56 protein-coding genes and 1 tRNA gene are annotated in these 55594 nt (G+C 61.5%); 31 read left to right on the top strand and 26 right to left on the bottom strand.

Features of this window, described 5'->3' with window-relative positions; translation table 11 throughout:
* Nucleotides 1–8: 8 nt before the first annotated feature.
* The 9 genes from BM267_RS01820 (at nt 9) to BM267_RS01780 (ending at nt 8357) form a co-directional block, all read left to right on the top strand.
* Nucleotides 9–812 carry a protein phosphatase CheZ gene (locus BM267_RS01820; protein ID WP_143063010.1) on the top strand — a complete coding sequence of 268 codons (804 nt, stop codon included), beginning with the start codon at nt 9–11 and terminating at the stop codon, nt 810–812.
* A 50-nt stretch (nt 813–862) separates the two neighbouring features.
* A complete protein-coding gene (locus tag BM267_RS01815; protein ID WP_074778207.1) occupies nt 863–3016 on the top strand; it encodes a chemotaxis protein CheA in 2154 nt (717 codons plus the stop codon).
* A gap of 10 nt (nt 3017–3026) precedes the next feature.
* Nucleotides 3027–4160 (top strand): protein-glutamate methylesterase/protein-glutamine glutaminase, encoded by a 1134-nt coding sequence (locus tag BM267_RS01810; RefSeq protein WP_036993536.1) that lies wholly within the window; start codon nt 3027–3029, stop codon nt 4158–4160.
* A complete protein-coding gene (locus BM267_RS01805) occupies nt 4160–4900 on the top strand; it encodes a flagellar motor protein (protein ID WP_036993535.1) in 741 nt (246 codons plus the stop codon). Before BM267_RS01810 ends, BM267_RS01805 begins: the two co-directional genes overlap by 1 nt.
* A gap of 3 nt (nt 4901–4903) precedes the next feature.
* On the top strand, nt 4904–5779 hold the full coding sequence (gene motD / locus BM267_RS01800; protein WP_074778209.1) for a flagellar motor protein MotD: 876 nt from the start codon (nt 4904–4906) through the stop codon (nt 5777–5779).
* 31 nt (nt 5780–5810) lie between these two features.
* Nucleotides 5811–6605 carry a ParA family protein gene (locus BM267_RS01795; RefSeq protein ID WP_036993534.1) on the top strand — a complete coding sequence of 265 codons (795 nt, stop codon included), beginning with the start codon at nt 5811–5813 and terminating at the stop codon, nt 6603–6605.
* A 106-nt stretch (nt 6606–6711) separates the two neighbouring features.
* Nucleotides 6712–7389, top strand: a complete 678-nt coding sequence (locus BM267_RS01790; protein ID WP_074778211.1) for a CheW domain-containing protein — start codon at nt 6712–6714, stop codon at nt 7387–7389.
* Nucleotides 7390–7476: 87 nt separating this feature from the next.
* A complete protein-coding gene (locus BM267_RS01785; protein WP_036993533.1) occupies nt 7477–7956 on the top strand; it encodes a chemotaxis protein CheW in 480 nt (159 codons plus the stop codon).
* A 5-nt stretch (nt 7957–7961) separates the two neighbouring features.
* Nucleotides 7962–8357 (top strand): DUF2802 domain-containing protein, encoded by a 396-nt coding sequence (locus tag BM267_RS01780; protein ID WP_074778213.1) that lies wholly within the window; start codon nt 7962–7964, stop codon nt 8355–8357.
* 72 nt (nt 8358–8429) lie between these two features.
* Here the strand turns inward: BM267_RS01780 and BM267_RS01775 are convergent, their stop codons facing one another.
* The 3 genes from BM267_RS01775 to ubiG are packed head-to-tail and all read right to left on the bottom strand — an operon-like array spanning nt 8430 to nt 10549.
* A complete protein-coding gene (locus tag BM267_RS01775; RefSeq protein WP_036993531.1) occupies nt 8430–9173 on the bottom strand; it encodes a YciK family oxidoreductase in 744 nt (247 codons plus the stop codon).
* Nucleotides 9166–9846, bottom strand: coding sequence for an HAD family hydrolase (locus tag BM267_RS01770; RefSeq protein ID WP_074778215.1), 681 nt, complete (start codon nt 9844–9846; stop codon nt 9166–9168). The genes BM267_RS01775 and BM267_RS01770 overlap by 8 nt, the downstream gene beginning before the upstream one ends.
* A 1-nt stretch (nt 9847) precedes the next feature.
* Nucleotides 9848–10549: a bifunctional 2-polyprenyl-6-hydroxyphenol methylase/3-demethylubiquinol 3-O-methyltransferase UbiG gene (ubiG, locus tag BM267_RS01765; protein WP_036993582.1), complete on the bottom strand. Its 702-nt coding sequence runs from the start codon at nt 10547–10549 to the stop codon at nt 9848–9850.
* 213 nt (nt 10550–10762) lie between these two features.
* On the opposite strand from ubiG, the gene BM267_RS01760 reads away from it, so the two are divergent.
* The 12 genes from BM267_RS01760 to pyrF all read left to right on the top strand — a co-directional run bounded on the left by BM267_RS01760 (nt 10763) and on the right by pyrF (nt 25510).
* Nucleotides 10763–11773, top strand: coding sequence for a s-methyl-5-thioribose-1-phosphate isomerase (locus tag BM267_RS01760; protein ID WP_074778217.1), 1011 nt, complete (start codon nt 10763–10765; stop codon nt 11771–11773).
* A gap of 182 nt (nt 11774–11955) precedes the next feature.
* The gene (gene gyrA, locus BM267_RS01755) at nt 11956–14589 is read left to right on the top strand and encodes a DNA gyrase subunit A (protein ID WP_074778219.1); all 2634 of its coding nucleotides are present in this window, start codon (nt 11956–11958) and stop codon (nt 14587–14589) included.
* Between the two features lie 8 nt (nt 14590–14597).
* Nucleotides 14598–15683: a 3-phosphoserine/phosphohydroxythreonine transaminase gene (gene serC, locus BM267_RS01750; RefSeq protein WP_074778221.1), complete on the top strand. Its 1086-nt coding sequence runs from the start codon at nt 14598–14600 to the stop codon at nt 15681–15683.
* 5 nt (nt 15684–15688) lie between these two features.
* Nucleotides 15689–16786, top strand: a complete 1098-nt coding sequence (gene pheA / locus BM267_RS01745) for a prephenate dehydratase (protein ID WP_036993522.1) — start codon at nt 15689–15691, stop codon at nt 16784–16786.
* An 87-nt stretch (nt 16787–16873) separates the two neighbouring features.
* Nucleotides 16874–17986: a histidinol-phosphate transaminase gene (gene hisC / locus BM267_RS01740; protein ID WP_074778223.1), complete on the top strand. Its 1113-nt coding sequence runs from the start codon at nt 16874–16876 to the stop codon at nt 17984–17986.
* A gap of 31 nt (nt 17987–18017) precedes the next feature.
* Nucleotides 18018–20228, top strand: a complete 2211-nt coding sequence (locus BM267_RS01735; protein ID WP_235818245.1) for a bifunctional prephenate dehydrogenase/3-phosphoshikimate 1-carboxyvinyltransferase — start codon at nt 18018–18020, stop codon at nt 20226–20228.
* A gap of 14 nt (nt 20229–20242) precedes the next feature.
* A complete protein-coding gene (gene cmk, locus BM267_RS01730) occupies nt 20243–20920 on the top strand; it encodes a (d)CMP kinase (protein ID WP_036993520.1) in 678 nt (225 codons plus the stop codon).
* Nucleotides 20921–21076: 156 nt separating this feature from the next.
* Nucleotides 21077–22759 (top strand): 30S ribosomal protein S1, encoded by a 1683-nt coding sequence (gene rpsA, locus BM267_RS01725; RefSeq protein ID WP_036993519.1) that lies wholly within the window; start codon nt 21077–21079, stop codon nt 22757–22759.
* 162 nt (nt 22760–22921) lie between these two features.
* Nucleotides 22922–23215, top strand: a complete 294-nt coding sequence (gene ihfB, locus BM267_RS01720) for an integration host factor subunit beta (protein WP_036993517.1) — start codon at nt 22922–22924, stop codon at nt 23213–23215.
* A 67-nt stretch (nt 23216–23282) separates the two neighbouring features.
* Nucleotides 23283–23582 (top strand): LapA family protein, encoded by a 300-nt coding sequence (locus BM267_RS01715; protein ID WP_036993516.1) that lies wholly within the window; start codon nt 23283–23285, stop codon nt 23580–23582.
* Between the two features lie 5 nt (nt 23583–23587).
* Nucleotides 23588–24766: a lipopolysaccharide assembly protein LapB gene (gene lapB, locus BM267_RS01710; RefSeq protein WP_083392391.1), complete on the top strand. Its 1179-nt coding sequence runs from the start codon at nt 23588–23590 to the stop codon at nt 24764–24766.
* A gap of 42 nt (nt 24767–24808) precedes the next feature.
* Nucleotides 24809–25510, top strand: coding sequence for an orotidine-5'-phosphate decarboxylase (gene pyrF / locus BM267_RS01705; protein WP_074778228.1), 702 nt, complete (start codon nt 24809–24811; stop codon nt 25508–25510).
* A gap of 51 nt (nt 25511–25561) precedes the next feature.
* Here the strand turns inward: pyrF and bfr are convergent, their stop codons facing one another.
* Nucleotides 25562–26029 (bottom strand): bacterioferritin, encoded by a 468-nt coding sequence (gene bfr, locus BM267_RS01700; RefSeq protein WP_036993513.1) that lies wholly within the window; start codon nt 26027–26029, stop codon nt 25562–25564.
* Nucleotides 26030–26149: 120 nt separating this feature from the next.
* On the bottom strand, nt 26150–26359 hold the full coding sequence (locus BM267_RS01695; protein WP_036993511.1) for a bacterioferritin-associated ferredoxin: 210 nt from the start codon (nt 26357–26359) through the stop codon (nt 26150–26152).
* 359 nt (nt 26360–26718) lie between these two features.
* Between BM267_RS01695 and BM267_RS01690 the strand changes: the two genes are divergently transcribed.
* The 5 genes from BM267_RS01690 to BM267_RS01670 all read left to right on the top strand — a co-directional run bounded on the left by BM267_RS01690 (nt 26719) and on the right by BM267_RS01670 (nt 32176).
* Entirely contained in the window at nt 26719–28152 is a 1434-nt protein-coding gene (locus BM267_RS01690) for an MFS transporter (protein WP_051611477.1), read from the top strand.
* A gap of 196 nt (nt 28153–28348) precedes the next feature.
* On the top strand, nt 28349–29665 hold the full coding sequence (locus tag BM267_RS01685; RefSeq protein ID WP_083392392.1) for an MFS transporter: 1317 nt from the start codon (nt 28349–28351) through the stop codon (nt 29663–29665).
* A 5-nt stretch (nt 29666–29670) separates the two neighbouring features.
* Complete coding sequence (locus tag BM267_RS01680) at nt 29671–30642, top strand: DUF2157 domain-containing protein (protein ID WP_074778741.1); 972 nt, start codon at nt 29671–29673, stop codon at nt 30640–30642.
* Nucleotides 30639–31688 (top strand): DUF4401 domain-containing protein, encoded by a 1050-nt coding sequence (locus BM267_RS01675; RefSeq protein ID WP_036993508.1) that lies wholly within the window; start codon nt 30639–30641, stop codon nt 31686–31688. The genes BM267_RS01680 and BM267_RS01675 overlap by 4 nt, the downstream gene beginning before the upstream one ends.
* Entirely contained in the window at nt 31685–32176 is a 492-nt protein-coding gene (locus BM267_RS01670; RefSeq protein WP_036993507.1) for a GDYXXLXY domain-containing protein, read from the top strand. The genes BM267_RS01675 and BM267_RS01670 overlap by 4 nt, the downstream gene beginning before the upstream one ends.
* Nucleotides 32177–32198: 22 nt before the next feature.
* On the opposite strand, the gene BM267_RS01665 is transcribed toward BM267_RS01670, so the two are convergent.
* The 4 genes from BM267_RS01665 to argF form a co-directional block, all read right to left on the bottom strand.
* Nucleotides 32199–32423 (bottom strand): hypothetical protein, encoded by a 225-nt coding sequence (locus BM267_RS01665; RefSeq protein WP_036993506.1) that lies wholly within the window; start codon nt 32421–32423, stop codon nt 32199–32201.
* Between the two features lie 119 nt (nt 32424–32542).
* Nucleotides 32543–33022: an FKBP-type peptidyl-prolyl cis-trans isomerase gene (locus tag BM267_RS01660; RefSeq protein WP_074778232.1), complete on the bottom strand. Its 480-nt coding sequence runs from the start codon at nt 33020–33022 to the stop codon at nt 32543–32545.
* A 72-nt stretch (nt 33023–33094) separates the two neighbouring features.
* Entirely contained in the window at nt 33095–34201 is a 1107-nt protein-coding gene (locus tag BM267_RS01655) for an ABC transporter ATP-binding protein (RefSeq protein ID WP_074778234.1), read from the bottom strand.
* A gap of 11 nt (nt 34202–34212) precedes the next feature.
* Nucleotides 34213–35118 carry an ornithine carbamoyltransferase gene (gene argF, locus BM267_RS01650; protein ID WP_074778236.1) on the bottom strand — a complete coding sequence of 302 codons (906 nt, stop codon included), beginning with the start codon at nt 35116–35118 and terminating at the stop codon, nt 34213–34215.
* Nucleotides 35119–35343: 225 nt separating this feature from the next.
* Between argF and grxD the strand changes: the two genes are divergently transcribed.
* Together grxD and BM267_RS01640 are read left to right on the top strand one after the other, a co-directional pair.
* Nucleotides 35344–35661 (top strand): Grx4 family monothiol glutaredoxin, encoded by a 318-nt coding sequence (gene grxD, locus BM267_RS01645; protein WP_036993498.1) that lies wholly within the window; start codon nt 35344–35346, stop codon nt 35659–35661.
* A 161-nt stretch (nt 35662–35822) separates the two neighbouring features.
* A tRNA-Pro gene (locus tag BM267_RS01640) sits at nt 35823–35899 on the top strand.
* A gap of 63 nt (nt 35900–35962) precedes the next feature.
* On the opposite strand, the gene BM267_RS01635 is transcribed toward BM267_RS01640, so the two are convergent.
* On the bottom strand, nt 35963–36253 hold the full coding sequence (locus BM267_RS01635; protein ID WP_074778238.1) for a hypothetical protein: 291 nt from the start codon (nt 36251–36253) through the stop codon (nt 35963–35965).
* A gap of 183 nt (nt 36254–36436) precedes the next feature.
* Between BM267_RS01635 and BM267_RS01630 the strand changes: the two genes are divergently transcribed.
* Nucleotides 36437–37609 (top strand): AI-2E family transporter, encoded by a 1173-nt coding sequence (locus BM267_RS01630; RefSeq protein ID WP_074778240.1) that lies wholly within the window; start codon nt 36437–36439, stop codon nt 37607–37609.
* Here the strand turns inward: BM267_RS01630 and glpK are convergent.
* The 3 genes from glpK to BM267_RS01615 are packed head-to-tail and all read right to left on the bottom strand — an operon-like array spanning nt 37590 to nt 40626.
* Nucleotides 37590–39080, bottom strand: coding sequence for a glycerol kinase GlpK (gene glpK / locus BM267_RS01625; protein WP_074778242.1), 1491 nt, complete (start codon nt 39078–39080; stop codon nt 37590–37592). The two genes, BM267_RS01630 and glpK, sit on opposite strands and share 20 nt — an antisense overlap.
* A 29-nt stretch (nt 39081–39109) precedes the next feature.
* Complete coding sequence (ybaK, locus tag BM267_RS01620; protein ID WP_074778244.1) at nt 39110–39583, bottom strand: Cys-tRNA(Pro) deacylase; 474 nt, start codon at nt 39581–39583, stop codon at nt 39110–39112.
* A gap of 8 nt (nt 39584–39591) precedes the next feature.
* A complete protein-coding gene (locus BM267_RS01615; protein ID WP_074778246.1) occupies nt 39592–40626 on the bottom strand; it encodes an NADP-dependent oxidoreductase in 1035 nt (344 codons plus the stop codon).
* Nucleotides 40627–40801: 175 nt separating this feature from the next.
* Here BM267_RS01615 and BM267_RS01610 point away from each other — a divergent pair, with 175 nt between their 5' ends.
* A complete protein-coding gene (locus tag BM267_RS01610) occupies nt 40802–42604 on the top strand; it encodes a hybrid sensor histidine kinase/response regulator (RefSeq protein WP_074778248.1) in 1803 nt (600 codons plus the stop codon).
* A 64-nt stretch (nt 42605–42668) separates the two neighbouring features.
* Here the strand turns inward: BM267_RS01610 and BM267_RS01605 are convergent, their stop codons facing one another.
* The 13 genes from BM267_RS01605 to ccoN all read right to left on the bottom strand — a co-directional run bounded on the left by BM267_RS01605 (nt 42669) and on the right by ccoN (nt 54595).
* Nucleotides 42669–43313, bottom strand: coding sequence for a response regulator (locus BM267_RS01605; RefSeq protein WP_074778250.1), 645 nt, complete (start codon nt 43311–43313; stop codon nt 42669–42671).
* 90 nt (nt 43314–43403) lie between these two features.
* Nucleotides 43404–44609 carry an MFS transporter gene (locus tag BM267_RS01600; protein WP_218144700.1) on the bottom strand — a complete coding sequence of 402 codons (1206 nt, stop codon included), beginning with the start codon at nt 44607–44609 and terminating at the stop codon, nt 43404–43406.
* Nucleotides 44610–44613: 4 nt separating this feature from the next.
* Entirely contained in the window at nt 44614–45159 is a 546-nt protein-coding gene (locus BM267_RS01595) for an adenine phosphoribosyltransferase (RefSeq protein WP_036993487.1), read from the bottom strand.
* Between the two features lie 19 nt (nt 45160–45178).
* Complete coding sequence (gene fnr, locus BM267_RS01590; RefSeq protein ID WP_036993485.1) at nt 45179–45907, bottom strand: fumarate/nitrate reduction transcriptional regulator Fnr; 729 nt, start codon at nt 45905–45907, stop codon at nt 45179–45181.
* 91 nt (nt 45908–45998) lie between these two features.
* Entirely contained in the window at nt 45999–46727 is a 729-nt protein-coding gene (locus BM267_RS01585; RefSeq protein WP_036993484.1) for a sulfite exporter TauE/SafE family protein, read from the bottom strand.
* Between the two features lie 2 nt (nt 46728–46729).
* Nucleotides 46730–46954, bottom strand: coding sequence for a cbb3-type cytochrome oxidase assembly protein CcoS (ccoS, locus tag BM267_RS01580; protein WP_074778252.1), 225 nt, complete (start codon nt 46952–46954; stop codon nt 46730–46732).
* Nucleotides 46951–49404: a heavy metal translocating P-type ATPase gene (locus BM267_RS01575; RefSeq protein ID WP_074778254.1), complete on the bottom strand. Its 2454-nt coding sequence runs from the start codon at nt 49402–49404 to the stop codon at nt 46951–46953. Before BM267_RS01575 ends, ccoS begins: the two co-directional genes overlap by 4 nt.
* The gene (locus tag BM267_RS01570; protein ID WP_036993478.1) at nt 49401–49916 is read right to left on the bottom strand and encodes a FixH family protein; all 516 of its coding nucleotides are present in this window, start codon (nt 49914–49916) and stop codon (nt 49401–49403) included. The genes BM267_RS01575 and BM267_RS01570 overlap by 4 nt, the downstream gene beginning before the upstream one ends.
* Before the next feature lie 4 nt (nt 49917–49920).
* Nucleotides 49921–51333 (bottom strand): cytochrome c oxidase accessory protein CcoG, encoded by a 1413-nt coding sequence (gene ccoG / locus BM267_RS01565; RefSeq protein WP_036993476.1) that lies wholly within the window; start codon nt 51331–51333, stop codon nt 49921–49923.
* Between the two features lie 132 nt (nt 51334–51465).
* Nucleotides 51466–52353 (bottom strand): cytochrome-c oxidase, cbb3-type subunit III, encoded by an 888-nt coding sequence (ccoP, locus tag BM267_RS01560; RefSeq protein WP_074778256.1) that lies wholly within the window; start codon nt 52351–52353, stop codon nt 51466–51468.
* Nucleotides 52350–52538 carry a CcoQ/FixQ family Cbb3-type cytochrome c oxidase assembly chaperone gene (locus tag BM267_RS01555; RefSeq protein ID WP_036993474.1) on the bottom strand — a complete coding sequence of 63 codons (189 nt, stop codon included), beginning with the start codon at nt 52536–52538 and terminating at the stop codon, nt 52350–52352. Before BM267_RS01555 ends, ccoP begins: the two co-directional genes overlap by 4 nt.
* 6 nt (nt 52539–52544) lie before the next feature.
* Complete coding sequence (gene ccoO / locus BM267_RS01550; RefSeq protein ID WP_074778258.1) at nt 52545–53156, bottom strand: cytochrome-c oxidase, cbb3-type subunit II; 612 nt, start codon at nt 53154–53156, stop codon at nt 52545–52547.
* An 11-nt stretch (nt 53157–53167) separates the two neighbouring features.
* Nucleotides 53168–54595: a cytochrome-c oxidase, cbb3-type subunit I gene (gene ccoN, locus BM267_RS01545; RefSeq protein WP_074778260.1), complete on the bottom strand. Its 1428-nt coding sequence runs from the start codon at nt 54593–54595 to the stop codon at nt 53168–53170.
* 375 nt (nt 54596–54970) lie between these two features.
* Between ccoN and BM267_RS01540 the strand changes: the two genes are divergently transcribed.
* The gene (locus BM267_RS01540) at nt 54971–55582 is read left to right on the top strand and encodes an alpha/beta fold hydrolase (RefSeq protein WP_074778262.1); all 612 of its coding nucleotides are present in this window, start codon (nt 54971–54973) and stop codon (nt 55580–55582) included.
* Nucleotides 55583–55594 lie beyond the last annotated feature (12 nt).

Below are 55594 nucleotides of genomic sequence, written 5' to 3'. Positions count from 1 at the left end.
GGGGCGTTATGGCACTGAGCAACAATCCCGGCCAGGCAATCGCTGATGAATTCGAGCGTTCCCTGAAAAACAATGCCCGGAAGCTGGTGGACCACCTCGAAGAGGGGGACTACGGCGAGGCAGTACTGGTCATACACGAGATCAATCAGGCCCGCGACCGCAGCCTGTATTACGAAGTCGGCAAGCTGACCCGTGCGCTGCACAACTCGATCATCAATTTTCAGATAGACACGGCCCGCACGCTGGACGGCGATGCCGAAGCGACCGAGGCATCGAAGATTTCCGACGCCTCGGATCGTCTGGATTACGTCGTTCGGCTGACCGACAAGGCCGCCAACCGCACCATGGATCTGGTTGAGAGCAGCGCCCCGGTGGTGTCCGCGCTGGGCCAAGAAGCGGCGAACCTGCGCACTGAGTGGGCTCGGCTGCAGCGCCGCGAGATGAGCGCGGCGGAATTCCGCGAACTGTCGCGCAACATTCTGGCGTTCCTTGAGCGCAGCGAGCAGCAGAGCGGGGAAGTGTCAGCGAATCTGAACGACATTCTCATGGCCCAGGATTACCAGGACCTCACCGGTCAGGTGATCAAGCGGGTCATTACCTTGGTGCACGATGTCGAGGAAAGCCTGCTGAACCTGGTGCGCATGGCCGGTCAGGTCGACCGGATGGCGGGTATTCAGCATAACCTTCCGGGGCTGGATAGGAAAAAAACTTCGCCTCAGGGTGAAGGTCCGCAGATTCATGCCGATAAGAGGGATGATGTGGTGTCGGGACAGGATGAAGTCGATGACCTGCTGTCCAGCCTCGGGTTCTAGAGGCTGGTGACACCGTTAGTATTATTGTCGCTGGGGCAAGGGAGCGTTGAATGAGCTTTGATGCGGATGAAGAAATTCTCCAGGACTTTCTGGTAGAGGCTGGGGAAATTCTCGAGTTGTTGTCGGAGCAGCTGGTGGATCTGGAAAACCGCCCGGGCGATACCGATCTGCTCAATGCCATTTTTCGTGGTTTTCATACCGTCAAGGGTGGTGCCGGCTTTCTGCAGCTGGATGCCCTGGTCGCCTGTTGTCATATCGCCGAGAATGTATTCGACATCCTGCGCAAGGGTGAGCGGCAGGTCGACGCCGAGCTGATGGATGTGGTGCTGCAGGCACTGGATGCCATCAATGGCATGTTCGCCCAGGTGCGTGAAGGAGAGGCGCCAACTGCCGCCGACCCGCAGCTGCTGGCGGCTCTTTCAGCTTTGGCTCAGCCCCAAACCGTTATCGCAGCAGCGCCCGCTGCCGAAGCGGCTTGCGTCAGCAATGTACCTGCACCCACGTCGCCCGGACCGGATGCAACTGCCGACGGTGACATTACCGACGACGAGTTTGAGCTGCTGCTTGAAGCGCTGCACGTAACGCCGGAAGAGGACGAACCAGCCCCCGCTGCGGACAGCGATGATATTACTGATGACGAATTCGAGGCGTTGCTGGACCAGTTGCACGGTACCGGCAAGGGGCCGGGTGCGGCTGAGGTCGCAACGTCACCAGAGCCGGTAGCGATATCTGAAAATGAAAAGCCCGCTGACGGCGTAACGGCCGAAGCCGGCGAGCTGATCAGCGACGACGAATTCGAAGCCCTGCTGGATCAATTGCATGGTCCCGGCAAGGGGCCGGGTGTTGACAGTGCGGCACCTGCCGCCAGCCAGCCGGAGCCCGCTGCACCGCCGGCTCCGGCAGCCAAGCCCGCTCCGGCAGCCAAGCCCGCTCCGGCTCCAGCTCCGGCACCGGCTGCACCTGCGGTCGCGGGCAAGCCCCCGGCCAGCGCACGTGCAGCGAAAAAGTCCGAGGCCGGCGGTGATGCCCCGGTGGTGGAAACCACGGTGCGGGTCGATACCGCGCGCCTGGATGAAATCATGAACATGGTTGGCGAGCTGGTGCTGGTACGCAATCGCTTGATGCGCCTGGGTGTCGGCAGCGAGGATGAAGAGCTGGCCAAGGCGGTGGGCAATCTGGACGTGGTGACAGCCGATCTGCAGGCTTCGGTGATGAAGACCCGCATGCAGCCGATCAAGAAGGTGTTCGGCCGCTTCCCGCGAGTGGTGCGCGATCTGTCGCGTAGCCTGAAGAAGGAAATCACCCTGGAGCTGATCGGTGAAGATACCGATCTGGACAAAAACCTGGTCGAAGCCCTGGCCGACCCGCTGGTGCACCTGGTGCGCAACTCGGTCGACCACGGCATCGAGATGCCGGACGAGCGCGAGGCCGCCGGCAAATCGCGGGTCGGCACGATGGTGCTCGCCGCCCGCCAGGAAGGTGATCACATTCTGCTGACCATCACCGATGATGGCCGGGGCATGGACCCCGAAGTGCTGCGTGCCAAGGCGGTGGAAAAAGGCATGATGGACCGCGACGCCGCCGAGCGGCTGAGCGAGAGTGAATGTTTCAACCTGATTCTGGCCGCCGGCTTCTCGACCAAGACCGAGGTCTCCGATGTGTCGGGCCGCGGAGTCGGTATGGATGTGGTCCGTACCCGCATCGCCCAGCTCAACGGCACTATCTCCATCGAATCGACCAAGGGCCAGGGCACGCAAATCGCTATCAAGGTACCGCTGACCCTGGCGATCATGCCGACGCTGATGGTCATGCTGGCCAATCAGGCATTCGCCCTGCCGCTGGTCAGCGTCAACGAAATCTACAATCTCGACCTGTCGCGCACCAACGTGGTGGATGGTCAGGAAGTGATCCTGGTACGTGACAAGGCGCTGCCACTGTTCTGGCTCAAGCGCTGGCTGATGCCCGGTGCCGACCAGCAAGTCGACCGCTCCGCCGCCAGCGTGGTGATCGTGTCGGTTGGTACCCAGCGGGTCGGCTTTGTGGTCGACCAACTGGTGGGGCAGGAAGAAGTGGTCATCAAGCCGCTGGGGCGTATGCTCCATGGCACGGCCGGCATGGCGGGAGCGACCATTACTGGTGACGGGCGCATCGCGCTGATTCTGGATATTCCCGGCCTGCTCAAGCGCTACGCGCGGCGAGGGTAAGGGAGAACATATGACCGTCAAGGTGCTGGTAGTGGATGACTCGGGGTTCTTTCGCCGCCGGGTCAAGGAGATACTCGAAGCCGACCCGCGGATCGAGGTAGTAGGCACCGCAACCAACGGCCAGGAGGCCGTGGAGCAGACGCTGGCGCTGCATCCGGACGTGATCACCATGGATTACGAGATGCCGGTCATGGATGGCATTACCGCGGTACGCCATATCATGCAGCGGCAGCCCACGCCGGTGGTGATGTTCTCGTCGCTGACCTACGAAGGCGCCCGGGTCAGTCTGGACGCCCTGGATGCCGGCGCCGCCGATTATCTGCCGAAGAATTTCGAGGATATCTCGCGCAATCCGGATAAAGTCCGCCAATTGCTGTGTGACCGGGTGCATGCACTGGCGCGCAGCAATCGCCGTTCGCTGGGTTTCTCCGCAGCACCCGCTAGCGCGCCTGCGCCAACCACAGCACCGGTCACGTCCTCTGCGGCTGTTTCATCATCTGCGGCCCGGGCACCGGCTCGCCCTTTGTCATCGCCTGCTCAGCCAGCGGCAGAGCCGTCCCGTCGCAGCGCTGCGCCGCGCAAGCGCAGCTACAAGCTGGTGGCGATCGGCACCTCCACCGGTGGTCCAGTGGCGCTGCAGAAAGTCCTGACTCAACTGCCGGCCGATTTCCCGGCGCCCTTGCTGCTGATTCAGCACATGCCGGGGACCTTCACCAAGGCTTTCGCCGAACGCCTGGACAAGTTGTGTCGCATCACCGTACGGGAAGCCGAAGACGGGGACACCCTGCGCCCGGGCCTGGCGCTGCTCGCGCCGGGCGGTAAGCAGATGATGCTCGATAGCCGCGGGGTGATCCGCATCCTGCCCGGTGATGAGCGGCTCAATTACAAGCCCAGTGTGGATGTGACCTTCGGTTCCGCGGCCAAGGTGCTGCAGAACCAGGTGCTGGGCATCATTCTCACCGGTATGGGTGCCGATGGCCGCGAAGGGGCCCGCATGTTGAAGCAGGCCGGCAGCAGCATCTGGGCCCAGGACGAAGCCAGTTGCGTGATCTACGGCATGCCAATGGCCGTGGCCAAGGCCAATCTGGCCGACGGCATTTATGATCTCGATGAGATCGGCCGCTACCTGACGGAGCTGGGCTGATGGATATCCTCAGTATCATCGGCGTCATCCTGGCCCTGGTTGCCATCATCGGTGGCAACCATCTGGAAGGCGGCCATATCAATGCACTGCTCAACGGGCCGGCGGCGCTGATCGTCATCGGCGGTACGCTTGGGGCGGCCTTCATCCAGACGCCGTTGCCGGCCTTCAAACGCGCCCTGGGGCTGGCCCACTGGGTGTTTGCCTCCCCTGATATCCCGCTGCGCGAGGGCATCGGCAAGGTGGTCAACTGGAGCAACACCGCGCGCAAAGACGGTTTGCTCGGCCTGGAAGCCATCGCCGAGATGGAATCCGACCTATTTGCTCGCAAGGGCCTGCAACTGCTGGCCGATGGCTGCGAGCCGGATACCCTGCGCAGCATTCTCGAAGTCGAGTTGGTCAGCCGGGAGAACAGTGACCTGCGGGCAGCCCGGGTGTACGAAAGCATGGGCGGTTATGCCCCGACCATCGGCATCATCGGCGCGGTGATGGGCTTGATCCACGTCATGGGCAATCTCGCCGATCCCTCGATGCTCGGTAGCGGTATCGCGGTGGCCTTTGTCGCCACCATCTATGGGGTGGCACTGGCCAACCTGTTCCTCCTGCCCGTCGCCAACAAGCTCAAGGCGGTCATTCTTGAGCAGTCCTGTTATCGGGAAATGCTGCTCGAAGGCCTGTTGTCCATCGCCGAAGGGGAAAATCCACGTTCCATCGAAATGAAGCTTGAAGGCTTCCTGGACTGAGCCATGCGCCGCCGCCGCGAAGAGGAGCACGTCAATAATGAGCGCTGGATGGTGTCCTATGCGGACTTCATTACCCTGCTGTTCGCCTTTTTCGTGGTGATGTATTCGATTTCCTCGGTCAATGAAGGCAAGTACAAGGTCCTCACGGAATCGCTGATCGGCGTGTTCAGCCAGGCACCGAAAACTGCCGAGCCGATCCAGATTGGTGAGCAGACGCCACGCACCCTGGCGCCGGTGCAGGAAGCGCCGCCGGCGTCGTCGCTGATGGGGGCCGGGGCTGACAGCGGCACCGGCGATGACCCGCTGGAGACCATTGCCGAGGCCATGCAGGCCGCCTTTGGTGAGCTGATCTCGGTGGGGGATCTGCAGATTCATGCCAACGAGCTGTGGATCGAGATCGAGCTGAATTCCGGTTTGCTGTTTCCCAGTGGCGACGCACTGCCACTGGATGGCGCCTTTGGGTTGATCGAGCGGATCGCTGGCATCCTGGCGCCCTATGACAATCCGGTGCATGTCGAAGGCTTTACCGACAACGTGCCGATCAAGTCGCAGGTCTATCCCACCAACTGGGAGCTGTCTGCGGCGCGGGCGGCGAGCGTGGTGCGGCTGCTCAGCGCCGGTGGTATCGGTGCTGGCCGGCTAGCAGCGGTCGGCTATGGCGAACACCGGCCGGTGGCCGATAACGCCACGGCGGCGGGGCGGCGCGCCAATCGCCGGGTGGTGTTGCTGGTCTCGCGCTATACCGAAACCCGGCACCAGCCGGCGACGGAAGGTGCGGCGGATTTGCAGAATATGCGTCAGGCCCGGGCCGAGAGTGCTGATGGCGGTCGGTCGATGGTCAATGCGGGTAACGGCAGCGGCATGCAGGGGATCAACTGATGCGGCAGCAAACGGTTAGGAGTACAGCGACATGAGAGTCTGGGCAGTAGCCAATCAGAAAGGCGGAGTGGGCAAGACCACTTCGGCGGTGGCCTTGGCCGGTCTGCTGGCGGACCAGGGCAAGCGCGTGCTGGTGGTGGACCTGGACCCCCATGGCTCGATGACCAGTTACTTCGGCCACGACCCGGACCGCCTTACCAGCAGCGTCTTCAACCTGTTCCAGCATCAGGGGCGGGTGCCCGAGGGGCTGGCAGCGGCATTGCTGCTGGATACCTCCCATGAGCACATCCGGCTACTGCCCTCGAGTACTGCGCTGGCAACGCTGGAACGGCAGTCGGCGGCCCAGGGCGGGTTTGGCCTGGTAATCTCCCGCGCCCTTGAGCAACTGCGTGGGGATTTCGATTTCGCGATCATCGACAGTCCGCCGCTGCTGGGTGTTTCCATGATCAACGCGCTGGCCGCCTGCGAGCAGCTGGTGATTCCGGTGCAGACCGAGTTCCTCGCCATGAAGGGGCTGGAGCGCATGGTCCATACCCTGAACATGGTCAACCGCTCGCGGCGCCAGGCGCTGCCGTACACCATCGTGCCCACGCTGTTCGACCGCCGTACCCAGGCCTCGCTGAGCACCCTGCGTACGCTGCGGCGCGATTATGCCGACCAGCTGTGGCAGGCTTACGTGCCGATTGACACCAAGCTGCGTGACGCGAGCCTGGCCGGTATCGTGCCGTCGCGCCTGGAAAACAATGCCCGCGGTGTGCTGGCCTACCGTGCGCTGTTGCGCTACCTGCTGGTACATGTAATGCCGAATTCGAGGGAGGTGGCCTGAGTGGCGGTGCAGCGCTGTTGGCTAATGCTCGGCGCCCCGCGGCCGATAACCTGATAGACCCGGCCGTGCCGGCTTCGCAGATTCGATTCGGAACCCCAGACGACAAATGAACAACCCATTGCCCGTACAGCATTATGTTCCCGAGCAGACCATCCAGTCCTATCTGGATGCGCTGTTGCAGGACGCCGCCATGGAGCTGGCGCTGGCTGAGCAGGCGCCTCAACCGGTGGCGGGGCCGGAGCCCATTGCACCTGGGCCGGCCATTGCCGCTGTGCCGGAACCGGTAAAGGCGCAGCCGCTGATCGAGCAGCCCGAGCCGGTTGCGCCTGCCGCTGCGGCCACGCCGGCCTGGCGTGAAGCGCCCTTCGAAGCCCTGTTGTTCGATGTCGGCGGTCTGACTCTGGCGGTGCCGCTGATTTCCCTGGGCAGCATTCATTCCCTGGATGGCCCGATCACGCCGCTGTTCGGCCAGCCGGATTGGTTTCTCGGCCTGTTGCCGACCCAGGCCGGCAACCTGAAGGTGCTGGATACCGCCCGCTGGATCATGCCGGAGCGTTACGCGCCGGAGCTGCGTGACACTCTGCGCTTCGTGATTTCCGTGCAGGGCCACGAGTGGGGCATGGCGGTGCATGGCGTGAGCCAGTCGATTCACCTGGACCCGGCTCAGGTGAAGTGGCGATCCGGGCAGGGCAAGCGGCCCTGGCTGGCGGGCACAGTAATCGATCAGATGTGCGCGCTGGTGGACGTGGAGGCGCTTGCCGAACTGATCACCGCTGGCAAATAGGCCGATGCGCGATTAGGATGAATCCCATAACTCCCTACCCAGCTGCAGAGCCTGGCAGGGAATCTACAAGGTTGAGAGCTGAACAAGATGAAAGACAATACCGCACAGCGCGCCGACGATCCGATTCTGCAGTGGGTGACCTTCCGCCTGGATAATGAAACCTACGGCATCAACGTGATGCAGGTGCAGGAAGTGCTGCGCCATTCCGAAATCGCTCCGGTCCCCGGTGCACCGTCTTATGTGCTCGGTATCATCAACCTGCGGGGCAACGTAGTGACGGTCATCGACACTCGCCAACGCTTTGGTCTGGTGTCGGCGCCGGTCACCGACCAGACCCGTATCGTCATCATCGAGGCGGATCGCCAGGTGATCGGCATCCTGGTCGATAGTGTGGCGGAAGTGGTTTACCTGCGTCAGTCGGAGATCGAGACCGCACCGAACGTCGGCACCGACGAGTCGGCCAAGTTCATTCAAGGCGTCAGCAACAAGAACGACGAACTGCTCATTCTGGTCGATCTGGAAAAGATGATGACCGAGGATGAGTGGGCCGAACTGCAGGATATCTGAGCCATATGGAAGAGCGCTCGCTGCTGCTGTTGGCTGGATTGCTGCTGGGTCTGTTGGTCGCCGCGCTGGTGGCTTCGGTCCTGGCGGTCCGGCGGCTGGGGCAGCGACAGTTTGAGCTGAAGGCCGCGACCGAGGTCCGGTTGGATAAGCTCAATCAGCGGCTGGCTGAATACCAGCAGAGCCATATTCGTATGGGTGAAGAGCTGATCAGCCTGCGCAACAAGCTATCTCAGTTGGAAAACAAGCAGCAGCGGCTGGAACAGCAGGACATGCACACCATGCCCTACAATCAGGCCAGCCGCCTGGTCGGCATGGGCGCCAGCCTTGACGACCTCATGCAATCCTGCGGCCTGACCCGCAGCGAAGCCGAATTGATGCTCAAGCTGCACGGCAACAAATAAGACTTTACCGCTGTCATGATTCTGCACACGCCCCGCTAGGGGCGCGGCAAATGTGCAAAGACGGCCTCTCGGTTACCCCCGCGCATCCAGCGCCTGGCCATTCACACCTTTGCTATCCGGTCCGAGCAGATACAGGAAAACCGGCATGATATCCGCAGGCTCCGGGTTCTTCTCCGGCTCCTCGGCGGGGTAGGCGGCTTTGCGCATGGCGGTGCGGGTGGCGCCGGGGTTGACGCTGTTGACGCGGATCTCGCTAGTGCCGTCCTGTTCGTCGGCCATTACCTGCATCAGACCCTCGACAGCGAACTTGGTGACCGCGTAGGGCCCCCAGTAGGCCCGCGCCTTGCGGCCAACGGTGGAAGACAGGAAGACCACCGAGGCATCGGGTGCGGCGCGCAGCAGGGGGAACATCGCCTTGCTCAGGAAGAAGGGCGCGTTGACGTTGACCTGCATGAGCTCCAGCCAGGCTTCGTGCTTGACGCTCTCGATCAGCGTTCGCGGGCCGAGCTGAGCGGCGTTGTGTACCAGGCCGTCGAGCTTTCCGAAGGTGTCGAATAACTGGTCGGCCAGATCGTTGTAATCCTTCTCCACGGCGGTTTCCAGATTCAGCGGGCAGATCGCTGGCTGCGGGTGGCCTGCGGCCTCGATCTCATCGTATACGGCTTCCAGTTTGCTCAGGGTGCGGCCGAGCAGCACCACGGTGGCACCGTGGGCGGCGCAGCTCAGCGCACAGGCCCGGCCGATGCCGTCGCCGGCACCGGTCACCAGTATCACTCGTCCTTGCAGCAGGTCAGCGGGGGCGCGGTAGTCAAACATGGCAAAACTCCTTGGTCCGTTGCTGCTCCAGCCAGGGGCGCAGAGCAGCGGCATTCTCGATACTGTAACTGGCATTCCAGTGTTGCGGATCATCGCCCGCTGGCAGGTAACCGTAAAGGGCGGCAACGGTGCGCATGCCGGCAGCCTGACCCGCTTGGATATCGCGCAGATGATCGCCCACGAAGACGCTGCGTGCAGGGTCCACGCCCATCTCGGCGCAAGCCTTGAGCAAGGGTTCCGGGTGTGGCTTGCCGTGCGTGACCTGGTCCGGGCAGACCAGGCTGGCGCAGCGCTTGCTCAGGCCGACAGCTTCCAGCAGCGGGATGCTGAAGCAGCTCATCTTGTTGGTCACCACGCCCCAGGGCAGCCCCTCGGCATCCAGCCAGTCGAGCAGCTCGGGAACGCCAGGAAAAGGACGGGTGTGCACCGCCAGCTGACGTTGATAGCGCTCGAGAAAGTCGTCGCGCAAGCCAGCGAAGTTGGGGTGTTCTGGGGTGATGGAGAAGGCTGCGCAGAGCATGCCGGCTGACCCATCGGACACCGTCGAGCGAATCAGGTGCAGCGGCGATTCCGGCAGGCCACGATCCTGGCGCATGCTGTGGATGATCGCCAGAAAATCATCGGCAGTGTCCAGCAGGGTGCCATCCAGGTCGAACAGAACGCTGTCCAGCATCTCAGACTCCGCGCTGGCAGTGGATCATGTAATTGACGTCCACATCGTTGGCCAGCTTGTAGTGACGCAGCAGCGGGTTGTAGGTCAGGCCGATAATGTCCTGCATATCCAGCCCCGCGTCGCGGGACCAGCGGCCCAGCTCGGCCGGACGGATGAACTTGGCATATTCGTGGGTGCCGCGCGGCAGCATGCGCAGCAGGTACTCCGCACCGACGATGGCGAATGCGAAGGACTTGGGGTTACGGTTGATGGTCGAGAAGAACACATGGCCGCCGGGCTTGACCAGGGCGGCACAGGCGCGGATCACCGAGGCGGGGTCCGGGACGTGCTCAAGCATCTCCATGCAGGTCACCACGTCGAAACGGCCCGGGTGCAGTTCGGCCATTTCTTCGGCAGTGCACTGCTGGTATTCCACTTCCACACCGGATTCGAGCTGGTGCAGGCGGGCCACGGATAGCGGCGCCTCACCCATGTCGATGCCGGTGACGCGGGCGCCGCGCTGGGCCATGGCCTCGGCGAGAATGCCGCCGCCGCAGCCGACGTCCAGCACTTCCTTGCCAGCCAGCGCGGCTTTCTCATCGATCCAGTTGGTACGCAGCGGGTTGATCTCATGCAGCGGCTTGAATTCGCTTTCGCGATCCCACCAGCGGCTGGCCAGGGCTTCGAATTTGGCGATTTCCGCCCGGTCGACATTCAGCGTCATCATGATCCCCTCGTTGAATCTGCCTGGCCCCGTTCGGGGGCAGGCGTTCAGTGTGTTCACAAGGGGCTGGCTGCCCCCTTCGTCCATCGTATGGCTGGCAGTATACCCTCTGGCTTTTGCAGCGGGCAGCGACATTTGTTCACGGGGCGAGGTCGCCCTGCAGTCATTCAGTGCGCCCCCGGGTATAATGACGTTTTCCCGCTGGAGTCGTTCATGCAGTTTCAACCCCAAAGTGCCGACCAGCGCGGCGTCCAGGCCCTGGAGTGGTGCGGTGACAGCCTGCGCATTCTTGATCAGCGATACCTGCCTGAAGAAACTCTCTGGATCGAGTGCCGTGATGCCGTGTCGGTGGCCGAAGCGATTCGCGATGGCGTGCTGCAGGGTGCGGCTTCCGTGGGCATCGCCGCGGCCTATGGCATCGCTCTGGCAGCCAGGCATATCGGCCAGGCCGCGGACTGGCCGCAGACGCTGAGCGCAGACTTCGCCCTGCTCGCGGCGGCGCGGCCGTCGGCTGAGCACCTCGGCTGGGCTCTGCGGATGCTGCAGGATCGACTGCGCCGGCCGCTGGGCGTGGCGGCAGATGTGCCGGCGCTGCTGGCCGAGGCAGCGATCGCCATCCATACCAGTGACGACGAAGCCAACCGCGCCATGGCCAAGCTGGGCGCGCAAGTGATCCGCCGGCATGATCGCCAGCCCCAGGCATTGCTCACCTTTGGTCACGGTAGCGCCCTGGGCGTTATCCGGGCTGCCCATGACGCTGGCCTGGTTTCCCGGGTGGACGTCTGTGCGAGCTATCCGGGCAACGCCGGCGCGATTCCTCATCTGGAACTGAGCCAGAACGATCTGCCCGCGGTGCTGCATGCTGATGCCGCTGTCGCGCATCTGATGAAAGTCGCGAATCCGAGTTGGGTAGTGGTGGGCGCCGAGCGGATCGCCGGCAACGGCGACGTGGTCAATACCATCGGTACCTACGGCCTGGCGGTGCTGGCCATGCATCACGGTTTGCGTTTCATGGTGGTCGCCTCCAGTGCCAGTATCGATCTGGAATTGGAGACGGCCGACGATATCGAGCTTGGCGATGTATTGGCAGGGCAGGGCGGGCAGCCGCTGTTCGATGTTACGCCGGCCGATCTGATTGATGTGATCGTCACGGAAAAGGGTATCGTCGAGCGCCCTGATCAGGCCAGGCTGGCCGGATTGCTGAGCCCGCGACGGCTGCACTGAGCCGTTGCCCGGGTCTGCCGGGCAGGCGGTGTGAACTGGCGCTCAGGAAGGTGCGCTATCTCCCGCCGGATTCAGCAGTGTGGTATCATTCCGGGCTTTGATCCGGCACCAAGCCGGGCCCGTTCCGCGCTGCGTGCGCATTGGCACCATCAGGTCGCCAACAATAAAAGGAATGCCGTTTCATGGGTGAGCTGGCCAGAGAAATTCTTCCAGTCAATATCGAAGACGAGCTGAAGCAATCGTACCTTGACTACGCCATGAGCGTGATCGTCGGGCGGGCACTGCCTGACGTGCGCGACGGCCTCAAGCCGGTGCACCGTCGCGTCCTGTTCGCCATGAGCGAACTGAACAACGATTGGAACAAACCATACAAGAAGTCCGCCCGTGTGGTCGGTGACGTCATCGGTAAATACCACCCCCATGGCGACTCGGCGGTATATGACACCATCGTCCGCATGGCCCAGCCGTTCTCCCTGCGCTACCTGCTGGTCGACGGCCAGGGTAACTTCGGTTCGGTCGATGGCGACAGCGCCGCGGCGATGCGTTACACCGAAATCCGCATGACCAAGCTGGCCCACGAACTGCTGGCCGACCTGGACAAGGAAACCGTGGACTGGGTACCCAACTATGACGGCACCGAACAGATCCCCGAGGTGCTGCCGACCCGGGTACCCAACCTGCTGGTCAACGGCTCCAGCGGTATCGCCGTGGGCATGGCGACCAATATCCCGCCGCACAACCTGACTGAAGTCATCAACGGTTGTCTGGCGGTGATCGCCAATCCGGATATCTCCATCGAAGAGTTGATGGAGCACATCCCCGGTCCCGATTTCCCCACTGCCGGCATCATCAACGGCCGTGCGGGTATCGTCGAAGCCTACAAGACCGGCCGCGGCCGGATCTACGTGCGCGCCCGCTGCGAAATCGAGGACATCGACAAGGTCGGCGGTCGCCAGCAGATCATCATCAATGAGCTGCCCTACCAGGTGAACAAGGCGAAGCTGATCGAGCGCATCGCCGAGCTGGTCAAGGAAAAGAAACTCGAAGGCATCAGCGAGCTGCGCGACGAGTCCGACAAGGACGGCATGCGCGTCGTGATCGAGTTGCGCCGGGGCGAGGTGGCTGAGGTCATCCTCAACAACCTGTACGCCCAGACCCAGATGCAGAACGTGTTCGGCATCAACGTGGTCGGCCTGCTGGATGGTCAGCCGCGCATCCTCAATCTGAAGGAACTGCTCGACGCCTTCATCCGCCACCGCCGCGAAGTGGTGACCCGTCGTACCGTCTACGAGCTGCGCAAGGCGCGGGAGCGTGGCCATATTCTCGAAGGTCAGGCGGTCGCCCTGTCGAACATCGACCCGGTGATCGCCCTGATCAAGGCATCGCCATCCCCGGCCGAAGCCCGTGAGCGCCTGCTGGCCGAAGCCTGGGAGCCGGGCGCGGTGGTCGAGATGGTCGAGCGTGCCGGTGCGGATGCCTGCCGTCCCGATGAGCTGCCTGAGCAGTACGGCCTGCGTGACGGTCGCTACTATCTATCGCCGGAACAGGCCCAGGCCATTCTGGACCTGCGTCTGCACCGCCTGACCGGTCTGGAGCACGAGAAGCTGCTGACCGAATATCAGGAGATCCTCACGCAGATCGGTGAGCTGCTGCGCATTCTCAACAGCGAACAGCGCCTGATGGAGGTCATCGTCGAGGAGCTGGAGGCAATCAGAACCAACTTTGGCGATGCACGGCGTACCGAGATTCTCAACTCGCGCCTGGATCTGAGTGTGGCTGATCTGATTACCGAAGAAGATCGCGTGGTGACCATCTCCCATGGCGGTTATGCCAAGAGTCAGCCGCTCTCTGATTACAATGCCCAGCGTCGAGGAGGGCGAGGCAAGGCCGCCACGGGCGTCAAGGATGAGGATTACGTCTCGCACCTGCTGGTCGCCAACAGCCACACCACGCTGATGCTGTTCTCCAGCAAGGGCAAGGTGTACTGGCTGAAGACCTACGAGATTCCGGAAGCCTCGCGTACTGCCCGTGGTCGTCCGCTGGTCAACCTGCTGCCGCTGGATGAGGGTGAGTACATCACCACCATGCTGCCGGTCGAGGAATATACCGAAGGCTGGTTCATCTTCATGGCGACCGCCAACGGCACCGTGAAGAAGACCCCGTTGCCGCAGTTCAGCCGTCAGCGCAGCGTCGGTCTGATCGCGCTGGATCTGGACGAGGGCGATACCCTGATCAGCGCCGCGCTGACCGATGGCAACAAGCAGATCATGCTGTTCTCCGATGGCGGCAAGGTTACCCGCTTCAATGAAACCGACGTGCGTGCCATGGGCCGTACTGCCCGCGGTGTTCGGGGCATGCGCCTGGCCGAAGGTCAGCGCCTGGTCTCCATGTTGATTGCCGAGGACGGCACCGAGATTCTCACCGCCTCCGAGCACGGCTACGGCAAGCGCACGCCGGTGGAAGACTTCCCGCAGTACAAGCGTGGCGGTCAGGGCGTGATCGCCATGGTCACCAACGACCGCAACGGCCCGTTGATCGGCGCCGTGCAGGTGGTCGATGGCGAAGAGATCATGCTGATCTCCGACCAGGGTACCCTGGTGCGCACCCGCGTAGCGGAAGTGTCCAGCCTGTCGCGCAACACTCAGGGTGTGACCCTGATCAAGTTGGCCAATGGCGAGAAGCTGGTCGGCCTGGAGCGCGTGCAGGAGCCGTCCGATGAGGAAGGCGAGGGCGACCTGGGCGAAGATAGTGATGTTGGCGAGACCGATGTCGGCGCGGCTGAAGAAGGCGCCGGAACCACTGGCGATCAAGAGTAGAGGTTAAGGTGAGCAAGCGACTGTTCAATTTCTGTGCGGGACCGGCAGCCTTGCCGGAAGCAGTATTGCAGACAGCCAGGGATGAGCTGACCGACTGGCACGGCAAGGGCCTGTCAGTCATGGAAATGAGTCACCGCAGTGACGAGTTCGTCAGCATCGCCGAGCAGGCCGAGCAGGATCTGCGTGACCTGTTGAGCATCCCGTCGGACTACAAGGTACTGTTCCTGCAGGGCGGTGCCAGCCAGCAGTTCGCCCAGATTCCGCTGAACCTGCTTGGTGAAGATGGCAGTGCCGACTACATCGACACCGGCATCTGGTCGCGCAAGGCCATTGAAGAGGCGTCCCGCTACGGCCACATCAATGTCGCTGCGTCCGCCAGGGAATACGACTATTTCGCCATTCCCGGCCAGAACGAATGGCAGTTGTCTGCCGATGCGGCCTATGTTCACTACACGCCCAACGAGACCATTGGCGGGGTGGAATTCAACTGGATTCCCGAGGTGGGTGACAAGCCGCTGGTGGCGGACGTGTCGTCCGATATCCTGTCGCGCCCGTTGGATGTGTCGCGCTTCGGCCTGCTTTACGCCGGCGCGCAGAAGAACATCGGTCCCAGCGGCCTGACCGTCGTCATCGTTCGTGACGACCTGCTGGGCAAGGCCCACAGCAAGTGCCCGACCATGCTCGACTACAGTGTCGCGGCACAGAACGGCTCCATGTACAACACGCCGCCGACCTTCGCCTGGTACCTGTCCGGTCTGGTGTTCCAGTGGCTCAAGGCCCAGGGCGGTGTCGAAGCCATGGAACGCATCAATGGCGCCAAGCAGCGCAAGCTGTACGCAGCCATCGACGGTAGCGAGCTGTACAGCAACCCGATCAATATTGCCGACCGCTCGTGGATGAACATTCCCTTCCGTCTGGCCGACGACCGCCTGGACAAGCCATTCCTGGTCGGGGCCGAGGAGCGCGGTCTGCTCAACCTGAAAGGTCACCGCTCGGTGGGCGGCATGCGTGCCTCCATCTACAACGCGGTACCGGAAGCGGCAGTGGATGCGCTGGTGGCCTATATGGCCGAATTCGAAAAACAGCACGGTTGAATGACATGTCAGACGAAGCGCAACTCTCTGCTCTGCGTAACCGGATCGACTCGCTCGACGAAAAGTTGCTGGAACTGATCAGCGAGCGAGCCCGCTGCGCCCAGACGGTAGCCGAGGTCAAGCAGAAGACCCTGACCGAAGGCGAAAAGCCGGTGTTCTACCGGCCCGAGCGGGAAGCCTGGGTGCTCAAGCACATCATGGAGCTGAACAAAGGGCCACTGGACAACGAAGAAGTGGCGCGCCTGTTCCGCGAGATCATGTCTGCCTGCCTGGCGCTGGAGGAGCCCTTGCGGGTGGCCTACCTGGGGCCGGAGGGCACCTTTACCCAGGCCGCGGCGCTCAAGCATTTCGGCCATTCGGTGCGCAGCATACCCATGGCGGCGATCGACGAGATCTTCCGCGAAGTGGCGGCCGGGGCGGTGCATTTCGGTGTGGTACCGGTGGAGAACTCCACCGAGGGGGCGATCAACCATACCCTCGACAGTTTCCTCGAGCATGATCTGGTGATCTGCGGTGAAGTAGAGCTGCGCATCCACCATCATCTGCTGGTGGGCGAAAACACCCGTACCGACAAGATTTCCCGGGTCTACTCCCACGCCCAATCCCTGGCCCAGTGCCGCAAGTGGTTGGATGCCCATTACCCCAATGTCGAGCGGGTGGCCGTGGCGAGTAACGCCGAGGCGGCGCGCCGGGTCAAGGGTGAGTGGAACTCGGCGGCGATTGCCGGCGACATCGCCGGCGAGCTGTATGGCCTGACCTGTATTGCCGAGAAGATCGAGGACCGCCCGGACAACTCCACGCGCTTTCTCATGATCGGCAACCAGGAAGTCCCGCCGACCGGCGACGACAAGACCTCCATCATCGTCTCGATGAACAACCGTCCGGGCGTGCTGCATCATCTGTTGCAGCCGTTCCATGACAACGGCATCGACCTGACCCGCATCGAAACCCGGCCTTCACGCAGCGGCAAATGGACCTATGTATTCTTCATCGATTTCTTCGGTCACCAGCACGATCCGCTGATCCGCGATGCGCTGGAGAAGATTCGTGAGGAATCCGTGGCGCTGAAGATCCTGGGGTCCTATCCGAAGGCGGTACTTTAACCGTAGCGGCAAGCTACCGGCGGCAAGCTGCACGCGGTTTGGCAGAGGGTTGCTCGGAGCTTGCGGCTTGTAGCTTGAGGCTTTGTCATGAGTTGCGATTTCCTCGGTCTGGCGCTGCCAGGCGTGCAAGAACTGTCCCCCTATGTACCCGGCAAGCCGGTGGAAGAGCTGGCCCGGGAGTTCGGCCTCGATCCCGCCGAGATCATCAAGCTGGCCAGCAACGAAAACCCCCTCGGCCCGGCGCCTATGGCGCTGAAGGCGATCCAGGAAGCCCTGCCGGAGCTGACCCGCTATCCTGATGGCAACGGCTTTGCCCTCAAACAGGCAGTGTCCCGGCGTTTCGGTTTCGACTTGTCGATGATCACCCTGGGTAACGGCTCCAACGACGTGCTCGAATTGCTGGCCCGGGCGTTTCTCGCACCGGGTAGTGAAGTCGTGTTCAGTCAGCATGCCTTTGCTGTCTATCCCATTGTCACCCAGGCAGTGGGCGCAACCGCGGTGCAGGTGCCGGCCCGTGAATGGGGTCATGACCTGGAAGCCATGGCTGCGGCCATCACTCCTGCCACCCGGCTGGTGTTCATCGCCAACCCGAACAACCCGACGGGCACCTGGATCGAGCGCGCCGAGTTCGAAGCCTTCATGGCACAGGTGCCGGAGCAGGTATTGGTGGTGCTGGACGAGGCCTACACTGAATACGTGACCGCCGATGATGCGCTCAACGGCTTCGACTTCATTGATCGCTGTCCCAACCTGATCGTCACCCGCACTTTCTCCAAGGCCTACGGCCTGGCGTCGCTGCGCGTGGGTTACGCCATCAGCCATCCGCAGGTCGCCGATGTGCTGAACCGGGTGCGGCAACCCTTCAACGTCAACAGCCTGGCATTGGCTGCTGCTGCGGCCAGTCTGGAAGATACCGCCTATCTGGCCGAAAGCCGCCGTGCCAACCGCGAAGGCATGCTGCAGCTTGAGCAGGGGTTCCGTGAGCTGGGCCTGGGCTGGATATCTTCACGCGGCAACTTCATCGCCGTGGACCTGGGCCGCGAGGCTGCACCTGTCTATCAGGGGCTGCTGCGGGAGGGCGTCATCGTCCGCCCGGTAGCAGGCTATGGCATGCCCAATCATTTGCGGGTGTCCATCGGCTTGCCGCAGGAAAACAAGCGCTTCCTTGATGCTCTGGCCCGGGTTCTGAACGGTGAATGACAGCGTCATGACGACGTCATCTGCCGAGCCGATAATCGGTCGTCTGGCGGTGATCGGTCTGGGTCTGATCGGCGGTTCCTTTGCCAAGGGCATGCGCGAGTCCGGTCTGTGCCGTGAAGTGGTGGGCTGTGATCGCGACCCGGCCACGCTGCGCCAGGCCGTGCCCCTGGGTGTGGTCGACTTCATCACCGATGACCTGGCCAGCGCGGTACAGGGCGCCGATCTGATCATGCTGGCGGTACCGGTGCTGGCCATGGAGCAGGTGCTGGGCCAGCTGGCCCAGCTGGAATTGGGCCAGGCAGTGATCACCGACGCCGGAAGTACCAAGAACGTTGTGGTCGATGCCGTGCGCGGGGCCTTTGGTTATCTACTGCCACAGTTCGTGCCCGGACATCCGATTGCCGGGTCCGAGCGGAGCGGGGTGGAAGCAGCCGATGCACTGCTGTTCCGCAACCACAAGGTGATACTGACGCCGCTGGCCGAGACCAGCGAGGCCGCGTTGACACTGGTGCGCCGGAGCTGGAGGGCGCTGGGCGCGGATGTCGAGGATATGCCGCTGGCGGACCACGATGAGGTGCTGGCAGCGACCAGCCACCTGCCGCATCTGCTGGCCTTTTCGCTGGTCGACACCCTGGCCTCACGCAGCGAAAACCTGGAGATATTCCGCTATGCTGCCGGTGGTTTTCGAGATTTCACCCGGATCGCTGCCAGCGATCCGGTCATGTGGCGGGATGTGTTCCTGGCCAACCGCGACGCGGTTCTGCGCAGCCTGGACAACTTCACCCACGATTTAAGCCGCTTGCGCGCAGCGGTCGAGGACGGGGATGCCAACGCCCTGTTGGGGGTATTCACCCGAGCCCGATCCGCACGCGAGCATTTCAGCAAGATTTTGGCCCGCAGGGCATATATGGAACCCATGCAGACTCAATCAATCAATTTCATCGCCAATCCCGGCGCCAGCGTACAGGGTCGTATCCGCGTTCCGGGTGACAAGTCCATCTCCCATCGCTCGATCATGCTCGGCTCCATTGCCGAAGGCGTGACCGAGGTCGAGGGTTTCCTGGAAGGCGAGGACAGTCTTGCCACCCTGCAGGCATTCCGCGACATGGGCGTCGTCATCGAAGGGCCACACCATGGACGGGTCACCATCCAGGGTGTCGGCCTGCACGGTCTGCAGGCCCCACCCGGGCCGATCTATGTCGGTAATTCGGGAACCTCCATGCGGCTGCTGGCGGGCCTGCTGGCCGGGCAGAACTTCACCACCGAACTGACCGGTGATGCTTCCCTGAGCAAGCGCCCCATGGGTCGTGTTGCCAATCCCCTGCGGGAGATGGGGGCAAGCATCGATACTGCCGCCGAGGGTCGTCCGCCGCTGCTGATCAATGGCGCCCAGAGCCAGCTCAAGGGGATGGACTATGTCATGCCCATGGCCAGCGCCCAGGTCAAATCCTGCCTGCTGCTGGCTGGTCTCTATGCCGAGGGCAAGACCTCCGTTACCGAGCCGGCGCCGACCCGTGACCACACCGAGCGCATGCTCAGGGGCTTCGGCTACCCGGTGCAGGTCAAGGGCGCCACCGCGACCGTTGAATCCGGCCACAAGCTGACCGGCGGCAAGATCGACGTGCCGGCGGATATCTCCTCGGCAGCCTTCTTCATGGTTGCGGCCAGCATCGCCGAAGGCTCGGACCTGACCCTGGAGCATGTGGGCATCAATCCGACCCGCATCGGCGTGATCAATATCCTGCGGGCCATGGGCGGTGATATCACCCTGAGCAACGAACGCGAAGTGGGTGGCGAGCCGGTCGCCGATATCCGGGTGCGTTACGCCGGCCTCAAGGGTATCGAGATCCCCTTGGACCAGGTGCCTCTGGCGATCGACGAATTCCCGGCGCTGTTCATTGCCGCGGCCTGTGCCGAAGGGCGCACCGTGTTGCGCGGCGCTGAAGAGCTGCGGGTCAAGGAATCCGACCGCATCCAGGTCATGGCCGATGGTCTGCAACTGCTGGGTATCAAGGCCGAGCCGACTCCCGATGGCATCATCATCGATGGCGGCGTGATGGGCAGTGCGACCGTTGACAGCCACATGGACCACCGCATCGCCATGTCCTTCGCCATCGCCTCGCTGCGCGCCACCGGCGAGATTCGCATCACTGACTGCATCCATGTCGCCACCTCGTTCCCCGGCTTCCTCGATCTGGCGCGCTCGGTGGGCATCAATATCCGCCAGGAGGACAACGCGTGACTGCTGACACAGACATGGCGCCCGTCATCACCATCGACGGGCCGGGAGGCTCCGGCAAGGGCACTCTCACCGGCATGCTGGCCGCCCGGCTGGGCTGGAATCTGCTGGACTCCGGTGCACTGTATCGGGTGCTGGCCTTCGCCGCCGGCAATCACGGGGTGGATCTTGCCGATGAGCAGACCCTGACCAGCCTGGCAGCCCATCTGGACGTGCGGTTCCTGGCCGAAGAAGGCCAGGAGCAGCGCATCATTCTCGAAGGCGAGGATGTTACCCGGGGTATTCGCACCGAAACGGCCGGCGCCGGCGCATCCCGTGTGGCTTCCCTGCCAGCCGTTCGTCAGGCGCTGCTGGGCCGTCAGCAGGCCTTTCGCGAGGCGCCCGGGCTGGTCGCCGATGGCCGCGATATGGGTACTGTGGTGTTTCCCGATGCCCAACTGAAGATATTTCTGACCGCCAGCCCGGAAATCCGTGCTGAACGCCGTTACCGGCAGTTGCTCGAAAAGGGCGAAACTGCTAGTCTTGCGGGTCTTCTCGATGAAATAAATGCCAGGGACGAGCGGGATATGAACCGCAGCATCGCGCCATTGCGGCCAGCTGAGGATGCCATCCTGATCGATTCTTCGCATATGAGCATCGAAAAAGTACTTGAAGCAGTGCAGACGGAAGCGCGCAAGCGCAACCTGCTGGACTGATCAGGCGAGTCCTTGACCGGGTAATCAGCACTACCGGAAAAGGTATCAATATAATCAACCCACGCAAGCTGGTGGCGTGGCGGGCAAGTTGGCTGCAGGGCACGCGTTTGAGCGGCCAGGCGGTTACTGCCTTATTACACTTTTACAGGAATCCAAATGAGCGAAAGCTTTGCCGAACTTTTTGAAGAAAGCCTGAAAACCCTTGATATGGAGCCAGGCTCCATCATCACCGGTATCGTTGTGGACATCGACTCTGACTGGGTCACCGTTCACGCCGGCCTGAAATCCGAGGGTGTCATTCCGCGCGAGCAGTTCCTGAACGATCAGGGCGAACTGACCATCAGCGTGGGTGATGAGGTACACGTTGCACTGGACGCCGTCGAAGACGGTTTCGGTGAAACCAAACTGTCCCGTGAGAAGGCCAAGCGCGCCGAATCCTGGAAAGTCCTCGAAGCAGCTTTCGCCGCAGAAGAAATCGTCAAGGGTGTCATCAACGGCAAGGTCAAAGGTGGCTTTACCGTCGACGTCAACACCATTCGTGCGTTCCTGCCGGGTTCCCTGGTCGACGTCCGTCCGGTCCGCGACACCGCGCACCTGGAAGGCAAGGAACTGGAATTCAAGGTCATCAAGCTCGACCAGAAGCGCAACAACGTTGTCGTTTCCCGTCGCGCCGTTCTCGAAGCCGAGAACAGTGCCGAGCGCGAAGCCCTGCTGGAAACCCTGCAGGAAGGCCAGGTTGTCAAAGGTATCGTCAAGAACCTCACCGACTACGGTGCGTTCGTTGACCTGGGCGGCGTAGATGGTCTGCTGCACATCACCGACATGGCCTGGAAGCGCATCAAGCATCCGTCCGAAATCGTCAACGTTGGCGATGAGATCGACGTCAAAGTGCTGAAGTTCGACCGCGAGCGCAACCGCGTTTCCCTGGGTCTGAAGCAGCTGGGCGAAGATCCATGGGTTGCCATCACCGGTCGCTATCCGGAAGGCACTCGTGTCAACGCCAAGGTCACCAACCTCACCGACTACGGCTGCTTCGCCGAGCTGGAAGAGGGTGTTGAAGGCCTGGTTCACGTTTCCGAAATGGATTGGACCAACAAGAACATCCATCCTTCCAAGGTCGTTCAGGTTGGCGACGAAGTGGAAGTCATGGTTCTGGATATCGACGAAGATCGTCGTCGTATCTCCCTGGGCATCAAGCAGTGCAAGATGAACCCGTGGGAAGAGTTCTCCAGCAAGTTCAACAAGGGCGACAAGATCTCCGGCTCCATCAAGTCGATCACCGATTTCGGTATCTTCATTGGTCTGGACGGCGGCATCGATGGTCTGGTTCACCTGTCCGATATCTCCTGGAACGAAGTCGGCGAAGAAGCCGTACGTCGCTTCAAGAAGGGCGACGAGATCGAAACCGTCATCCTGTCGGTCGATCCGGAGCGCGAGCGCATCTCCCTGGGTATCAAGCAGCTGGAAGACGATCCGTTCTCCAACTTCGTATCCCTGAACGAGAAAGGCACCATCGTTACCGGTACCGTCAAGGAAGTTGACGCCAAGGGCGCGGTAATCACCCTGGTCGAAGACATCGAAGGTACTCTGAAGGCCTCCGAAATCAGCCGTGACCGCGTTGAAGATGCGCGCAACGTGCTGAACGTCGGCGACGAAGTCGAAGCCAAGATCATCAGCGTTGACCGCAAGAGCCGTGTCATCAGCCTGTCGATCAAGGCCAAGGACGTTGAAGACGAGAAAGAAGCCATCCAGGACCTGCGCAAGCAGGAAATGCTGGCTGCCGGTCCGACCACCATTGGTGATCTGATCAAGCAACAGATGGAAAACAAGGGCAACTGATTGCCAGTGTGATCCATTGAAAAAGGGCGACTTCGGTCGCCCTTTTTTGTGCTCGCTGTTCCTGGTCTGGTGTGGTTGGCCATATCAGGCTGTTCAAATCCAGTCAAGCATGGTAAAACAAATCAAAACGGATCCTAGCCGATTGAATAAAAAGGGAAAATCATGACCAAGTCGGAGTTGATCGAACGTATAGTCGAACAACAGGGCCAGTTATCAGCCAAGGATGTGGAGCTGGCCATCAAGACTATGCTGGAACATATGTCGACCGCGCTGGCCACGGGCGAGCGTATCGAGATACGAGGGTTTGGCAGCTTCTCGCTGCATTATCGGGCGCCGCGTGTCGGCCGTAATCCCAAGACCGGCGAGTCGGTACAGCTCGACGGCAAGTACGTGCCGCATTTCAAACCCGGTAAAGAGTTGCGGGATCGGGTCAACGACTCGCTGGAAACCGCCTGACCCGGCATATGACTCATCCTCAGGCTGCGCTATACTGCCTCCCTGCACAAGAAAGGGGAGTGGCGGCATGCAATGGCTGAAACGCGCGGTGCTGATCATCGTGCTGTTGTTGGTAGCACTGGCGACCATCGATTTCATGCTGGAAAACCAGCAGAACATCGCGTTGCAGTTTCTTGAAATATCCTCTCCCGAATATCCGGTTTCCCTTTTCATCATCATCGCCTTCATTCTCGGCAGTGTGCTGGGTGTTCTGATTGGCTGGCTGCTGACCACCCGCCTGCGGCTGCGTTTGATGGTGCAGAGCAATGAACTCAATCGCTATCGCAAGGAAGTCGACAAGCTGCGTACCCAGGCTGTCAAAGGCTGATTGCCATGCAGGAACTGATGTTCCTCGGCTTGTTCGTGGCGGCGCTGGGTATTGGCTGGTTTCTTGGTCGCCGTGAGGCCATCAAGGTCGGCGTAATGCTGGCGCCCCACGGTAGTGCCATCGACAAGCAATATTTCATCGGCCTCAACTACTTGCTCAATGAGCAACCGGACGAGGCGATCGAGACTTTTATCCGCGCCCTTGAGGTCAACCCCGAAACGGTTGAGACCCATATCGCCATCGGCAAGCTGTTCTGTCAGCGTGGTGATGTCGAGCGGGCGATCAAGGTGCACCAGAATCTACTGGCGCGGCCCAATCTCACTACCCAGCAAGCCGACCGGGTGCAGTTCGAGCTGGCTCGGGATTATCTGGCGGTCGGGTTGCACCATCGGGCCGAACGGCTGCTGGACGAGCTGGTGGAATCGGGCTCCAGCCTCAGCGCCGATGCGCTGTCCGATCTGGTGCGCATTCACGAGCGCGAGCGTGACTGGCAACAGGCGGTGGCAGTAGGCAAGCGCCTGTTGCGTGAGCGAGAGAGCTTCGCGGTCACCTTGGCCCATTATCACTGCGAACTGGCCCGCGAGGCGCAGGCGCGTCAGGAGTGGCCGCAGGCGCGGCGCCATCTGCTGGATGCGCTTGCTACCCAGCGCAACTCGGTGCGCGCCATGCTGATGCTGGCCGAGCTGGAGGCGGGGCAGGGGCGTGATCGTGAGGTGCTCAAGTGGCTGCGCCGGTTGGCGGTGAACGATCCGGATTTCATTCCCCAGGCGCTGCCGCTATTGCAGAGCCTTGCGGCGGCTGATCATCTGGATCTGCTGGCTTTTCTCGACGAGGTACTGGAAAATGCCCAACCGCCGATGGTGGCGACCGTGCTGGCGCGTGCCGATGAGTTGAACAAGCGCGCCGGACTTGCTGCTACCAGCCGGTACGTGCTTGCCCACCTGCAGCAGCAGCCCTCCCTGCGCGGATTGCTGTACCTGATTGATCTGCACAAGGATAATGTTGAGCCCCGTGGGCGCGCCAATCTGATGATTCTGCGCGGGATCGTTGAAACATTGCTGATCGACAAGCACAAGTATCGCTGCCAGGCCTGCGGTTTTTCCGGCAGGCAGCTGCACTGGCAATGCCCGACCTGCCACGGCTGGTCAACGACAAGACCTTTGAAAGGGCCGGAGCCGGCTTAGCGCCAGCCCGTCGCTGCGAACCATCTGACACAGGAAAGATAAATGCCCTGCAATAGCCCGATAATTGTTGCCCTGGACCTCCCCGATATGGCCGCTGCGGTCACCATGGCCGATCGTCTCGATCCGGCACAGTGCCGCCTCAAGGTAGGCAAGGAGTTGTTCACTGCGACTGGGCCGGCCATCGTGGAGGCGCTGCAGAGCAAGGGATTCGAGGTGTTTCTGGATCTCAAGTTTCACGACATTCCCAACACCACCGCCAGCGCCGTTCGGTCGGCGGCCGAGCTGAGCGTGTGGATGGTGAATGTGCATGCCAGCGGTGGCCGGCGGATGATGGAAGCCTGCCGCGAGGTACTGGAGCGCCGCTCCGGTCCGCGCCCGCTGCTCACCGCGGTCACGGTGTTGACCAGTCTGGAGCAGGAAGATCTGCAGGAAGTGGGCATTGATATCGAGCCCATGGTGCAGGTGCAGCGCCTGGCACGTCTGACGCAGGATTGCGGCCTGGATGGAGTGGTCTGCTCGGCGCGTGAAGCGAAAGCGCTTAGAAACGCACTCAGCGAGGATTTCAAGCTGGTGACACCGGGCATCCGCCCGGATGATGCCAGTGTCGATGATCAGAAGCGCATTGTCACGCCACGCCAGGCGATGGAGAACGGTAGCAGTTACCTGGTGATCGGGCGTCCCATCACGCGTGCCGAAGACCCGGCGGCAGCGGTGTCCGATATCCTGGACAGCCTGAACAGCTGAAACGAAAGAGCCCGCCAATATGGCGGGCTCTTTTTTGTCACGGTAGAACTGTCAGCTGATCTGCGACTGCTGGTAGTTCTCGATACCTACCTTGTCGATCAGGCTCAGTTGAGTTTCGATCCAATCGACGTGCTCTTCTTCCGAGGTCAGGATGTCTTCGGCCAGCTCTCGGCTGCCGTAATCGCCGATGCTTTCGAAATAGGCGATGGCGGCCTTGAGATCGGGGATGCCCTTCATTTCCAGACGCAGGTCGCATTCGAGGATTTCGCGGGTGTTTTCGCCGATCAGCAATTTGCCCAGATCCTGCAGATTCGGGATGCCTTCAAGAAACAGGATGCGCTTGGTCAGAGCATCGGCATGCTTCATCTCATCGATGGATTCATGGTATTCATGGTCGCCGAGCTTATCCAGACCCCAATCCTGCAGCATGCGGGCATGCAGGAAGTACTGGTTGATGGCAACCAGCTCGTTGCCGAGCAGAATGTTGAGATGGCGGATTGCCTGTGCGTCGCCTTTCATGACGGAATTCCTCAGTGCGGGATCAATTCACTGAGTGTGCTATCCGCGCGGCGAACTGTCAAATACAAGCCTTGAAAATCAAGAAGATAGAAATGTTTCGCGATGGCATGCAAGACGCATTCATGCCATTGCGAACTGTCCTGCGTTGACGAAGCTGGTGGTGGCAGCCTGGCGGTATTCACCGATGATGGACTTGCACTCACGACCGCATTTACCGCATTGATTGGCGACATCCAGACGTTCTCGCAGATCCCGCATGCTGCAGGCGCCATCGGTAACAGCGTCGCGAATCTGGGTATCGGTAATTCCCTTGCAAAGACATACGTACATCGGTGCCACTCCAAGGTGTCAGCTGAGCAATGGCTATACGCTAATCATAATGAGAATAATTGTCAAACAACTATCGATGCGATTCGCAAAAAGACAGACGGGCGGTCCGCTTAAGTAGTGCGCAACCCCCTTGTAGACGGCATCAGTGCGCTGAATATCGCCCATCGTCCGCTCTGATGATGTCTGGATGCCGCGCCAGTCCTGATGCGCAGCGGTACGGCGCGGTGCCTGGGCAAACCCTCGTTACATCTCGTTGAAATCAGGTTCGGATATTGATCGCCGGCTGGCATAGACTCGCATCGACTATTACAAGAAAAGGGGCGGGGCCTGGCTCCCTGCCTGACCAACGGAGTCGTCCCATGAGTCAGTCCGGCATTCTGAAACGATCAACCATTCTCGTCCACGGTTCCGTGGGCATCCCCCTGGCCATCATCGGTTATCCGCTGGCTGTCTATCTCCCACCGTTCTACGCCCAGGAAATGGGCTTGAACATGGCGTTGATGGCGTTGGTGCTCGTTCTGGCACGATTTTCCGATGTCATCACCGACCCGCTGGTCGGCATGATCAGTGATCGCTGGCAGACGCGGTTCGGGCGCCGCAAGCCCTGGCTGATAATGGGTACGCCGCTGATGCTGCTGGGCACGGTAATGATCTTCATGCCGCCGGAAGGGGCGGGGATCATGCATCTGATGGGCTGGACCATATTGATGTACCTCGGCTGGACCATGGTCACGCTGCCGTACGGCGCCTGGGGAGCGGAGCTGTCGACGCTCTATCATCAGCGCAGCCGCGTTACCGCCTCCCGTGAAGGTTTCATTCTGTTGGGGTTGTTCATCGCTGCCCTGGCGCCGGCCATTGTCCAGGCGCTGGGCGCGCGCTATGCGGCGGGCGATACCGACAGTCTGCTGATGCGTACCGCAGTCTGGTTGGTGGGCCGCGATGGCGAACTGGGGATCGGCTACGGGCCCATTCTGGCCTCGATGGGCTGGTTGCTGCTGATCCTGCTGCCCATCACCGTGTTGCTGGTGGTCACCTGCGTGCGCGAAGCGCCGCCGCGTTCGGTGCAACGTACCGATTGGAAGAAGGGGCTGCGTGTACTGAAGAATAACGGGCCGTTCAAACGTCTGATGCTGATTCTGCTGATCGTGATTACCGGTGAATCCTTCCGTAATGCCATGTCGGTGTTCTTCATGCAGCACGTGATCCAGATTCAGGCGCACATCGGCATGATGTATCTGCTGTATTTCGGCATTGGCATCCTGGGTATCCCATTCTGGCTGGCGCTGGGGCGCCGGATTGGCAAGCACCGCGCTTTCTGTGTGGCGGTCGGCATCTCCAGTCTCAGTATCCTTGGCATGTTCTTCCTGCAGGCTGGCCAGCTGTTGCCGTTTGCCATCATGTTCGCAATCAAGGGCTTCTGCTTTGCGGCCTTCCAGTTTTTGCCGCTGTCGATGCTGGCTGATATCGTCGATCTGGACACGGCGCGTAGCAAGGAACATCGCACCGGCTTGTTCTTTGCCATGTCCGGCATGGCGCAGAAGATGGCCATGGCCGTCGGTCTCGGCTTATCGCTGGGCCTGTTGGCGCTGGTGGGCTTCGATGCGACCCAGACAGTGCACAGCGAGCAACAGTTGATGTCGTTGCGGGTGCTTTACATCATCGGCCCCGTGCTCATGTACATGGCAGCCTTCATGCTGGCGCGCCGGTACCCGCTGACCTCTGATCGACAGGAGCGCATCCGCCAGTGGATCCAGCGGCGCAATGTGCGGTTGCAGATTGTGGAGGCAGACTAAGGGTGGCTACGGTGCCTGGTCTGTTCGCGGGCGCGCCCGCTCCCAAAGGGGAGGTGTCTGGGTGGGCCCGAGTCGCGCGGCGGTGAAACCGGCCTTGGCCACCAAGCTTTTTTGCCAGTCATATCGCAGTCGCGCAACTGACAGGTTGTTCCGTTATGCTGTCATCCTTCAGCAGAGGTTAGGAAGGATGGCAGCGATGTCGGAGCGGTCTCAGTTCGGTCTGTTACGCAGCAGGCGTTTTCTGCCGTATTTCATCACCCAGTTCCTGGGTGCGTTCAATGACAATGTGTTCAAACAGGCGTTGGTGCTGGCGATTCTGTTCAAGATCGGGGTCAGCGCCGATCCCAATGTATTGATCAACCTCAGCGCCATGCTGTTTATCCTTCCGTTCTTTCTCTTTTCCGCCCTGGGCGGGCAATTCGGCGAGAAATATCCCAAGCAGCGGCTGATCCGTCTGATCAAGTGTGCCGAGATCATCATCATGCTGGCAGGGGCGGCCAGCGTGCTACTGGGGCATCTGCCGTTGATGCTGGCGGTGCTCTTTGCCATGGGGGCGCAATCCTCCCTGTTCGGCCCGGTGAAATACTCCATATTGCCGTTGCACCTGGCTGAGCGGGAGTTGATCGGGGGCAACGCCTTGGTAGAAATGGGGACCTTCCTGGCGATTCTCGGCGGCACCCTATTCGCTGGTGTGCTGATGTCTGGCGAGCAGTGGGCAAGCTGGGTGTCGGTAGCGGTGGTCTTGTTGGCGTTGTGTGGTTTTCTCACCAGTCTGGCGATTCCGCCCACCGCCGCTGCGCTGCCGCATCTGCAACTGGACTGGAATATCTTCCGCCAGTCGGCGCGGATTCTTCATCTGGGGCTGGTCCAGCAATCGAAGGCGGTATCCCGGTCGCTGCTGGCCAACTCCTGGTTCTGGTTTCTTGGGGCCACCTATCTGGCGCAGATTCCCGGCTTTACCCGGGATTACCTGGGCGGCGATGAAACTGTGGTCACGCTGATCCTGGCGGTCTTTTCCACCGGGATCGCCGCCGGTTCGCTACTGTGCGAGCGGCTCTCGAACAAAAAGGTAGAGCTGGGGCTGGTACCGCTGGGCGCTATCGGCCTGACGCTGTTCGGGCTGCTGCTGTGGGGCGGCGCGGGTTTCATTGACATGGGCGAGGGTGGGCTCGGCTGGTTGGATCTGCTGCTGCAGCCGGCCGCCTGGGCGGTCATGGCCTGCATCCTGGGTCTGGGTGTCTTCGGCGGTTTCTACATAGTGCCGCTGTATGCTTTGATCCAGTCCAGAACGGCGGACAGCGAGCGTTCCCGGGTCATTGCCGCCAACAATATTCTCAATTCCCTGCTGATGGTGATTTCCGCCATTTTCGCCATGTTGATGCTGGGCTTGGTGGGGGTTAGCATTCCGCAACTCTTCCTGGTGGTTTCGCTGCTCAACGTAATGGTCAGTCTGTATATCTTTCTGGCCGTGCCCGAATTCACCGACCGACTCAAGGCGTGGGCTGGCAAATGAAGCTGATGGACGACATACGACGGCGCGATCAATTGCTGGACTGGACCGAGCAGGGTCTGCTCAGCCGGGAGCAACTTCAACGGGCGTTGGTACCGGAGCGGCCGCAGCCGGCCGCCCGCCATTGGTTGGCGGCGCTCGACCGAGTGCTGGCGTTCTATGGCTGTCTGTTGCTGGCACTTGGCGTGCTGTTCTTCTTCGCCTTCAATTGGGAAGAACTGCACCGTTTCACCAAACTGGCGCTGGCCGCAGCGGCGCTGAGCGGCTTTGCCGGCATTGCCTTGCTGATGCCACGGGAATCCGTCGTCGGGCGGGCCACGTTAATGGGGGCGGCGCTGGCGACGGGTGGATTGCTGGCGCTGATTGGACAGACTTATCAAACCGGGGCGGATATCTGGCAGCTATTTGCCGTCTGGACGGTATTGAGCCTGCCTTGGGCGCTGCTGTCGCGGTCTGCCGCCTGTTGGGTGCTATTCTGGCTGGTCGCCAACCTGGCGCTGGTGCGCTATTTCGCCAGCACCGGCAGTTGGCTGTTCGGCGGGCTGCACGGTGTCTCTCCGGGATTATTGAGTCTGGCCGCGTTCAATGCGCTGCTGCTGGTGTTATTCGAATGTTGGGGCGGTCGCTTGCTGCTGCAGCCCAGCCGCCTCCTGCCACGCCTGGCGGGCTGTGGAGCACTCGCCGCGCTCGGTCTGGGCGCGATGATTGCCTGGTGGCGTCCGGGGCTGGGCCACCTGTTGCTGATACTGGCTGCGATCTATCTGGTGGGCATTCCCATCTACCGACGCTTCAGACCTGACCTGTTGCTGCTGGCCATGCAGCTGTATTCGCTGGTGGCGGTGCTGACCGCGGGCCTGGCGCGATTGCTGCAGGATATCGACGACTTCGCCTTGGTCTGGCTGCTCGGCCTGTTCGTGCTGCTGGGCAGCGCCATGGTGTCGGTCTGGCTGCAGCGTTGCTATCGGGAGGACCAGCAATGAATAGGAGTTGGCAGCAGGCGTTGCTCGACGAGTTGCAGCAGCGGCGGATACTGGAGCAGGACGAGGGTATGCGACTGCAGGCCGGGCAGGCGGCACCCTGGTATATGACGGCGCTGTCCGGCTTCGCCGCCTGGTTTGCGGCGCTGATGCTTCTAGCGGCCTGGGTGATGAGTCTGGGCAGCGGGCCGCTGCCAAACCTGTTTGCCGGCGTGCTTTTGTTACTGACAGCTATTGGTTTGTTGCGCGGCTCGGGGGCCTTCGTCCCCCAGCTGGGATTGGCCTTTTCCATGCTCGGGCAGGCATTGCTGGTGTTTTTCAGTGCTGAGCTGCAGCAGATGGATTTTCTGAGGCTTCCGGCACTGGTGGCGCTACTGGTGGCTATTGGCATGCTGCTGGTGCCTGCCGGCAGTGGACACCGGTTTGTCTGCGCCCTGGCGGCCATGCTGGGTCTGGTGCTGTTGTTCGACTCTTATTTCCTGTTATCGATCCAAGCCGTGGTGCTGGCGGCGCTGGCCGTCTGGCTCTGGCTGCGGCGCGCCCACTGGGCACATCTGCCTCAGGCCGGGATGATCCGCGCAGTTGCCGGTGCGGCTACGCTAGTGGCCATGGCATCAGGCATCATCGGCCAGCCGTCAATGGGCGGCCTACGCTGGATTCTGGCGCTGGAGGGCGACAACGCCGGATGGTTGGCGTGGCTCTATCCGCTGGGCGCCACGCTGGTGTTGCTGGCGACTCTGGTCTGGCTGACCAGCGCCGTTCAATGGCCGGTTCGGCTGGGTGCTCTGGCCGGCGTGCTTGTGCTTGCCGCTCTGAGCAGTCCGGCGCCGGGGTTACTGATTGCCGCGGCCCTCTGGCTGGCGGTATTCCACGCCTGTGATCGGCTCTGGTCGGTGCTGGTGGGAGTGGGTGTGGCGTTCTACTTGAGCGACCTGTATTACAGCCTGCATATCACGCTGCTGGTCAAATCGATATTGCTGGTCGCCAGTGGCTTGTTGCTGTTGGCGCTGCGGCAATGGCTGGTCATGCCGTTGAGGAGGGCTGAATGAGTCGATACGTCTTGGGCGTTATTGCTGCCTGGTTGCTGGTGATGGCAGTGGCCGGGTATGCGGTCCTTGGTCATGAACGTACCTTGCGCGACGGCCAACTGGTACTGCTGCGCCTGGCCCCGGTGGACCCGCGTTCGCTGATGCAGGGCGACTATATGGCGCTGCGCTTTGAGTTGGATTCACAGCTGCGGGCCGAAAATGGCAAGTGGCCTGCCTATGCCCATTTGCAGCTGGGTGCAGGCGCGCGAACGACTTTCATCGGTACCGGTGACACACCCATCAACGAGCCGGGCAGAGTATCCATGCGTATCCGGCCAGGTGCGGGTGGCGCAAGCCTGGGGCCTAATGGGTTTTTCTTCCAGGAAGGTAAGGCTGCGCTCTATGAGGCTGCGCACTGGGGTGGTTTCCGGGTGGCGGCTGACGGGACTGCGTTGCTCACCTCGCTGTATAGCGAGGATCTGAGATTATTGGGCAACAACCGCCGTTAATTGTGCTGAAAGCGGAAGCGGATCAAGCTTTCTGGGGCTTGGCTGCAGTCTTGCTGGCCGGCTTGCCGTAGGTCTGGCCGCTGGTGCCGCTGGGGATGCTCTGGATTTCGCCGCCCGAGGCAAGGAAGGCTGCAATCTGGTTGTCGATGGACTCGCTGGTGGCTACGGCCGCATCGGCTTTACGTTTGGCAGGGGCGGTTTTTGCTGCGGGCTTGACGGCAGGTTTGACAGCGGGTTTGGTGGACATGTGGTACCCTCTTGGCGGAAAAAACAACCATAATACACTATTTGTGTCAACATTGCTTGGCTGCTTTTTTCAAAGCCGTTTCGTCTACGCAAAAACGGCTCTGAGGACACCGGGGAAGCTTAGTGCTGGTGGCCACCTACGCCGTGGGCATGACCATGCGCCAGTTCTTCGGCAGTCGCTTCGCGGACCGACAGAATCTCGATATCAAAAGTCAGATCGCGACCAGCCAGCGGATGGTTGGCATCCACTTCGGCCTGGGATAACCCTACCTTGACCACAGTCACCTGGCGCGGGCCCTGTTCGGTCTGAATCACCGCCAGCATGCCCGGCTTCCACTTCTTCGCACCTTGCAGATGCTTGACCTGGACCTTCTGGGTGGCATTGTCCTGGCGCGGGCCGTAGGCCTTGTCGACCGGCAGCTCGACGCTGAAGACGTCACCGGCTTCGCGCCCTTCCATGGCCTCGACCAAACCATCCAGCAGACCGGGCTGACCGTGCAGGTACAGCACGGGTTCGTGCTGGCGCGAACTTTCGACTTCGCCATTGGCATCGGAGAGGGTGTAGTGGAACTCGACTACCGTATTTTTTGCGATCTGCATGAATGACTCATCAGGCTGGTTGTAAAGGCGCCATTATCCGGACCCGTCGCGCTCTTGCCAAGTCGCGACGGGTCAGACCGAAACCCCGGACGCCAATACCTGCTCCAGCGGCAACTGCGCACTGACATTGACGCTACCCTGGGCGGAGAAAATCACCAGATGGTCGGCCGACACGCGGATGCCCAGCACCTCGCCCAGTGAATGATCGTCATGGCTCGGGAAAATCGCCTCCAGCACGCTGCCCGTCGCAAGTTGCAGGCGATACAGTGTGCTGGCGCCGAGGAACAGCTTGCCGGTGATGGTGGCTGTCAGGCTGCTGCCTTCCTGGCCAACGATATCGTCGGGGCGCAGCAATACATCCACGGCGCTGCCAGTGGGCAACTGATATGCGCGGTTGCCGCGGATCACGCCCAGCTCGGTCTGCACCGTATCGGGTGTAAGCAACTGGCCGCGAATGAAGTAGCCCTGACCAATGAAGCTGGCGACAAAAGGCGTAGCCGGCTCGTGGTACAGGTTATAGGGCGTGTCCCATTGTTGCAGGCGCCCCTCGCGCAGTACCCCAACCTGATCACAAACGGCAAAGGCTTCGCTCTGATCGTGGGTGACCAGCATCGCACTGGTGCCGCGGGCCTTGAGGATGTCGCGCACCTCACCCGACAGCCGCCGGCGCAGCTCGCCGTCCAGATTGGAGAAGGGCTCGTCGAGCAGCAGCAGCCGGGGCTCCGGTGCCAGTGCGCGGGCCAGTGCTACCCGCTGCTGCTGGCCGCCGGACAGCTCATGGGGATAGCGCTGGCCGAGCTTGCCGAGTTTGACCAGCTCCAGCAGCTCGCCAACAATGCGCTGGCGTTCGGGGTGTTTGTTGATGCCGAAAGCAATGTTCTGCGCCACGGTCAGGTGCGGGAACAGGGCGTAATCCTGGAATACCATGCCGATCCGCCGTTGCTCCGGCGGTACGTTATGGGTAGGGCTCGACAGTACCTGGCCATCCAGGCGAATCTCCCCGGCGCTGACCGGCTCGAAACCGGCAATGCTGCGCAGGGTCGTGGTCTTGCCGCAGCCGGACGGGCCGAGCAGGCAGCCGATATCGCCGGCGCGCAGATGGATGCTCAGCTCCTGTACCACCTTGTGCCCGGCATAGCCGCAGGCGAGATTATTCAGCTCCAGAACGATATCGGACATGGGGGCTACCGTCAGTCGATGAGCAGGAATTCAACCAGTGCCTTCTGTGCATGCAGGCGGTTCTCCGCCTGATCCCAGACCACGCTGCGCGGATCCTCCATCAGCGCCGCCGATACTTCCTCGCCCCGGTGAGCCGGCAGGCAGTGCATGAAGATCACCGACTCGTCCGCCCGGTCGAGCATTGCTGGCGTCACCTGATAGGGCGCGAAACTCTGCATGCGAGCCTGTGCTTCCTCTTCCTGACCCATGGAGGCCCAGACATCGGTGCATACCAGGTGGGCGCCGGCAACGGCCTCGTTGGGATCGCGCAGCAGGGTGACGCGACCGCCAGCCTGTTCGAGAAACGCCGGGTCCGGGTCATAACCCTCGGGGCAGGCAATACGCAACTGGAAGTCGAACTGCATCGCCGCCTGGATATAGCTGTTGCACATGTTGTTGCCGTCGCCGATCCAGACCACTACCTTGTCCTTGATGCTGCCGCGGTGCTCCAGGAAGGTCTGCATGTCGGCCAGCAGTTGGCAAGGATGCAGGTCATCACTCAGGCCGTTGATCACCGGCACCTGTGACTGGGCGGCGAAGGTGTCCAGAGTGCTGTGGGCAAAGGTACGGATCATGACCGCATCGCACATGCGCGACAGCACCCGGGCGCTGTCCTCGATCGGCTCGCCACGACCCAGCTGGGTATCGCGGGGTGACAGGAAGATGGCCTGACCGCCCAGCTGGATCATACCCGCCTCGAAGGACACCCGGGTCCGGGTCGAGGCCTTTTCGAAGATCATGCCCAGCACACGGTTTTTCAACGGCTCGTAGATGACGCCCTGCTGATGCAGTGACTTGAGCTCGATACCGCGTTTCAGCAGTCCAGCCAGTTCTGCCGGGGTGCAATCCATCAACGAAAGAAAATGCCGTACAGTCATCTTGTGCTACCTGGTTACATCGGTCGGCTGTCGACCGGAAACAGTGGGCCTTACCGTGACCTGACGGCCCGGTACAAGCCATACGCGAAAAAGTGAGAAGCGGGGATCTTATAGGGAAAATCCGGTGCAAGGCAAATACCCGTGCCCCTGTCGCTGCTCCTCGGCAACGAGATCCACTTTGCGGTACAATGAGCGCAATTTCGGGCCACGCCATTGAGGACTCCCATGAGCACCATCGACACCATCAAAGAGCAGATCTCCAGCCACCCGGTACTCATCTACATGAAAGGCGCACCCAACGCGCCCCAGTGCGGTTTTTCCGCCCGCGCGGTTCAGGCGCTGATGAGCTGCGGCGAGAAGTTCGCCTACGTTGACATCCTGCAGAATCCGGACATCCGCACGGAGCTGCCCAAGTACGCCAACTGGCCGACCTTCCCGCAGCTGTGGGTAAAGGGTGAACTGGTCGGCGGCAGTGACATCATCCAGGAACTGTTCGACTCCGGCGAACTGCAGACCATGGTGAGCGCCGCCACTGCGGAGTGAGCTCCAGTGGGCTGAAAAGATCCCGTCCCGGCCTGGTCGTGACGGGATTTTTTGTGCCCGACCGTATGGGGAAAACTCCCCTAAGCACCGGATGACAAAAGATTTTTTCAACCCCCTCTTGTGAAAAACGGACGATTATGTAAAATGCCGCCTCACAAACACGGAGCGTAGCGCAGCCTGGTAGCGCGTCTCGTTCGGGACGAGAAGGTCGCTGGTTCGATTCCAGTCGCTCCGACCAATACCGAAAGCCCTGATTCGCAAGAGTCAGGGCTTTTTTGGTTTCTGGTTGCCTGATTGAGCGCTAGCTGTCGGCGTTATCCATAGCGCCTTCTTCATTGCCGATGCTGTTGATTTCCTGCAATGCCTTGCTGGAATGGACGACGCAGCTTTCCTCATCACCTTGCGCCTGGGCTTCACCGGCCAGGCGGATATGATCTTCGAGCTGGGTGCGGGCTTCGTCGGACAGTTGATCCAGGGGCGCCGAAGAATAGCGCGCCAGCTCCTGCATGTTGGATGTGCAGGTGACATCCTCGGCAAACGCGACCGGGGTGGCCAGCAGCGCGGTAGTGAAGATCAGTGCCAGGGTTTTCATGGGGAATCTCCGGTGTGCCAATGAAATGGTACTCATCCATTGGGACAATGAGCTGGTCGCAGGGTTTGGTTAATTTTGCGGCAGCACACATACGTACAGGAATTGCCATGCAGCGTGCTATCTGCAATCGGTTACCACTGGTATTCTTCGTGTTTCCACGGAATCTGGAGTCGCTGGCCGGTCATGCTCAACGAGAATTTTGAAAACAAGAGTTTCATCCTGCTGCTGGCATTGGTCTCGGTGGCCTTCGTCTGGTTGCTGTTGCCGTTTTATGGTGCGGTCTTCTGGGGCACTGTCCTGGCATTGATCTTTCAGCCGATGCAGCGGCGTTTCGAAACGCGGCTCAATCAGCGGCGGGGGTTGGCGGCGCTGATTACCCTGGCCATCATCCTGTTGATGGTGATTTTGCCGGTCAGCCTGCTGGCCGGTGCGCTGGTCCAGGAAGGGGCGGCCATCTACCAGCGTATCGATACGGGTACCCTCGACTTTGGTGCCTATCTGCAACAGGTCATCAACGCCTTGCCCGGCTTTGCCCAGGATCTGCTGGCGCGATTCGGCCTGACCGATATTTCCAGCGTGCAGGAACGTATTTCCCAGCTGGCGATGAGCGGTAGCCAATATCTGGCGACCAAGGCCTTCAGCATCGGTCAGAACACCTTCCAGTTCCTGATCAGCTTCGCGATCATGCTCTATCTGCTGTTCTTCCTGCTGCGCGATGGCCGGCAGGTGGCGTCGAGAATCCGCCGGGCCATTCCGCTGGGTGAAGGCTACAAACAGCACCTGCTCAGCAAGTTCACTACGGTGATCAAGGCCACGGTCAAGGGCAACATCGCGGTGGCGGTGGTGCAGGGCGCGCTGGGCGGGTTCATCTTCTGGGCGCTGGGGCTGCAGGGCGCGCTGCTCTGGGGTGTGATCATGGCGGTGTTGTCGTTGCTGCCGGCAGTCGGTGCCGGACTGATCTGGGGGCCGGTGGCGATCTACTTCCTGGCAACCGGAGCCATGTGGGAGGCGGCAATACTGACCGCTTTCGGCGCGGTGGTCATCGGTCTGGCGGATAACGTACTGCGCCCCATCCTGGTAGGCAAGGACACCAAACTGCCCGACTATGTGATATTGATTTCCACTCTGGGCGGGTTGGCGTTGTTCGGGCTCAACGGTTTTGTCATCGGGCCGCTGATTGCGGCGCTATTCATCGCTGCCTGGAGCTTGTACGCCGAAGCCCGGGAGGAGCAGGAAGTGGTTGCCGTGCCGACCGAGGAATTGTCTCAGGCCGAGCTGGCTGATGAGAACGCCCTGGCGACGGCTGAACCGGTTATTCCGACGCAGGAGAAGCCGATCAGGGATGCTGATTCCTGATTCGGCTGACCGCATCCAGCCAGCCGCTGTAGAGCGCTTCACGGCGCTCTTCTGGCATGGCTGGCTGAAAGCTGCGCTCGCAATCCCAGCGCGCCGCAATGGCATCCAGGCTGTCGAACAGGCCCATATGCAAACCCGCCAGGCAAGCCACGCCGAGGGCGGTGGTTTCTGTTACCTGGGGGCGGTCCACCGGGACGCCGAGGGTATTGGCCAGGGCCTGGACCATCCAGTTATTCACCACCATGCCGCCATCCACCCGTAAGGCCGAGGTGGCAATGGCGCCATCGGCGATCATCGCTTCCAGCAGATCGCGGGTTTGGAAGCACACCGACTGCAGTCCCGCAGTGACGATTTCGGCGATACCGGTATCCCGCGTCAGGCCGAAGATCGCCCCCCGCGCCAGCGGGTCCCAGTAGGGCGCACCCAGGCCGGTGAAGGCCGGTACCAGGTACACACCGCTCTGATCGCCCACCTGTTCGGCCAGGGCTTCGGTCTCATCGGCATGGCGGATCAGCTTGAGGCCGTCGCGCAGCCACTGGATCGCGGCGCCGGCGACGAAGATGCTGCCCTCCAGTGCGTAGGTGGTCCGCCCGCCGAGCCGATAGCCGACCGTGGTCAGCAGCCGGTGGGAAGAGGCTACCGGTTGCTCGCCGGTATTCATCACCATGAAGCAGCCGGTGCCATAGGTGCTCTTGACACTACCGGGGGCGAAGCAGGCCTGACCGACCAGTGCGGCCTGCTGATCCCCGGCCATGGCCGCGATCGGCAGGCTGGCGCCGAACAGTGCTGCATCGGTCTGGCCGAAATCCGCAGCGTTATCCAGCACCTCCGGCAGCAGGCTGCGCGGTATGTCCAGCAGCTGCAATAGATCCTCGTCCCACTGCTGGTTGTGAATGTTGAACAGCATGGTGCGTGAGGCATTGGTTGCGTCGGTGCGGTGCACCCGGCCGCCGGTCAGGCGCCACAGCAGAAAGCTGTCGATCGTGCCGAAGCGCAGCTCACCCCGTTCGGCGCGCTCGCGCGTGCCAGCGACATTGTCCAGTACCCAGCGCAGCTTGGTCGCAGAGAAATACGGATCAATCAGCAGTCCGGTGCGCTGGTTGATCAATGGCTCGTGCCCTTCGGATTGCAGGCGATCACAAAAGGCGGCGGTGCGCCGGTCCTGCCAGACGATGGCCGGATAGACCGGTTCACCGGTGGCTGCATCCCAGACCACAGTAGTTTCGCGTTGGTTGGTGATACCGATGGCCAGCACATCGGCGGCATCCAGTCCGGCCTTGGTCAGCGCCTCGCGTACCACCGTCAACACACTCTGCCAAATGTCCTCCGGATCGTGCTCCACCCAGCCATCCCGGGGAAAGTGCTGGGTGAACTCCTGTTGTGCCACGCTCACCGGCTGGCAGTGCTCATCGAACAGCATGGCGCGGCTGCTGGTGGTGCCCTGATCGATGGCGAGAAGATGTATCGGCATTGAGGCGGTCCCCGAGGTCCTGTGGATGATCAGCTGGCCCGGCCAATAGCGGCGAAGCTGGCGCCGGTCTGGCTGGCCAGATCCTGTGGTTGCAGTTCTATCTCCAGGCCGCGTCGCCCGCCGCTGACGAACACTCTTGGCCAGTCATTGGCACTGGCATCGATGAAGGTGCGCAGACGCTTTTTCTGACCCAGCGGGCTGATACCGCCCAACAGATAACCGGTACTGCGCTGGGCGGCGGCGGGGTCGGCCATGGCAGTTTTCTTCGCCCCGGCAGCCTTGGCCAGCAATTTCAGGTCCAACACTCCATTGACCGGCACCACCGCCACCAGCAGTTCGCCGGTGTCGGTGCTGGCCAACAGGGTCTTGAATACCTGTTGCGGGTCGAGGCCGAGTTTATCGGCGGCCTCGCCGCCGTAGGACTCGGCCTGTGGATCATGTTCGTAGCGGTGCAGTTGGTATCCGACCTTGGCTTTGTCGAGCACTTTGGTGGCGGGCGTCATGGGCGGTCTCAGTCAGCTATCTTGACCACCATTTTGCCAAAGTTCTGCCCTTCGAGCATGCCGATGAATGCCTGGGGCGCGTTTTCCAGCCCCTCGACCCGATCCTCCCTGACCTTCACCTTGCCCTCGGCGACCCAGGGGGTCATGGTCTGCAGGAACTCGGGATAATGCGGACCGTAGTTGTCGAAGATGATGAACGCCTGCATGCGGATGCGCTGGCTCAGCATCAAGCGCATCAGTTGCGGCAGGCGGTCCGGGCCCGGTGGCAGCTCAGTGGCGTTGTACTGGGCGATCAGTCCACAGATGGGAACCCGAGAGTGGGGGTTGAGCAGTGGCATGACGGCATCGAATACCTTGCCGCCGACGTTCTCGAAATATACGTCGATGCCGTCGGGGCAGGCATTGGCCAGGTCATTGGCCAGGCTGTCGAGCTTGTGATCCAGGCAGGCATCGAAGCCCAGTTCATCCACCGCATAGGCGCATTTGTCCGGTCCGCCGGCAATACCGATCACGCGGCAACCCTTGAGCTTCGCCACCTGGCCGACCACGCTGCCGACCGGACCAGTGGCCGCAGCCACTACCACCGTCTCGCCGGCTTTGGGCTGACCGATATCCAGCAAGCCCATATAGCCGGTGAAACCGGGCATGCCGAGCACGCCAAGCGCCTGGGACGGCTCGGCCATATTCGGGTCAAGCTTGAAGACCATGCTGCCATTGGACAGGCTGTAATCCTGCCAGCCGGCGGTGTAGCACATCACCAGATCACCGGCGGCAAAACCATCCAGGTTGGATTCCATTACCCGGCTGACGGCACCGCAGGGCATCACATCACCGACCGCTACCGGGTCGGCATAGGACTTGGCATCACTCATGCGGCCGCGCATGTATGGGTCCAGCGACATCCATAGGTTGCGCAGCAGCATCTGACCTTCGCCAGGGTGGGGGACCGGGGTTTCGACCAGTTTGAAGTTGTCCGGCACCGGCGCGCCCACCGGGCGTGAAGCGAGCAGAGTCTGGCGGTTGATAGTGGCGGTTTGCGGCATGTGACTTCCCCGGTGTGAAATGGCTCGCCTGAGCATGGCGGGCGTAGCGGATGAGCTATCAAGTTAGTAAACAAGGTGGGCGAGGGCAACTGAAACCTGTGGCCCAGCGCGTACTTGGTGGTCTGAGCGCAAAGGGGTAATCTTGCACGATACCGAACCAAAGGATAACAACAAGATGACGCAAGTCACCCAGGCCGGATTGGCCGAGCCGCTGGATGAACCCGGACTGCTGGCGCAGAGTCGTCGCCTTGGCCGGCTGCGATTTCCCGTTCCGATCGAGGCGGACTTCCAGGCCTACATGCACCGCAAAATGTGCAGCCGGGTATGGGCGGTGGCAGTCTCCAGTATCGGCTTCATGCTGTTGTTCATCTGGGTGGATTACGCGTTTCTGCCGGCATCCGTGTATCACCTGAGCATCACCGTGCGGGTGCTGGTGCTGCTACTGGTGTGCTTCTGCCTGTGGTACTCCAACCGGCCGGGGCGAGTAAGTCCGCGATCCGCCTTCGATATCGCCACCCTGGGATATATATCTACCGGGTTGATGGTGATCATGGTCATCCTGGTTTGCCGGACGCAGCAAGTGCCGGTGGCGGTCACGCACGATGGACTGTATCTGATTCTGCTGTCGGGCTGTTTCTTGCTGGGGCTGCCCATGCGCAGCTCCGCGCTGGGCTCCTGGTTCATCGTGCTCAGCTATCTGGCCGGGGAAGCGGCAATCGGCTCCTCGCGGCAGATCGTATTGGGTAATGGCCTGTTTCTCGGCTGTTTCACCCTGATGGGCAGCATCGGTGCCTATGCCTACGAGCATATGCTGCGCCGGGCCTATCTCAACGAGCAGTTATTGCAGGCTGCCCGGGACCGCGCCGAGCGGGAAAGCCAGGGCAAGACGCGCTTTCTGGCCACTGCGAGTCATGACCTGCGCCAGCCCTTGCATGCCATGACCCTGTTCATCCGCCATCTGGAAGAAAAGGTGATCGAGCCGGAAACTCGCAAAAGCGTCACCCGGCTGGCCGAATCGACCCATCTGCTGCAGGCCATGCTCAACTCGCTGCTGGATATTTCCCGGCTCTCGGTGGGCATGGTGCGTCCGCAATTGCGCCACATCAATCTGCGCGGCTGGCTGCAGCGGCTGCTGGCTGGCTTCGAGGTCAGCGCCGGGGAGCGGGATATCGAACTGGTACTCGACTGCCCGCCGCACTGCGCGCTGTATACCGACCCCATGTTGCTGGAGCGGTTGGTGCGCAACTATCTGAACAATGCATTGGTACACGCCGGCGCCACACAGGTGCGGGTCGTGGTGAGCGAACGGGACGAGCAGCTGCGCATTGCCGTGGTGGACAATGGCTGTGGGTTGAGTCGCGATGAGCAGGCGCGAATATTCGAAGAGTTCACCCAGCTGCGCAACCCCGCGCGTACGCTGGAGAAGGGCGTTGGGCTGGGATTGTCGATCTGTCGTCAGCTGCAGCGTCTGCTGGAATACCCTTCCGGTGTCGAATCCGAACCGGGGCAGGGTTCTTCCTTCTGGGTTGAAGTGCCCAAAGGTGAGTGGCAGGAGGAAGCACAGCCTGCAGCCCTGTCGGGTAGCGCGAGGCTGCAGGGTCGGGTGGTGCTGGTGGAGAATGACCTGGTTAACCGCCAGGCCATGGAAGTTCTGCTGCGCCACTGGGGTTGCGAGGTCGAAAGTCATGAGCAGGGGGGGAGACTGCTGCGCGGCGACCGGCGTGATGGCGAAGTCGACCTGTTGCTCGCGGATTACCATCTGGAAGGCGGCATGACTGGCCTGGAGCTGATCGAAGCATTGCGCCAGGAAGAGCTCTACACCGGCCCCGCCGTGCTGGTCACTGCAGACACCAGTGACGAGCTGGCCCGCAGCGCCGAAGCAGCAAATGTCCTGCTCATCTACAAACCCGTCTTGCCTGCGCGCCTGCGACGACTAGTGCAGTCACTGCTGCAGGGACAGATGGCATCCATCACCTGAGCTAATGCCACAGGCGTAGCGCCCGAACGCGGGTTGGGCGCTTTTCCTTGTCGTGCGTGAGCGGCTAACTGCTGATCAAACCCTGCCGGCGCGCGGTGTTTACGCATTCGGTGCGGTTGTGGCAGCCGAGGGCGGCGAAGACGGCTTTGAGGTGGGTCTTGACAGTATCTTCGGACAGGGACAGCCGTTGGCAGATCACCTTGTTCGGCAGCCCTTCGGCCAGCAGGTCGAGGATCTCCAGCTGCCGCGGAGTGATGCCTTGCTCGCGGGCATTGGTCTGACGATCCAGCGGCTGGTGTTCGTTAGCCATTACCACCTGTTCACCGAACAGCAGACGCAAGGCGGCGCTGATCAGCATCGGGCCGTCAGCGGTCTTGCTGATGAAACCGGCAGCACCGAGGTGCAGAGCGGCATCCATGTCGCTTGGGTTGTTGCTGCCGGTGAGAATGGCTATCGGCGTCAACGGGTCGATGGCGCGGAGCTTTTCCAGCAGGATCAGACCGTTACTGTCAGGTAGATGCAGGTCCAGCAGGATAAGGTCATAAGTGTGCTGACGGACCTGCTGTTCCGCTTCGCTGGCATTGCGGGCGTGGTCCAGCTCAATACCCTTGCACAGCGTATTGAGGGTCAAGGTCACACCGTCGAGATAAATCTGGTGATCATCGATCAGCAACAGACGGGTGTCGGGGGGCAGAGTAGCTATGGGCATGCCGGCATTTCCCTGGCTTGTCCTGTCTTGAGACAGGATGGTGTTTTTGTTCTCGGAGTGATGATAGGCAAGCACGCCGGGTACGTCCAGTCAGCTGTGCTGCCGAACGCGGTGCAAGCGGAAGATCAGCGCCAGACTGACCACCAGTACCAGCAGGCTCCCGGCAACCACCGCCGGCCAACCTGCAGCGCGCCAGAAGGGTGCCAGATAGTAGATACCGATAGCCGCACCCAGGTAGTAGAACACCGAGTACAGCGAGGCGGAGCTGGCCTTGCCGTGGGCGGCATGCTGGTTGACCCAACTGTTGGCCAGCGAATGGGTGAGGAAGAAGCCGAACGCGTTGAAGATCAGGCCGGTAATGATCAGCCATAGCGGTTCGGCCAGAGTGATCAGGCAACCCACCATGAAGATCACCACCCCCACAGCCATGCCCTGGGCTGCGCGTGCTGGGTTGATGCGACCGGACATGCTGGCTGAGAAGGTGCCCGCCATGTAGGTCAGAAACAGCAGGCCGAGACTGCTGGCGCCCAGTTGCCAGGGCGCCGCGCTGAGACGGAAGGTGATGAAGGTGTAGAGATTGATGAATACCATGAACCCCAGCCCGCCCACCAGATAGGCTGGTAACAGCGCGCGGTTGCGCAGGTGGCTGGCAAAGGTGCGCAGGCTGCCGCCCAGCGACAGGCGTTGCGGACGGAAGGCCTTGGCCGGTGGCAGCAGCAGGGCGACCGCGAGCGCGCACACCACGCTGCCGGCACCGAGGATCAGGAATACCATCTGCAGCCCGAGATGATCGGCAATGAAGCCGCCGAGCACGCGCCCACCGGCGCCACCCAGGGTATTGCCGCCAATGTACAGGCCCACGGCGCCGATCAGGGCCTGGCGGTTCATGCTGTCGCCAAGGTAAGCAACGGCGGTGGCAGGGAGCACGCCGAGCGCGACGCCCTGCGCCACGCGCATCCACAACAGCGCATTGAAACTGCTGATAAAGGCCATGCCCAGGGTCAGTAGCGAGGTCATGGCCAGACCGATTATCAATGGAGCACGCCGGCCAAAGGCATCGGACAGCGGGCCGTGCAGCAGCAGTGACAGGCCCAGGGTCAGGCTGCTCAGGGTAAAGGCATTACTGGCCTGCAGGGTGCTCACGTCGTACTGTGCGGAGATCAGCGGCAGCAGCGGATGAATGGCATACAGGTTGCCGAAGATCACCAGCGAGGAGATGAACAGCGCCAGGCTGGCGCGGCGGAAAGCGGGTGTGCCCCGCTCGATCAGAGCGGGGGCACTTGCCTCTGCAGGCATCGGCTTATTCGGCCTCTTCGAAGGCGCAGAGGGTAAAGGTGGCGATGCCGGCGTCCTGGATCAATCGCGAGCCACCGAGGTCAGGCAGGTCAATGATAGCTGCTGCTTCGTATACCTCGGCGCCGAGCTGGGAAACCAGGCGCGCGGCAGCCAGGAAGGTACCGCCGGTGGCGATCAGGTCATCGAGCAGCAGTACCTGGTCACCCTCTTTCAGGGCGTCACGGTGGACTTCGATATGGGCCTCGCCGTACTCGGTGCTGTAGGCCTCGCGCAGGCAATCGGCGGGCAGCTTGCCGGCCTTGCGAAACAGGATCAGCGGCTTGTTCAGCTCGTAGGCCAGTACCGCGCCCAGCAGAAAGCCCCGGGCATCGATCGCGCCGATATGGGTAACCGGTGATTCGACATAGCGCTGGATCAGGCTGTCAGCGACCATGCGCATGGCACGCGGCGACTGGTACAGCGGGGTGATGTCGCGGAAGGTGACGCCTTCCTTGGGGAAGCCCGGTACCGGGCGGATCAGGGACTTGATCGTGAATTCGTCAAAAATCATGGGATAAACGGGTCCTGGTTCAATCGTTCTGGCCGCCGGCCAGAGCACAGAGCTGAATATAGTCGAGGATTTCGATCTGCTTGCCTTCGGCGGTGATCAGCCCCTGCTGTTGGAAGCGGGTGAACACCCGGGATACGGTTTCCACCGCCAGCCCCAGATAGTTGCCGATCTCGCTGCGCGACATGGCCAGCCGGAAGGACTTGGCCGAATAGCCGCGCACCCGGAAGCGCGCCGAGAGGTTGATCAGCAGCGTGGCGATGCGCTGATCGGCATTCTTGCGCGACAGCAGCAACATCATCTCCTGATCCTCACGCAACTCCCGACTCATCAGGCGCATCAGTTGTTTGCGCAGCTGCGGCAGGACCGCGGTCAGCTCGTCGAGAGTCTCGAAGGGGATTTCGCATACCGAGGTGGTCTCCAGCGCCACGGCGGTCACCGTATAGCGACTGGTATCCATCCCGGACATACCAATCAGTTCGCCGGCCAGATGGCAGCCGGTGATCTGTTCGTCGCCCTCATCGGAGAGGCTGTAGGTCTTGATCGCGCCGGTACGCAATGCATAGATGGAGTTGAACTCGTCGCCCTGGCGAAACAACACCTCGCCGCGGCGCAGCGGCCGGCCGCGCTTGACGATACGATCCAGCGCGTCCATCTCATCGGCATGCAGCGCGATGGGCAGGCACATGCAGGCCAGGCTGCAGTCCTTGCAGTGCGCCTCGCGGGCTGACAATGGCATGGCATCGGTCATGACGGGTCGATCCTCAACTATTCCTGCGGCCGGTAGCCGAACAGCCGGCGTGCTCTGTCGGGTAAGCAGGAATTCTACCACCGCTTTGAGTTCAATGCCCGGTATGGGGCGCCTGATGTTGCTCGCTGCCATGATGCCCGCCCATCAACCAGGCGGTATGCGGCCCGGGTATGGTCCAGATACCGAACAGGATGATCAGCAGGCCGGCGGTGATGCGCACCGCGCGTTTCTTCAGGATGGCCATCATGCGGTTGGCGAACAGCCCGGTAGCCAGGAGCGTCGGTAGCGTGCCCAGACCGAAGGTCATCATCAGGCCTGCGGACACCGCCGCATCGCCCTGGCTGCTGGCCCAGACCAGGGTGCTGTAGACCAGCCCGCAGGGCAGCCAGCCCCATAGGGCGCCGAGCAGCAGTGCCTGGGGCAGCCGGCTGACCGGCAGCAGCTTGCGCGCATGTGGCTCCAGATGTTTCCACAGGCCGCGGCCGAGTCGCTCAATGCGCGTCAGCCCGGCCCACCAGTTGGCCAGATACAGCCCCATGGCAATCATCAGCAGACCGGCGATGACGCGCAGCCCCTGGCCCAGCCCCAGGTCCTGAATCAGCCAGCCGAGACTGCCGATCAATGCGCCAGCCATACCGTAACTGGCGATGCGCCCGGCGTTGTAGCCCAGCAGCACACGCCATAGTCGCCAGCCGTGGCGCTGTTCGGCGGGAATCGCCAGCGTCAGCGCGCCCATCAGCCCGCCGCACATGCCAATGCAATGGCCGCCGCCCAGCAGACCCAGCGCCAATGCCGTTAGAAACAGCGGTAACAGCTCCATGTTCAGCTGCGACCCTCGCCCTGACCGTCATCCTTCGATGGCGTGCTGCTCTGATCGGCTTTCTTGCGGGCGGCCAGGTGAGCAGGATCTTCCTCGTCAAACAGGATGCTGTGGGCGGGACTGTCGAGGTCGTCGTACTGGCCACTGTTGACGGCCCAGTTGAAGACGCAGATGGCAATGATCACCAGCACTATGGCGACCGGCACCAGAATGTAGAGGATAGTCATGCGAACTGCTCCTGTAAGGGCTTGGATGACGGGCGTCGCGTGCTGCGTGGTAACCGGCTGAGACGCAAGGCATTGAGTACCACCAGCAGCGAGCTGGCGGACATGCCCGCCGCAGCGAGGGCCGGCGAGACCAATCCGAGCGCAGCCAGCGGCAATATCCCGGCATTATACGCCCCTGCCCAGAACAGATTCTGGATCATGATCCGCCGGGTGCGTCTGGCCACGGTGAAGGTATCGCTCAGTACCTGCAGGTGGCTGCTGAGCAGCACCGCATCGGCGCTGGTCTTGGCCAGATCAGAAGCCTCGCCCATGGCCACCGAGATATTGGCGCTGGCTAGCACCGGCACGTCATTGACGCCATCACCGAGCATCAGTACCTGGGCGCCCTGATCCTGCAACTGCTGAACAAAGGCCAGCTTGTCCGCCGGTGTGGCATTGCCGATGGCTTCCTCGATGCCCAGATTGTGGGCCATGCGTTCTACCACCGGCGCATGGTCCCCCGACAGCAACACCACCCGCAGGCCCCGATCCCTGAGCTGGCGGATCAGTTGGCCGGCATCGGTGCGCAGACGATCATTGAGCACGAACCAGGCTATCGGCCCTTGGGCATCGCCCAGCAGCAGCCACTGGCCGGGCTCGTCGGGCACCGCGGGTGCGCTCCAGCTGCCCAGCTCTGCCACATAGCCAGGTTTGCCGATACGCAGCAATTGGTCGTTGCAAAGCCCCTCCAGCCCCAGACCCGGATGACTGGTCACGCTGTCGGCCTGGGCCGCGCTACGGCCGAAGGCGCGGGCGATGGGGTGTTCGGAGCGCGATTCGATCATGCGCGCCTGCAGCAGCGCCTGCTCCCCGTCGTGGCCGGGGAAGGGCAGGATCCGCTCCAGGGTCATGCGGCCTTCGGTAAGCGTGCCGGTCTTGTCGAGAATGACCGTATCTATCTTGTTCAGGCCCTCCAGCACGTGCCCGCGGGTGATCAGCAGGCCGAGCTTCTGCAGGCTGCCGGTGGCTGTGGTCAATGCTGTCGGTGTGGCCAGTGACAGGGCGCAGGGGCAGGTTGCCACCAGCATGGCGATGATGATCCAGAATGCCGTCTCGCCATTGACCAACCACCACCAGGCGCTGCCGACCAGTACGATGGCCAGCAGCACGGTGATCAGGAAGTACTGCGCTACCTGATCGGCCAACTGCGCCAGTCTGGGCTTGTCGGCCTGGGCGCGTTCCAGCAGGCGGACGATAGCTGACAAGCGGGTCTCGGTGCCCACGGCATTGACCCGAATTTGCAGCGGCCCTTCGACATTGAGGGTCCCCGCGGTAACCTGATCGCCGATCTGCTTGGCCAGCGGCAGGTATTCACCGGACAGGGCTGATTCATCGATACTGCTGACACCGCGAGTGATGATGCCGTCCGCCGGTATGCTTTCCCCGGGTTTGATCTCCAGCAGATCGCCGGGGCGCACATCGTCCAGCATGATGCGCTGTGGCTGGCCCTGCGCATCTACTCGGATGGTGCTGGGCGGCAGCAGGTTGACCAGCTTGGCAGTGCTTTCCACGGTACGCTGGCGGGCGCGGCGTTCGAGATAGCGGCCGGCCAGCAGGAAGAACGCGAACATCGTCACTGAATCGAAGTAGATCTCGCCGGAATTGGTCAGGGTCGCCCAGATGCCCGCGCCATAGGCACTGCCGATCGCCATGGAGACCGACACGTCCATGCTCAGTCGACGGTTCTTCAGGTCGCGCCAGCCGCCGCGGAAGAACGGCGCACAGCTGTACAGCACCACCGGGGTGGTCATCAGCAGGGCGGCCCAGCGCAGGGTAACCGCCATCTCCTGGGTCAGGTCCTGATTGAAACCATCCCACAGTGCCATGGTCGCCATCATCACCTGCATGAACATCAGCCCGGCCAGGCCGAGGCGGCGCAGATACTGGCGGTTTTCCCTGGCAATCTGCTCGCTGGCCTTGTCTGGCTCGTAGGGATGGGCGGCATAGCCGATGCGTTTGATCTCACCCAGCAATGCGGACAGCCGCGTATCGGCAGCGCCCCAGCTCAGATTCAGCCGGTTGTTGCCCAGATTCAGCGTGGCTTCGATTACACCCGGCATCTGTGCCAGGCGCTTTTCGATCAGCCAGCCGCAGGCGGCGCAGCTGATGCCCTCGATCAGTAGTTCGATCTGCTGGTGGTCGCCCTCGCTGCGGACATAGCGTTGCTGTACATCGCTGCGATCGAGCATCTCCAGCTCATCCTGCAGAGCCCGGGGCAGGGCTTCAGGATTGGCGGAGTTTTCCGTACGGTGGGTGTAGTAGGACTCCAGGCCGCCGGCGACAATGGCGTCGGCCACGGCCTGGCAACCGGGGCAGCACATGGCGCGCTGCTCGCTGAGAATGATACTGCACCATGACGAACCGGACGGAACCGGTTCGCCGCAGTGATAGCAAGGCGCGGGTTGGGTCATTTTGCGGCGAGCTGGTGCTGCTGTCCCATGACCAGAGTGATTTCGTCGGTCAGGCGCCAGCCAGTTTCGCCGGGCAGGGCCGGATCGCTCAGGTCGATATAATGTCGACCCCGGATGCCCCACTCCAACTGACCGGTGTAGCGGTTGCCGGAAATCTGTTGCAGCATCACTGTACGGTCACGCTCGGCATGGGTGGGTGATATGAGCTCCAGGGCTAACTGGGGCGGCAACTGCTGCAGCTCTCCATCAAGCTGGAGGCTGATATCACCGGTCAGCTCGTCGACCGTGAAGCTGGCGCTCAGACCCAGCTCGCTGGCGCGATGATCGCGCCCCATGTGCATATTGATCGCGCGGCCTTCCTTGTAATAGTTGTCGCGCACCATGCTGTCGGGGTTGAGCATGGAGACGTACAACAGGCCCAGCCCGATCACCACGGCAAACACCAGGATGCTGATCAGGAACCAGGGCCAGAATTGCTTGTACCACGGGGGTATGTTTTCGTCGTGTTGCATGTGTCTACCTGAGTGTCGGGCCCATGAAGCGGCTCTCGGAGGTTGCCGAGACGCTGTCATCATCGGCCGCGGTAACGATGAAAGTGATTGGCATGTTGGTGCCTTGCATGAACTCTGGCTCCAGCTGGACGTTGACCGGCACCTGCAGCAGGCTGCTGGGCTCGATGGCGAGCCGATTGGCGGCCAGTACCAGCTCCAGTTCCGGATGACCTTCTACCGTCAGATTGAAGGTGCGGGCCTGCTGACCCTTGTTCATGACCTTGATTATGTACACGTTTTCGATGGCCCCGCCACGGGCTTCCCGATACAGAACGTTTCGGTCGCGCTGCACATCCAGGCTGACTTGAGCCATATTGCCAATGGTGAAGATGAACATGCCGATCATCAGCGCCAGCGCGGCCCCGTAGCCGATCAGGCGCGGACGCAGGATGCGGGTCTTCTGGCCAGCCATGTTGTGTTCGGTGGTGTAGCGGATCAGGCCACGGTCGTAACCCATCTTGTCCATGACGTCGTCACAGGCGTCGATACAGGCCGCGCACTGGATGCATTCGTGTTGCAGGCCGTCGCGGATGTCGATCCCGGTGGGGCAGACCTGTACGCACATCGTGCAATCGATGCAATCGCCCAGGCCCAGCTCGGCGGGTTCGACGCCCTTCTTGCGCGGGCCACGGTCTTCGCCGCGATGATAGTCATAGGTCACCACCATGGTGTCCTTGTCGAACATCACGCTCTGGAAGCGCGCGTAGGGGCACATGTAGAAGCACACCTGTTCGCGCAGCCAGCCGGCGTTGATATAGGTCGCCGCAGTGAAGAAAAATATCCAGAAGGCCGCCCAGCCGTTCAGGTTGAAGGTGACCAGGTCGACCAGCAGGCCGCGAATGGGCGTGAAGTAACCGACAAAGGTCAGCGCGGTGACCAGTGACACACCGATCCACAACGTATGCTTGGCACTGCGGCGCAGCAGTTTGTTGGCGCTTACTGGCGCCGCGTCGAGCTTGATACGCGCGTTGCGCTCGCCTTCGGTGACGCGCTCGGCCCACATGAAAATCCAGGTCCACACGGTTTGCGGACAGGTATAACCGCACCAGATGCGCCCGGCGAAGGTGGTGATGAAGAACAGGCCGAAGGCGCAGATGATCAACAGGAAAGACAGCAGAAAGAAGTCCTGTGGTTGAAAGGTGGCACCGAAGATATGGAACTGGCGTGCGGGCAGATCCCACAGCACCGCCTGGCGACCGTCGATATTCAGCCACACGGTACCAAAGAACAGCAGAAACAACGCCGCCACACCCGCCAGGCGGATGTTCTTGAAAAAGCCCTGGTAGGAGCGCGTATGAATGTTCTCGCGCTTGGCATACAGGTCGACGGCTTCTATCTTGTCCGGGGAAACATCTTTAACGGGTATCTTCTCGCTCATATCAGGCTGGCCATATCGTTATGAGAAGGGACGCCTGGCCAGAGCAGTGCTGGTCAGGATATGCGAAGACGCCCGACCAGCTTAAACCGGACGGGCGTCTCGAACCATGCGACAGGGCGTCGCGCGGGGGTGTTACTCGTCGTCCAGCGAGAGGCTGTAGACGTAGGAGGCAAGCATGTGCAGCTTGTCTTCACCCAGGTGAGCCTGGGACGGCATGTTACCGTTACGGCCGGCACGGATGGAGTGCTGGACCTGCAACATGCTGGAACCATACAGCCAGTTATCATCGGTCAGGTTGGGCGCGCCCAGCAGCGGGTTGCCCTTGCCATCAGGGCCGTGACAGGCCACACAGTTGCTGGCAAATACCTGTTTGCCGGCGTCGATATCTACGCCTTCGGACTCCAGCCCGGAGAGACTGCGCACATAGCCGGCGACGTTGCGAACGCCTTGCTCACCGACCACCGCCAACCAGGCCGGCATCGCAGCCTGGCGACCCTGACGCAGGGTAGTCAGGATCTGCTCGGGCTCACCGCCCCACAGCCAGTCATTATCGGTCAGGTTCGGAAAGCCAAAGGCGCCGCGAGCGTCGGAACCGTGGCATACCGAGCAGTTGGTCGCGAACAGGCGCTGACCGATGCGGAGAGCTTCCTCGTCACGGGCCACTTCGCTGATCGGCAGATCGGTGTAGCGGGCGAAGATCGGTGCAAATTGCTCCTCGGCGCGCGCCACTTCACGTTCGTACTGATTGACCTGGGTCCAGTTCAGAACGCCCGGCCATTTGCCCATGCCGGGGTACAGGACCAGATAGATCGCGCTGAACACCAGCGTTGCGATGAACAGCATGAACCACCAGCGGGGCAGGGGGTTATCCAGCTCGGCGATGCCGTCGTACTCATGGCCGGTGGTGCTGTCGGTCTGGTCAGGCCGCTGTCCCTTGCGCGTGGCAAACAGCAGCCAGGTGGTCAGGAAAAGGAAGACCAAGGTGAGGGTAATGATGTACCCACTCCAGAAATTGCTCATTTTTCATTACTCCCGGTGTCTTGCTGCTCCCGCGTCTTCTGGTCTTCATCGTCGTCGGCGAAGGGTAGCTGAGCGGCCTCATCAAAGTCCTTCTTCTTGTACGAGCTGTAGGCCCATACCACGATGCCGATAAAGGCCACCATGGCGAATATGGTGGCGATGCCGCGTAGAGTGTTGATATCCATTGTTGGTTACCGGCGGTCGGAGATGACAGTGCCCAGGTGCTGCAGATAGGCAATCAGGGCGTCCATTTCGGCGACGCCTTTGACTTCCGCAGTGGCTCCGGCAATGTCTTCATCGGTGTATGGAACGCCCAGCTTGCGCATGACTTCCATTTTGCGGGCGGTGTGCTTGCCATCCAGGACGTTTTCCTGCAGCCAGGGGTAGGCCGGCATCTTCGATTCCGGCACCACGTCACGCGGGTTGATCAGGTGCGCACGATGCCAGTCGTCGGAGTAGCGCTCGCCAACCCGGGCCAGGTCCGGACCGGTACGCTTGGAGCCCCACAGGAAGGGGTGCTCCCAGACGCTCTCACCGGCAACGGAGTAATGACCGTAACGCTCGGTTTCCGAACGGAACGGACGGATCATCTGCGAGTGGCAGCTTACACAGCCTTCGCGGATATAGATGTCGCGGCCTTCCAGCTCCAGCGCGGTGTAGGGGCGCAGACCCTCAACCGGCTGGGTGGTTTCGTCCTGGAAGAACAGCGGTACGATCTGGGTCAGGCCGCCGAAGCTGATCGCTACCACGATCAGCACGATCAGCAGACCAACGTTCTTTTCAACTATCTCATGCTGTTTCATCAATCAATTCCTCAGGCGATCTGGGCTGCGGCTTGGGCTTCGGCCGGCTTGGCAGCACGGATGGTGCGCCAGGTGTTGTAGGCCATCAGCAGCATGCCGATCAGGAAGAACAGACCACCGATCCAGCGCACGATGAAGCCCGGATGACTGGCCTCCAGCGCTTCAACGAAGGAGTAGGTCAGGGTGCCGTCAACGTTGACCGCGCGCCACATCAGACCCTGGGTGATGCCGTTGACCCACATGGAGACGATGTACAGTACGGTACCGACGGTCGCCAGCCAGAAGTGCGCGTTGATCAGACCGATGCTGTGCATCTCTTCGCGGCCGAACACCTTCGGCAGCATGTGGTAGATGGCACCAATGGAGATCATCGCAACCCAGCCCAGCGCGCCGGCGTGTACGTGGCCGATGGTCCAGTCGGTGTAATGCGACAGGGCATTCACGGTCTTGATCGCCATCATCGGGCCTTCGAAGGTGGACATGCCGTAGAAGGCCAGTGCTACCACCAGGAAGCGCAGGATCGGGTCGGTGCGCAGTTTGTGCCAGGCGCCGGACAGCGTCATCATCCCGTTGATCATGCCACCCCAGCTCGGAGCCAGCAGAATCAGTGACATCACCATGCCCAGGGTCTGTGCCCAGTCAGGCAGGGCGGTGTAGTGCAGGTGGTGCGGGCCAGCCCAGATGTACAGGCCGATCAGCGCCCAGAAGTGCACGATGGACAGGCGGTAGGAGTATACCGGGCGCCCGGTCTGCTTGGGCACGAAGTAATACATCATGCCGAGGAAGCCTGCCGTCAGGAAGAAGCCTACCGCGTTGTGACCATACCACCACTGAATCATCGCATCGGTCGCGCCGGCATACATGGAGTAGGACTTCCACATGCTGACAGGCATCGACGCATTGTTGACGACATGCAGCACCGCGATGGTGATGATGAAGGCGCCGTAGAACCAGTTGGCGACGTAGATGTGCTTCATCTTGCGCCTGGCGATGGTGCCGAAGAACACCGCCGCATAGGACACCCACACTATCGTGATCAGAATGTCGATAGGCCACTCCAGCTCGGCGTACTCCTTGGTGCTGGTGTAGCCCAGTGGCAGGGTGATCACGGCCAGCACGATGACAGCCTGCCAACCCCAGAATACAAACGAGGCCAGACGGTCGGAAAACAGCCGCGCCTGCGTAGTGCGCTGCACAACATAGAAGGAGGTACCCATCAGCGCGCAACCGCCAAAGGCAAAGATCACTGCGTTGGTGTGCAGCGGGCGCAGGCGGCCGAAGCTGGTCCAGGGCAGGTCAAAGTTGAGTGCGGGCCAAACTAACTGGGCCGCAAGGAAGACACCTAATGCCATACCTACGATACCCCAGACCACCGTCATGACGGCGAACTGGCGAACCACCTTGTAGTTATAGGCTGTCGGAGTGGTAGCTGTGCTCATGCGAGAGATTTCCACGGATAGCAATGGTTAAAGGGGGTCAAAGCGGCGGCAAGTATGAGGAATGCCCGTACTCTTTGCAATGACACATGTCAATGTAATGGCCCGGTCTGCCTGGGGCGGTGCTGCGCAATTGGCGTGGTTTGGCGATGCTCTCGGGAAGGCCAAACCGCGTCATTCCGTGGCGGTTGCTCCGGGGTCGGGCGGCCTTCGGCACGGGGCCATCTGACCGGGCTTGCTAGGATAGTCCCCGGGGTAGTGCCTGTGAAGGCATGGTTCCGACACGCCGCTGTGGCATGATGTCGCAGATGATCAGGATCAAGGTTATTTGGCCGAAGATACAGTTACTCGTCAAGATATCGCCATCGGAGCAGCCATTTGACATCTTTTCTCGACACCCCAACCGCCATCCCGCCTCGGGCAACCCTGCTGCTGGCCCATGGCGCTGGTGCACCGATGGACAGCGATTACATGAATCAACTGGCCAGGGCACTGGCGACGCGCGGCGTGCGGGTGTTGCGGTTCGAGTTTCCCTACATGGCCGGCAGGCGCGAAGGCGGCAGCAAACGCCCGCCCAATCCCATGCCGGTGCTGCAGGACAGTTTTCGCGAGCATTACCGTGCTGCGCCGCAGCCTCTTTATATAGGAGGCAAATCGATGGGCGGTAGGGTTGCCAGTCTGTTGGCCGACGAGCTGCAGCCTGATGGGCTGATCTGCTTCGGCTATCCCTTTCATCCGCCGGGCAAGCCGGATAAAACGCGGACTGCGCATCTGGCAGAGCTGCGCACGCCGACGCTGATCCTGCAGGGCACCCGCGATCCCTTCGGCAAGCACGATGAAGTGGCGCGGTACCCGTTATCAGCTCAAGTGCAGGTCGATTGGCTGGATACTGGCGATCATGACCTCAAACCGCTCAAGAGCAGTGGCCTGACCCAGGCTGATCTGATCGATCAGGCAGCGGAGCGGGCCGCAGCCTTTATGCTGGGTTGATTCGCGGGCACC

Source organism: Halopseudomonas bauzanensis (assembly GCF_900114735.1).
GTDB lineage: Bacteria > Pseudomonadota > Gammaproteobacteria > Pseudomonadales > Pseudomonadaceae > Halopseudomonas > Halopseudomonas bauzanensis.
The sequence above is the reverse complement of the archived record's forward strand: the minus strand, read 5'-3'. Positions and strand labels throughout refer to the sequence as shown.

What these genes read in the sequence shown, in the direction of transcription:
- BM267_RS01820 (WP_143063010.1), top strand. Translation starts at nt 9, where the DNA reads ATGGCACTGAGCAACAATCCCGGCCAGGCAATCGCTGATGAATTCGAG.
- BM267_RS01815 (WP_074778207.1), top strand. Translation starts at nt 863, where the DNA reads ATGAGCTTTGATGCGGATGAAGAAATTCTCCAGGACTTTCTGGTAGAG.
- BM267_RS01810 (WP_036993536.1), top strand. Translation starts at nt 3,027, where the DNA reads ATGACCGTCAAGGTGCTGGTAGTGGATGACTCGGGGTTCTTTCGCCGC.
- BM267_RS01805 (WP_036993535.1), top strand. Translation starts at nt 4,160, where the DNA reads ATGGATATCCTCAGTATCATCGGCGTCATCCTGGCCCTGGTTGCCATC.
- motD (WP_074778209.1), top strand. Translation starts at nt 4,904, where the DNA reads ATGCGCCGCCGCCGCGAAGAGGAGCACGTCAATAATGAGCGCTGGATG.
- BM267_RS01795 (WP_036993534.1), top strand. Translation starts at nt 5,811, where the DNA reads ATGAGAGTCTGGGCAGTAGCCAATCAGAAAGGCGGAGTGGGCAAGACC.
- BM267_RS01790 (WP_074778211.1), top strand. Translation starts at nt 6,712, where the DNA reads ATGAACAACCCATTGCCCGTACAGCATTATGTTCCCGAGCAGACCATC.
- BM267_RS01785 (WP_036993533.1), top strand. Translation starts at nt 7,477, where the DNA reads ATGAAAGACAATACCGCACAGCGCGCCGACGATCCGATTCTGCAGTGG.
- BM267_RS01780 (WP_074778213.1), top strand. Translation starts at nt 7,962, where the DNA reads ATGGAAGAGCGCTCGCTGCTGCTGTTGGCTGGATTGCTGCTGGGTCTG.
- BM267_RS01775 (WP_036993531.1), bottom strand. Translation starts at nt 9,173, where the DNA reads ATGTTTGACTACCGCGCCCCCGCTGACCTGCTGCAAGGACGAGTGATA.
- BM267_RS01770 (WP_074778215.1), bottom strand. Translation starts at nt 9,846, where the DNA reads ATGCTGGACAGCGTTCTGTTCGACCTGGATGGCACCCTGCTGGACACT.
- ubiG (WP_036993582.1), bottom strand. Translation starts at nt 10,549, where the DNA reads ATGACGCTGAATGTCGACCGGGCGGAAATCGCCAAATTCGAAGCCCTG.
- BM267_RS01760 (WP_074778217.1), top strand. Translation starts at nt 10,763, where the DNA reads ATGCAGTTTCAACCCCAAAGTGCCGACCAGCGCGGCGTCCAGGCCCTG.
- gyrA (WP_074778219.1), top strand. Translation starts at nt 11,956, where the DNA reads ATGGGTGAGCTGGCCAGAGAAATTCTTCCAGTCAATATCGAAGACGAG.
- pheA (WP_036993522.1), top strand. Translation starts at nt 15,689, where the DNA reads ATGTCAGACGAAGCGCAACTCTCTGCTCTGCGTAACCGGATCGACTCG.
- hisC (WP_074778223.1), top strand. Translation starts at nt 16,874, where the DNA reads ATGAGTTGCGATTTCCTCGGTCTGGCGCTGCCAGGCGTGCAAGAACTG.
- cmk (WP_036993520.1), top strand. Translation starts at nt 20,243, where the DNA reads ATGGCGCCCGTCATCACCATCGACGGGCCGGGAGGCTCCGGCAAGGGC.
- rpsA (WP_036993519.1), top strand. Translation starts at nt 21,077, where the DNA reads ATGAGCGAAAGCTTTGCCGAACTTTTTGAAGAAAGCCTGAAAACCCTT.
- ihfB (WP_036993517.1), top strand. Translation starts at nt 22,922, where the DNA reads ATGACCAAGTCGGAGTTGATCGAACGTATAGTCGAACAACAGGGCCAG.
- BM267_RS01715 (WP_036993516.1), top strand. Translation starts at nt 23,283, where the DNA reads ATGCAATGGCTGAAACGCGCGGTGCTGATCATCGTGCTGTTGTTGGTA.
- lapB (WP_083392391.1), top strand. Translation starts at nt 23,588, where the DNA reads ATGCAGGAACTGATGTTCCTCGGCTTGTTCGTGGCGGCGCTGGGTATT.
- pyrF (WP_074778228.1), top strand. Translation starts at nt 24,809, where the DNA reads ATGCCCTGCAATAGCCCGATAATTGTTGCCCTGGACCTCCCCGATATG.
- bfr (WP_036993513.1), bottom strand. Translation starts at nt 26,029, where the DNA reads ATGAAAGGCGACGCACAGGCAATCCGCCATCTCAACATTCTGCTCGGC.
- BM267_RS01695 (WP_036993511.1), bottom strand. Translation starts at nt 26,359, where the DNA reads ATGTACGTATGTCTTTGCAAGGGAATTACCGATACCCAGATTCGCGAC.
- BM267_RS01690 (WP_051611477.1), top strand. Translation starts at nt 26,719, where the DNA reads ATGAGTCAGTCCGGCATTCTGAAACGATCAACCATTCTCGTCCACGGT.
- BM267_RS01685 (WP_083392392.1), top strand. Translation starts at nt 28,349, where the DNA reads ATGTCGGAGCGGTCTCAGTTCGGTCTGTTACGCAGCAGGCGTTTTCTG.
- BM267_RS01680 (WP_074778741.1), top strand. Translation starts at nt 29,671, where the DNA reads ATGGACGACATACGACGGCGCGATCAATTGCTGGACTGGACCGAGCAG.
- BM267_RS01675 (WP_036993508.1), top strand. Translation starts at nt 30,639, where the DNA reads ATGAATAGGAGTTGGCAGCAGGCGTTGCTCGACGAGTTGCAGCAGCGG.
- BM267_RS01670 (WP_036993507.1), top strand. Translation starts at nt 31,685, where the DNA reads ATGAGTCGATACGTCTTGGGCGTTATTGCTGCCTGGTTGCTGGTGATG.
- BM267_RS01665 (WP_036993506.1), bottom strand. Translation starts at nt 32,423, where the DNA reads ATGTCCACCAAACCCGCTGTCAAACCTGCCGTCAAGCCCGCAGCAAAA.
- BM267_RS01660 (WP_074778232.1), bottom strand. Translation starts at nt 33,022, where the DNA reads ATGCAGATCGCAAAAAATACGGTAGTCGAGTTCCACTACACCCTCTCC.
- BM267_RS01655 (WP_074778234.1), bottom strand. Translation starts at nt 34,201, where the DNA reads ATGTCCGATATCGTTCTGGAGCTGAATAATCTCGCCTGCGGCTATGCC.
- argF (WP_074778236.1), bottom strand. Translation starts at nt 35,118, where the DNA reads ATGACTGTACGGCATTTTCTTTCGTTGATGGATTGCACCCCGGCAGAA.
- grxD (WP_036993498.1), top strand. Translation starts at nt 35,344, where the DNA reads ATGAGCACCATCGACACCATCAAAGAGCAGATCTCCAGCCACCCGGTA.
- BM267_RS01635 (WP_074778238.1), bottom strand. Translation starts at nt 36,253, where the DNA reads ATGAAAACCCTGGCACTGATCTTCACTACCGCGCTGCTGGCCACCCCG.
- BM267_RS01630 (WP_074778240.1), top strand. Translation starts at nt 36,437, where the DNA reads ATGCTCAACGAGAATTTTGAAAACAAGAGTTTCATCCTGCTGCTGGCA.
- glpK (WP_074778242.1), bottom strand. Translation starts at nt 39,080, where the DNA reads ATGCCGATACATCTTCTCGCCATCGATCAGGGCACCACCAGCAGCCGC.
- ybaK (WP_074778244.1), bottom strand. Translation starts at nt 39,583, where the DNA reads ATGACGCCCGCCACCAAAGTGCTCGACAAAGCCAAGGTCGGATACCAA.
- BM267_RS01615 (WP_074778246.1), bottom strand. Translation starts at nt 40,626, where the DNA reads ATGCCGCAAACCGCCACTATCAACCGCCAGACTCTGCTCGCTTCACGC.
- BM267_RS01610 (WP_074778248.1), top strand. Translation starts at nt 40,802, where the DNA reads ATGACGCAAGTCACCCAGGCCGGATTGGCCGAGCCGCTGGATGAACCC.
- BM267_RS01605 (WP_074778250.1), bottom strand. Translation starts at nt 43,313, where the DNA reads ATGCCCATAGCTACTCTGCCCCCCGACACCCGTCTGTTGCTGATCGAT.
- BM267_RS01600 (WP_218144700.1), bottom strand. Translation starts at nt 44,609, where the DNA reads ATGCCTGCAGAGGCAAGTGCCCCCGCTCTGATCGAGCGGGGCACACCC.
- BM267_RS01595 (WP_036993487.1), bottom strand. Translation starts at nt 45,159, where the DNA reads ATGATTTTTGACGAATTCACGATCAAGTCCCTGATCCGCCCGGTACCG.
- fnr (WP_036993485.1), bottom strand. Translation starts at nt 45,907, where the DNA reads ATGACCGATGCCATGCCATTGTCAGCCCGCGAGGCGCACTGCAAGGAC.
- BM267_RS01585 (WP_036993484.1), bottom strand. Translation starts at nt 46,727, where the DNA reads ATGGAGCTGTTACCGCTGTTTCTAACGGCATTGGCGCTGGGTCTGCTG.
- ccoS (WP_074778252.1), bottom strand. Translation starts at nt 46,954, where the DNA reads ATGACTATCCTCTACATTCTGGTGCCGGTCGCCATAGTGCTGGTGATC.
- BM267_RS01575 (WP_074778254.1), bottom strand. Translation starts at nt 49,404, where the DNA reads ATGACCCAACCCGCGCCTTGCTATCACTGCGGCGAACCGGTTCCGTCC.
- BM267_RS01570 (WP_036993478.1), bottom strand. Translation starts at nt 49,916, where the DNA reads ATGCAACACGACGAAAACATACCCCCGTGGTACAAGCAATTCTGGCCC.
- ccoG (WP_036993476.1), bottom strand. Translation starts at nt 51,333, where the DNA reads ATGAGCGAGAAGATACCCGTTAAAGATGTTTCCCCGGACAAGATAGAA.
- ccoP (WP_074778256.1), bottom strand. Translation starts at nt 52,353, where the DNA reads ATGAGCAATTTCTGGAGTGGGTACATCATTACCCTCACCTTGGTCTTC.
- BM267_RS01555 (WP_036993474.1), bottom strand. Translation starts at nt 52,538, where the DNA reads ATGGATATCAACACTCTACGCGGCATCGCCACCATATTCGCCATGGTG.
- ccoO (WP_074778258.1), bottom strand. Translation starts at nt 53,156, where the DNA reads ATGAAACAGCATGAGATAGTTGAAAAGAACGTTGGTCTGCTGATCGTG.
- ccoN (WP_074778260.1), bottom strand. Translation starts at nt 54,595, where the DNA reads ATGAGCACAGCTACCACTCCGACAGCCTATAACTACAAGGTGGTTCGC.